The following is a 55488-nucleotide window of genomic DNA, read 5'->3' on the forward strand; positions in this document are numbered from 1 at the left end:
GCCTATGCCGCAGTGACGAACCGGGGCGTTTTCGTGAAGGCCACGCCATTCGAGGAAATCCGGGGGCCTGGCGGAGAAGTGCTGTGGAGCCGTCGAGTTGACGGCGATCGCGGCAGCCGCGCTCTCGACAGTGATGTTGCCGACGCCATGAACTGGATGCTGCAGCGTGTGGTGACCGGTGGCACCGGCATTGCGGCCAAGCTTGATGACCGACCGGTTGCCGGCAAGACCGGCACCTCCGAAGGTGGTCGCGATCTCTGGTTCATCGGCTCGATTCCTCAGCTGACCACTGCCGTCTGGTTCGGATACGACAACAATCGCGAAACCAAGAGCAGTAGCGGCGAAGCGGCCTGGGCCTGGAATCAGTTCATGATCAAGATCAAGGGGGGAATACCTGTGAGCTACTTCCCCAAAAAGCCCGTGCTGAACAGGAAGTTCACGCCACCCGGCAAAAAGGACAAAACCAAGCGCGATCAGAAATCCCCTTACCGCGGCTACGAGTACGAGCCGGTCCCTCGCTTCGACGATTCTCCCTACGCCCCGCCGGACTATCCCAACGAGCCCTATGCAGCCCCGGGGCCGGCAACCGATTACGCACCTCCAGCAGCACCGGCACCCGAACCTGCTTACGAAGCACCACCACCACCGGCCTATGAAGCACCGCCGCCTCCGCCACCGGCAGCCGAGGGCCCCCGCAACTGGCTGGTTCCCCAGGTGCAGGACCGCTGATCAGCCTCTGTGTTGCAGGACAGCGCTGTAAAAACCATCGCCGCCCTGCGGATCATCCGGCCAGCTCTGGTGCTCGGAGACGCACTTGAGGTCTGGGCAGGCATTCAGCAACACAGCAATCTGTTCAGCGTTTTCCGCTGGATGCAGTGTGCAGGTGGCATAAACCAGGCGCCCACCTGGCGCGAGCAGCGGCAGCAGACTGCTGAGCAACTGAGCCTGCAAGGGCAACAATCCCTCGATCGCTTCCGGTGTGATGCGCCAGCGGGCATCGGGATGGCGAGCGAGGGTTCCCAGGCCTGAACAGGGAGCATCCACCAGGATTGCCTGGAAATAGGCATGCCACTGCGGCCTGATGGAAACAAGCTCTATGGCATCGGCTGCCAACACTTGCACACTGTCGATGCCAAGACGCGCAGCATTGGCAGCGACCCGTTGCAAGCGCCCGGCGGAGCGATCCACCGCCCAGAGCTCCCCTTGATCGCCGATGAGCTCAGCCAGATGCGTGGCCTTGCCTCCTGGCGCTGCACAGGCATCAAGAATCCGCTCTCCCTGGGCTGGAGCCAAGAGAGGTGCCACCCGTTGGGCGGCTCGATCCTGCACAGACCAATGGCCCTCCTCGTACCCGGGCCAACGACGCAGATCGCCGTTGTGGTTCAGCACCTCGAGCCCATCCGGACAGCCAGGAATCGGCTGTGTGGCGATGTCCACCGCTGCCAGGGCTTCGGCCACCTGGTCCGGGCTGGCCTTGAGCTGATTGATCCGCAGATCCAGGGGCGGAACCTGATTACAGGCGCTCGCAACTGCGGCAGCCCCCGACTCGCCTCGCCATTGCAGCAGAAGGGCCGTGAACCAATCCGGCAGCGATTGCTGGAGGGCCAGTGAACCGGCAGGATCCGCCGGCAGCGCTAGCCCCTCTCCGGCATCACGGGCGCGTAACGCGCCCCGCAGCAGTCCATTCACCACGGGAGCCAGGCGCGCCAAACCCACCGCCTTGGCCAGCTCCACGCTGGTGTTCACAGCAGCGGACGCGGGAATCCGCTCCATCCAGAACAGCTGGTACAACCCCAGATGCAACAGCCAACGCAGCTTGGGCGGCTGCTTCAAGGCTGGGACTTTGCCGAGCCGATCCAGCCAGGCATCCAGCCATCGCCGGCGGCGGATGGCGCCGTAGGCAAGCTCGGTGGCCAAACCACGGTCCTGCCCCTGCAAAGGTTTGTCCCGCAAAGCTCGTTCAAGAGCCACATCGGCGTAGGCCCCTGCCGAAACGGCCAGCAACACCTCCCAGGCCAAACGCCGCGACGCCAATCCGGTGATCGCTGAAGCGGGCAAGGGGGACATTCATCTACCTCCAGAACTAGCGTCCGGTCGCCAGAGGAACTGGCGCAATGGCAGCCGGCCCTGCTCATCGACGGGGATGCCTTCGGCCATCAACAACTCTCGCTGGATCCAGTCGCTGCCCTCACGGCTGAGGCTCATCGAGATCCGGCCCTGGGCATTCACCACCCGATGCCAAGGCACCTCGGAAGGCAACTTGAGCCGCCGCAGAGCCCAGCCCACCTGGCGAGCACAGCCCCAGGCACCGATCAGATCGGCGATCTGGCCGTAGGTGGCCAACTGTCCACGCGGAATGCGGGTCACCACACAAAGAACACGACGATCGAAGGAAACCTCCATCAAGTCCAGTCAAAGGAGCGATAGTTCGTCAAAGTAGAAATCACGTCCAAAGGGTGTATGTCCAACAAATCCGTCAAGAAGCTCAAGACAAGAGTTCTGCGCTCATCAAAGGGCAGCAAGGTCAGCGAGGGAGACAACTTGCTTGTCTATTACGTCGGCACCCTGATGAATGGTGATCGTTTCGACGCCAATTTTGATTTCACCAGTTTTCAATCTCCAACCAATAATTACTTCACGTCCGATGAGCAATTCATCCTGGGACCCGGAAACGTCAATCCCTTCGAGTTCACCATCGGTGCTGGGCAGGTTATTGAAGGTTGGGATCAGGCTTTAAAGAATCGACGACTGGGTGAGGTGCTGCATCTCACCATCCCCGCGGATCTTGCCTACGGAGATGTTGAAAGACCTGGGATTCCCGCTGACAGTGCTCTGAGCTTCGCGGTAGAACTTTTGGGATCAATTCCAGAAGATGAAACCGTACCAGTCTTTCCCACTTTGGAAGACGTCAATATTGACCCAGCATTACTTGGGCTCACCTCTAACGATTACGAAAACCTTGATCAGCTCAAGATCGGACTGGATGGAAACGATCGCATTAATGGTGATAACGATAGTGATCTGCTGATCGGCCTCAAGGGCAATGACACCTTGATGGGAGCAGCAGGTGCTGACCTGCTGATTGGTGGTCAGGGCAAGAACCACTTTCTTTTCACGGAACCGAATGATTCACCGGACGCCAAGGGCGAGAGAGACAAGATTCTCGATTTCGGAAAGAAAGACAAAATCAACCTGCGCGCCATGGCCGATTCTCTGCAGTTCATCGGATCTGACAAGTTCAGCGGTGCAAATGGCGACGTACGGTTCGCCAAGGAAACCCTCTCTGTTGATGTGGATGGCGATCAGTCCGCAGATTTTGCGGTGAATTTGCCAGGCACCACATCATTCAAGAGATCAAACCTTCTGCTCTGACCACACCCACCGCCCATGCCCCTGCTGCCGCGCCGGTTTGAGCGGCTCAAATCCGTGCTCAATCGCCGCATGGCGGATCTCACGGTGCTGCTCGAACACGTGGAAAAGCCCCACAACCTCTCAGCAATTTTGCGGAGCTGCGACGCGGTGGGGGCGCTGGAAGCTCACGCCGTCAGTCTTGATGGACGTCCGCGCACCTTCAACAGCACTGCTCAGGGCAGTCAGAAATGGGTGGCCTTGCGGGACCACCCCGACATCACATCCGCCATTGAGCACCTCAAAGGCAAGGGCTTTCGGCTGTATGGCACCCACCTCGGGGTGAACGCGCGGGATTACCGCGAGTGCGACTTCACAAAACCGACGGCCTTCGTGCTCGGCGCCGAGAAATGGGGCCTGACGGATCGGGCCCGCGATCTGATGGATGAGGCCCTCTACATCCCCATGCGCGGCATGGTGCAGTCCCTGAATGTGTCCGTGGCCAGCGCCACGCTTCTGTTCGAGGCGCTGCGGCAACGAGAGCGCAACGGAACGGCCCCTACAGAGGGGGAGGGACTGACCCCAGAACACTATGCGCAGCTGCTGTTCGAGTGGTCCTACCCGGACGTGGCTGACTGGTGTCGCCGGGAGGATCGCCCCTATCCACCGCTCAGTGAGGAGGGCGAACTGATGGAGGACTTACCCCGCAACGTAAAGCTGCGCTGCTGATCCGAAGGAAAGTCTTGTATCCCTGAGAACACTGAGCCATAACTGAATTCACCCATCGAGGTTGCAATGGAGCAAAAGCCACTGCATCAGTTCGCCGTCACTTACCACTGCGGCAATGAATGGGGAGAGGAGATGCTCCAATCCACGGATCTGGGCGATGCCGTGGAGGCCGCCCATGCCCTCTTCCCATCCTCCTGCAGGATTTCCATCCGAGAGGTGAAGCACCCGCAGAACAGCTCTATCTGAAGAGCCCTAAAAACAGCCGTGCAGGATCGCCGTGATCCTGTTCAGAAACGAATCAGCACGCTGTCGCTGTCCCGCGTTTTGGGTCTGGGTGTGATCTCACCTCCAGCCTGGGGAAGCCGCATCGCTACCGCCAGCGTCAGCAATTCCAGCAGCAGGTTGTGGCCAAACAACAGCACCACAAGGGCAGCTGTCGTGGCCAACAGTTTCTCCAGGAACCCGATCACATCGTCGGAATTATTCCGGCCTTTCAGCCACAAACCCACGGCCACGGCCATCAACAGAATGCTGATCCACCAGGGCATGGAGGCAAGCTCAGATGTGATCAGTCTGACGCTGGACGCCCTTCTCCGCCGCTGACCCAGGCTTCAATGCCTTCCCCAAGGAAGGAGAGGCCCAGCACCAGGATGAACATGGCCAGCCCTGGATAGATGGCCGTCCACCAAACCCCTGTGGGCACGGCTGCAAGGGCGAGGTTGAGATCACCACCCCATTCGGGAACCGTCTCCGGCAAACCCAACCCGAGAAACCCCAAGCCCCCCAGCACCAGAACGGCATCGGCGGCATTGAGGGTGAGCAGAACAGGCACCGAGGTGATCACATTGCGGAAGAGGTAACGCCGCAGAATCCAAACCGGACCGGCCCCGAGCGACTGCGCCGCCTCCACAAACAATTCACTTTTCACCTGGGCTGTCTGATTGCGCACCACCCGGAAGTACTGCGGCACGTACACCACGCACAGGGCCGCAGCCGCATTGGGGATCCCCTTACCCAGCAGGAATGCCAGCACCACCGAAAGCAACAGCACCGGAAGGGTGTACAGCGTGTCCATCAGCAGCACCAGCAAGCGATCCACGGCGCCACCGAGGTAGCCACTCACCATGCCGAGGGGCACTCCGATCAACAGGGCCAGACCCACCGCCAGCAGCACTACCTGGAGAGCGACACCGCTGCCGGCCATGGTGCGTACACACACATCCCTTCCCAGGCGATCAGTACCGCACCAGTGCGTGAGATTGGGGGCCTCGTAGATCGGATTGCTCAGTCCCGCATTGGCATCGGGCAACAGTCCCAGGACCATCAGCACGGGGGTGATCAGGGCAACAGCGGCGTAAATGGCCACGATCACCAGCCCCCAGCGGGCCATTCGGGTGGAAAGACTGGGGATCAACTTTGATGCACAACACTTGAAAACATCATCTCGTAGGTCTTGGCTCAAATGCTTTCAAGGTGCAGTCCTGGCGAAAGATTTGACATCGACACACAATTCTCTAATCCAAGGAAGAGCATTTTATTTTCAGGAAGGTTCGAGGGACTCAAAAAAACCATAATTTTGGCGCGCCCCACAAAAGACTGATTAAGTATGGCGCTTTCTACCGAAATATTTGAACAGACAATTTCCAAAGCTACGTACGGCAATAAGCTCCAGAAGCGCTAAACCCACTCTTCAATACACGAAGCACCTATAAAAAATGCTTAAGAAAATTTTAATTCCGAAATGAACTTAACGGATCTAGCCATGCTTAAGAAGGCAGAAAATTGCTTCGACTAGAACCAAATCCAAAAAAGAAGCCCATCCTTTTAAGAGGCAGGGCTTTTTGCAAAAACCCAATCGCAAAAGCAGACAGATCAATGCCTTGACCATGAACAAACCAGGGGCGGAACATTATTCAAGAAAGCCAGAAAGTCAAAACAATGGCTTCGCTCTTCCAGTAGTTGTGATCATAGGTCTATTTCTGATTATTAGCGGACTCACGCTTGCAGCGCAAATGTTTCAGTCCTTGGTTGCCTCCAGAAAAACTAATTTTCACCAGCAATCATTTGACATTGCCGAAACAGGCTTAACGCAAATCACCAGACAATTGAATAGTGAATACAGATATCTTTTAATCAACTGTTATCGAGAAAACGAAGCAATCACATTCGACTCAAAAAGCAGCTGCAATAATGTCGACATCGGTGGCTGGAATCAAAATGCATCTCCATTACCCATTGTCTCAGGATCTACTTGCCCTGATGAAAACGGACAACCAATAGAGACAGCAAATTATTCTGACGGAATTGTTTTACAAGGCACTATCGACTTGGAGCCTCAAAACAACGATGGAATACCTCTAGTTGGAGAATGGGGCCTTGAGAGCTACACATTTTACGGCAACCAACTAACTGGGGGGAAGGGAGTCATCACGGTTCAAGGCAAACGCATCAATAGAAGTGGGGAGACCGTGGCTACTACCATTTTAAAAAAAACAATGCTGATCAAGAGCAAACCATGTGAACGCACGCTCTTACAGACACATGATCCTAAATACCTACCAGGCTTGATAGCCAGATCAATCAATCTAAGAAAAGACGATGTGATCGGCGGCCCTTTCTCCCATATTATTTGCACTGGATGTGAAGAAACTGATGATATCAATAAGCATGGTGATAGTGTTGTAGATGGTTTCCCATTCACTGGCTCCGTAATACTTCCAGATGTGCCAACATTCCCTTCTGAGTTACTGGAAGCTGTTTCAATTGGTGATATCACCCCACAAGGCGATGAATCGATCAGGATTGAATCACCTAATGAGCCCTTTAAAGCCTTTGACCCCCTCTGCATTGGATGCGAAGGAACAAGTCATATCAGACCTGAAGGAGGTGATCCCATGTGCGTAACAGATGAGAAGATGCGTGTCCACTGCCGATTCAACGACATCAACCTTGAAGGATCTGAAAACGTCATCGTTAATACAGCCGGAGGAAGTAGACCTGTTTTTATCTACCTGGAGGGAGATCTAAACACTTCAAATAATTCTAATCTCGTAAATCAAGGCGGTAAATCATCTGACCTTGTGATTATTGGAAATGCAAGCTGCCAAGTCAATGAGGACCGATATCAAAATATTACTCTGAGTGGTGCAAACACATTGAAAAGCTTTATTTATGCACCCTGTGCTTCTGTCACCATCATCAACAGCCCTAACAACAACAACGCGCAGTGCCCAAACGACCAGCAGAGGAATGCAGAATTTGACAATCAATCTGAAGGGGAAGAGCCAAGAGTATGCAGTCAAGGTGACCTAGATGGTGCTGCTTGGGTTAGAGATTGGGACTCAGATGCAGCGAATACTTCTGCGGAAATAACTGTACCTTCTGATCTTAGCACTCAACTGACCGATCAATTTGGGCCTAGCTTTACAGCAGGTCCAAGCGATTTTGTGGCAGTTGGTACAACTGACTGGGAAATGTCTCGATAAATACTTCTAAAATGTCTAACACCTTAAACCTTAGATCAATTAGCGAAAATACTGGTTTTACCATAGTCGAATTAATGCTCGCCATTAGCATGTTAGGGATACTAAGCAGCATTGCGGTTATCAACTTTAATCGAAATATTCAGAGTGCACGCCTCAATCAGGCAGCGCAGGCATTCGTGAGCTTTGCAAAAGAGAGTAAATCTTCCAGCTTGAATTCCGCCTCTCCATGCGTACTCATTGTCAGCCATGAGCAAGCACAAATAACCATTTCCAATCCGATCGAATGTACACAGAGACAAACTCTAAATTTAATAGATGATTCCAACGATTTACAGAATCTAGTCATCTGCGGAACAAATAATACATCCAACTTCAGCATGGATTGTGATCAAGAAAATGACGGGAGTGATGTTGATACAAACGGCATCCTGAAGACATCAACGCATATTGAATTCACCCCAAAAGGAACCGTCTCCAAGGGAGCATTAGTGAAACTTTATTCACCAAATATTAAAAAAGGATACTGCATTGTTATCACAGAGCCAGTTGGCTTAATTCGCAAAACTCATATGAATAGAAACACCTGCAACTTTTCGAATTGAACGATGATCAAATTTTTCAATCAACATGGTAATCAAGGATTAACATTTATCGAGTTACTGGTTGCAGCTGCCATAGGACTAATCACTGTTATGGCAGGCGGTCAAGTAATGGTGTCGCAAATTGATTCCTCTCAGAAGATGAGTCGACGCGAAAGACTCCGTAGCGATTGGGTTGCAGCAAACCAATTTATCACTTCTGAGGTTAATCAATCCATGAAAGTCACCACTGAAGCTGATGATGAACTGATTGAAGAATGCGGCATTGTAAGAAGTCAGATAAAGATGGTTATTCAATTTCAAAGAAACCAACAAATAAAGCCAGCAATCTATTATACAACCGAAAATGACAATCGCTGGAGCGGTATTATCCTTAAACGATGTGGCCCTGCAATTAACTCCAGCGGCGATTACGACAGTACATTATCTAATGAGATAATTATTGATGAGCTTGAAAATAATGATTCTGGATTTACAGCATCCATAAGCGAAGATGAAAAACTTGTGCAATTTAATATTGCACTTAACGGCCTGGTTAACGCCCGATATCGGCAGCAAGGAGTTGCAAGATCACGCATTCAAACTGTCATCGTACGTCCTAATATTTCAAGCGTCTGTTTTGAAACTTCGCAACAAAATATTAAAGGCATAAGATTTAACTTAACATCAAACTCTGATCAATTTACATCAGAGCAGAACCAAGATCAATGGAATAGACAGATGAATGCAGATGCATTGATATGTGGTCATGGAGGGGGTGACACGATTACTGGAGGAGATGGAAATAATCTGATAGAAGCAGGCGGTTTTGAGAACAGTGTTCTTGATGGTGGCGGTGGCGATGATCGAATCATCGGTAGTGACGGAAATGATGAAATTGATGGGGGAGATGGAGATGATATTTTAATTGGATTAGGCGGTGACGATACTCTTCGTGGAGGGTCAGGAACCAACCATTTCATTAGTGGTATTGACGAAGTAGGGGATTTTTGTGATCACGATAAAGTCATTGGCCAAGAGGACTCTTATGATATTATTTATTTTGAAGGAAATACAGCTGAATATGAATACGAACGACCTGAACCCTGTACTCAGGCTTCATGCAGAATCACCAAAAAAGATACCGATAACAAGAAAAATGTTGACGTAGAGTTCGGCAATATACTCGTCTTCGCTAACGAAGTCTTCCATATCCCTAAGGGCGAAGCGGGAAACTTACAACCACTAAACAGAGATTCATGCGATGTAGAAGTAACAATTCATGAACCTCCCGAAGCTCCTGAACCAGAAGTGAGTGATGAAGATGATCCCCGCTGGCTACCGCTAATAGAAGCAAAAACTATTGGGTTTAATATACTTAACAGCGTCAAGGAGGAATATACCAGAGAGAGTCGCAGAAGCTTTATCGCAAACTGGTCAAGAAATATCAGGGCAGAGGTTGAAGATTTGCCGCAAGACGTCAAAGATAGATTCTGTTTTACTCCAACGATGAAACACCACAGAAGAAATACCAATATGCAATATCACTCTGGCAGTCTAATACTTGCAAGAAAAATTAATGGCGCATGTGCGTATGGAGTTAGCGGAAGTGGATTACTCTCTACTCGCATCCGGAGCAACACCTCCAACTTGCAATTTTATGGACAAGTAAGAATGCCGAAAGATCTCTCTTACGAGCCGCTTAACAGGTCCTGCAATATACAAACTAAATTCTTTTCTAATCCAAATGCATCACCCACGTTTAGAGAGGCTCGTGGGTGCTAATGTAGAAATTATTGCAAAGCCAATAATCATGACAAACAGCATTTGCTTCAAGCTTCATGCCATTGATCTAAAGCAAACTTCTGGCCGTCGGAATGTCCAGCAGGCTCTTTCAGATCAAAAAGAATTGGTTTTTCACAGTTCCGATGGGACCAGTTTATCGAAATCAAATCTGTTACAGACATTGAATGCGTTCGATAACGAAGATGAATGTGCTGACCTTAGCCTGGCTGAACTCGAGCAACTAACTGGGGGAGTTGGCTTACCAGAAGCGCTCGTCTCCTCCACCATCCTGATGACCATGGTTGCTGGTACCAGCGGTTTATTTACCAATGGGGTGAACGCGATAGGTACCAGCAGTATTCAAGATGCAATCAACTCTGGAATTCGAGCGGATATTGAGTCCATACGTCATGACCTCAGCAACCACAACCTGGACGCTGCTACCGGCACCTACAGGCCGAATGCCGAGGCAGGAGAAATTGGTCAGGAGTTTATTGATTCCTTAGACCTTCAAGACCTTAATGAACGCGAAGTCGGCATTCAAACACAGGAAGATTTTGGTGGAGAAAATGTGATTCGAACCATTAAGGCTGACGGTGACAGCATCACAGTGACCTACTCCCACAGTGGCACTACTGTGCAAAACACCTCGATGGTTATGCCAGCATCTGGTTGGCTGTCCTGAAAACAGGTTAGACCTGAATAAAGCCACCGAGCGAAGCGATGAGCAAGCAGATCCGAGACATTCTCTTCCCATCTCTCTTTTACTCCTGGGTGCAGGAATCTCAGAGCACTTTCGAGCTGCAACAAGCAACAACCTTGATTGAAGAAGGATCTGTGGGTCGAGAACTTCTGCTTTTAATCGATGGCACAGCTGATGTCAGCAGCGAACAGCGCAACGGTGAGTTAACCGCAATTGCCGTACTTGAAGCACCCGAAATTCTCGGAGAAATGTCTTTTTTAGAACGGCGACCAACGGTTGCGACTGTGGTCGGACGGGCGAGGAGCCGCTGGATCCGCCTTCCCTTTGAGAATCTTCGCGACGCGATCAAAAGTAATCCTGTCCTGGCCGCAGATTTTTACAACGTGCTCGCCCGAGAGCTTGCACTGCAGCTGCAGAACCAGAACTCAATGGTGCACCGATGGAACAGCTCCGAAATCGAGCCCCTTCGGAAGGTTCTGCTCGTGTTTGCTGAACTCGATGACCTCGACATTGATTGGCTAGGTCGCCTCGGCACTGTGGTGCACTGCCAACCAGGTGAGACCTTGATCGAACAGGGCAACCAAATCGATCAACTCTGGGTGGTTCTTAAAGGAGAGGCAGACATCTTCCTCATCACATCGGAGCAACGCCATCTTGTAGGCAGTTCCCGCCGGGGCGAATTGCTTGGGGAAATCGCACTGCTTAGTAGTAAAAATCTGGCAACAGCAAGCGTGATTGCAAGGAACAGAATGCAATTGCTCGCGCTACCCCAGGACCAACTGAAACAGCGCATGGGGGCCGATGCCACGTTTAGCGAAAGGTTCCATCGGGCACTCGCCATGCTGCTTTCCCATCGTTGCAGGGATCAACTGCTGAGCCATGGCCTCGCCAGTCGCGCCGCCTTAAATGAAGCGATCGACTTCGACACCCTCGACAACATCAGCCATGCCGGAAGGCGTTTCGACTGGCTATGTCGTCAACTTGCAACGGCATGACCCGCGCTGCTGAGCAGATTCAGCGCGTCCTAAAGAACTGGGGTGATAACGACCTCAGCACGGCATCCCGCCTTTTATGGCATGCCGGGATACCAAATCGTTTGATGCAACTCCCGGCTCGATGGTGGACCACCTCGTTGGCATTTGATTCCGGTTTGTGGTTGACGCGCGAGAAAAACCCATCACCACAGATTTGGCTTGTCAACCAACACGCGACAACACTTCGGCTGAATCTTCAGCCGATCGGTTTGAAAAAAGCGACCCCTCCTGATCCAGACCAACTTGAACGGGATGTTCTCAGCCTCTGGCCAGGGTGTCATCAACTTCCAAGATTCTGGTCGCTGTCCCGTACAGAGACGGCTGGTCTGATCCTTGAATCAGTGTTGTGGATCAGCATCCCTTTTTTATTAATACGCAGCCATCCCGCAACTTTGCTGATGCCGCTGGTGATTCTTCTCCTAAGGGATCAGGCGACGTCAATGGCAACCAGCCTTCGAGCCACCCAGCTGGCCATGGCTTCCCTTCAGCAGTGGCTCCGACTTCCCGTCAGCACAGTCGTGCGCTTGTCTGGGAGCTTGGGTTCCGGGTTGATCCAACTACTGCTGCAGGCAAGTCAGCGTCAGCCAGAGGTCCTGAGAAATCTTGCGGTCGGTCTGCTGACCCTCTTCGGTGCCAGTGCGCTTCTGGCATTAGCTGAGCCACTGCTGAGCTTGGCGGTGCTGGGCTGTTGTCTGCTCTGGTTGCTCTCCGTGGGGTGGATGACCTGGAGCAACCAAAGACTGGTGATTCATCGCGACCGGGCCTTCGGCCAGGCCGACCGTCGCAGCCTGGCCCTGCTGCGCATCAATGCCAGCCTGCGTCTAGCCGGGGCAGAAGAAAGAGCCCTGGAGTTCTGGAACGCACCGCTGCGCGAGGCGATGCGCTGGCAAGGTCTGCTGGATCGCAATCGCGCGATCGCATTGTTCTTCGCTTTGTCCTGCGCAAGCGCTGCACTTTGGTTCGCTTTCAATGCAATTGCTTCAGGGCAGGTGCTGGCTCTAATCGTCCTGCAACTGGCCTGCAGCCTGCTGATCGTTCACCATTTGCAGCCGCTGATGAGCCTGCAAATGGAATGGAGCGCTGGCCAGGGCCTCTTAAACAACTCCCCAGAGTGGCAGCCGGAGGCGAACGACCCCGGCACACTCCTGGGATCCATCAGCTGCGAGGGAATCAGCTACCGCTATGACGAGCGCAGCTCTTGGGCACTGAAGGATCTAACCACTGAGATCCCAGCTGGGGCCTATGTCGTGATCGTGGGGCCCACCGGAAGCGGTAAGTCGACCTTGCTGCACCTGCTCCTGGGCTTTGCTGAGCCGCAGCATGGCGTGCTCAGATTCGACGGCACGGACGCCCGCCTGTTGCAGCAGGACCTGCTCCGGCCGCAGATCGGCGCCATGCTCCAGGAAGGACATCTCGTCGGACAGACGATCTGGGATGTGCTGGCTGCTGGCCGACCATTGACGATGACCGCGGCGATGGAAGCCATTGAAGCCGTTGGCTTCGGCGCTGACCTCAAAACCCTCCCGATGGGCCTGGAAACCCCTCTCCACGATGGGGGACGTCAACTCTCTGGAGGCCAGCGTCAGAAACTGGCGATCGCCCGCGCATTGATCGGCCATCCACGGCTATTGCTGCTGGATGAACCCACCAGCGCTCTCGATCCAATAAGCCAGGCCACCGTGCTTGGCACGCTGCGCCAGCTGCGTTGCACGCGCATTCTGATCGCCCATCAGCTCAGCACGGTGAAGGAGGCCGATCTAATCCTTGTTCTTCAGGGCGGGCGTCTGGTGCAGCAGGGCGCTTACAGCAGCCTGGAAAACGTCGATGGTGCCTTCCGCGATCTGATGAAGCAGCAGGAGAGCTGAAGCGATGGGGCTATTCCGCTACCGCGCCATGCAGGGCTCAAGCCAAGGCAACGAAGAATTAGCTCCGTTTGAACGTCAACGTGACTCCTTACGCCGACTCGGCCCGGAGCTGATGGAGCTGCTGCAGCTGGCCTGGCAGCAGCGGCAAAGCCGTACACCGGAACTGCGCCAACTGGAAACCACAGAATGCGCCGCGGTGTGCCTGGCCATTGTGCTGAGCCACTTCGGACGCATCGAACCCATCAGTGCACTAAGGCGAGCCTGCGGCGTGTCCCGCAACGGCAGCAGTGCCGCGCAACTCGTGCGAGCGGCCCTGCGTTACCAGCTCGACGCAAAAGGAATGAAACGTGGACTCAACAGCCTGCGGGAGCTATCACTTCCGGCGGTCCTGTTCTGGGAGTTCAACCACTTTGTTGTTCTTGAGGCGATTACCACTCGAGGAATCTGGGTGAACAACCCAACGACCGGGAGACTTTGCATCAGCCACGAGGAATTTGATAGGGCTTACACCGGGGTTGTGATCACCATGCAGCCCAGTGCCGACTTTCATCCGGGAGGGCAGCAGAGACATCCAGCCAGTGAACTACTTCGACAATTAAGACTCGCCGAACCGCTCCGAAGTGGTGCTTTGCTGATCTGCCAGGCGGTGGCTGTGGCATTAGCAGTCTGGTTCGGCACGACAGCGGATGCCTGGTCACTACCAGCCCTGCTGATGGGGCTCGTATTGATGATCAGCGTGATTCCACTCCTGATTACAGCTGTGCGCCGATCCATCACGAGCTGCAGTGGACTAAGCATCCAACGTCAGATGCTGCAGATGCCGGAATGGGCTCTACAGCAACACCTCCTGCGAGAACTCAGTGGGCGTCACCAGGGCTCGCGTCGCGTTAGCGAGCTGATCGGAGACGATCTGCTCTGGCAACTCCCGGCGGTTCTGAGCTTGCTGATCTGGAGCGGGTGTCAGCTCGGCGCACAGCCTTTGCTCGGCTTGCTGGTACTGGGAGGCACGCCGGTATTGGTGACGTTGCTGGTTCTCAGCCACAGCGTGCAACGCCCCCAGAACAATCAGACGGCGCGCAAAGAGAGACGTGCATGGCAAAGCCTGCAGCAATCACTGGAGGATCCACGCACGCTGAAGTCGCTGGGACTCGAACGACGGGTGCTGCAGCGCTGGAGTGGTCTTCAGGCTGATGCTGGAGGCGAACGACTGCAGCAACAGCATGAGGCGCGGCTCACCGGATGGTTGCCAACCCTGGTGAGCTGGGGTTTGCCATTGCTGATACTCAGCCTTGGAGGTTTGCGCTTACCAGTACTGATCCCAACTTTGTTGTGGTGGTGGGTGCTGCATCGCTTGCAGCTGCAACAGAAGCACTGGCTAGCAATCGGCGAACCTCTCGATGGCCTGGCCAACCTCAACGACGAACCCACGGATGCTCTTTTGCTCAGCGGTGGAATTCCATCCGTGAAGCTCTCCGAGACATCAGCCATTGGTGTCGAGCTTCAGCAGCTGCGCTTTGGGCACGAACCAGACAAGCAACCGCTACTTAATGGAATCGATCTGAGCGTGGCCCCAGGGGAATGGCTAGCCATAACAGGCCCCAGTGGCTGCGGCAAAAGCACCCTGCTCAGCCTGATGGCTGGCCTGCTGCAGCCGGAATCAGGCGCAGTGCTTCTGAACGGAGATCCACTGCTGAGCCTGTCTGCAAGACAGCGCAGCAATGCTCTGGCCATGGTCTGTCAGGAGGATGCTCTGTTGGATGTGAGTCTGCGAGACAATCTCACACTCTGGGATCCCACGATCAGCGATGAGGTGCTGCAAGAAATCTGCAACGATCTGGGGCTGGCTGTGGTGCTTGAACAGTTACCTCATGGGATCGACACAGAGCTCGATCTTGGGATGACAAATCTCAGCGGAGGGCAGCGTCAACTGTTCAATCTCGGGCGAGCTCTTGTTCAGCAACCAAAATTGCTGCTGCTTGATGAAGCCACGTCAGCCCTGGATAGCAGTAGCGAAGCTCAGGTGTTTGAGTTACTTCGAAGACTGAACTGCACAGTCGTGATGGCAAGTCATCGCCTCGAAAGTATCAACCGCGCAGATCGCGTCTTCAGGATCTAAGAACAAAGCAAGACTGGAGGAACGAAAACGTTCCACGAACGATTCTCAAGAGAATGTTTGATTACTTGCAAACAATCTATTTTCGCTAAATCAAAGACTAAACCTAAGAAAACCTCGAAGCAAATCAATCAAGCCAAAAGAATCGCCAATCCATTACGAACAGCAAAGGCAGATCCCAATGAGCAAGGCCATCTATAAACCAGGCAATACATGCCAGTTTCTCTTAGGCAAAACCTGCGATTTCTTCCGAGCAACTGCAAGTCCATTGACAAGGAGCACAACGATCAACAGCCCCTAGCTGGCCATGGCCATTCGACTGAATAGTTTAAGGCAGTCGCCAATAGCTCGTCGTGAATTCCTGCATTAACCCCTGACCATGATGAAAATGTCTGCATGGAGTCATCACCTTCCTGGCGCGATCAGCTGCTCGGCAGCCTGCAAGGTCAGCTCCAGCTGGCCACCTACCTGGCAGTGTTTGTGGGCTTTACAGGAGCTTCCTCGGTGGGGCTATGGACCGGTCAGCGCAACCTGATTCAGAACAACGCCGCAGAACTGCGTCGCAGTGCGGCCTCAATCCAGGCCTGCCTCACCAAGGGCGGCACAGGCAAAGACTTCGTGCAGCAGGAGCTGCTGCTGCACTCGAGCATGCGCACAAGCCTCTGGGTGGAGAACCCTGATGGGTCGCTAGTGCTTCCGCAGAGCGATCACTTAGAGATTTCAGATAAAGCGATTCGGGCAGCGATGGGAGAGAACCCGGCGCGAATCACTGGACGGCAGGAATTGATCCGCCTCGGGGACCAGCTTTATCTCACCGAACTCGTGGAGCGCTATGCCTCCGGAGCCCGGCTCTGGATCAGCCAGGAGGTGAGTACCAACCAACAGGCCCTCAGCGATTACCTGGCGCTGATGATCCTGATCTGGAGCGGCTGCCTGGTGGTCACGCTCTTGGCCGTGAGCTGGATGGTACGGCGGATCGTGCAGCCCCTTGAGCAGTTGAACGCAGCCACCGATCAGGTCACCGCTGAAACCCTGGCCTCCGCCCGCTTGCCGCTGGAACGGGGCCCTGTGGAGGTGCTCAAGCTGGGGCGTACTTACAACGCCCTGCTCGAGCGTTTATCGATGTCCTGGAGTCAACAGCGGCAGTTCGTCAGTGCTGTAAGTCATGAACTGCGCACTCCGCTCACGATTGTTCAGGGATACCTGAACCGAACCGTCAAGCGAGGCGACAACCTCACCGAAGCCCAGGTGCGTGGTTTGCGCACAGCCGAGGAAGAAAGCATCCGGATGCGCCGGTTGATGGATGATCTGCTGGATCTCTCCCGTGGTGATTCCGGGCGACTCTCGATCCAGAACGAGCCCGTGCATCTCGCCGATCAACTGGAGCAGGTGGCCGATATGGCCCGCAGCACGTTGGAGCGGTCCCTTGAGCTCCATTACCAACCGATCCTGAAGAACGCGATTCCGTCGCCCAGGCCGACCCCGGCCGGTTGCGGCAGGTGTTGCTGGATCTGATCGAGAACGCAGACAAGTATTCGCCAGCAGATCGACCAATCAGGCTCGTGATGCATCTCGGCGAGGGAGTCCTTTGCATCGATGTGATTGATCAGGGCATCGGCATCCCGCAGGACGAACTGGAGACGGTGTTTGAACGCTTCCACCGTGCTAGCAATGCCCCAGAACGAACCGGATCAGGCCTGGGACTGTCCGTGGTGAAGCTGCTGGTGGAAGGAATGGGGGGCACGATTGGAGTGCGTAGCCGCTTGGGCGAGGGCAGCTGTTTCACCGTGAGCCTGCCCCGATGATCAGCTATCTGATTCTCTGCTCCCTGCTGATCCCGGTGAATTTGTGGGCAGCGATCACACCACACCTGCACAGCGATGTGTCGATGCGGATCCTGCATGGAGCGTCAACGTTGCTGCTATTGCCGTTGCTGATCACGCTCTGGAACGATCGACGCCAGTTGCAAGCCATACCCACCATTGTGTTGGGCGTGTTTGCCGTTGTGATGGTGGTGGTCAACAGCTGGATCACGGCGATGGGCATGGGTGTGGAATTTGGATGGTTGGATCACGTGCTGCTAGCCGCGGCGGAACTCAGCGTGGTTGCCTTTTTCCTGCTCGAACCCCAAGTAATGACAGCTCACTCAACAGCCGCTCAACCAACAGCTGAAGACCGCAGCAGCTGATCCGATCCCGGCAGCCGTTGCTGAATCTCGAGCCTGAGCAGCAACCGATCGGGATCCTGTTCCACATGCAGCGCCTCAACCTGGTCCAACACCACGCGGTTTTGGTAAGCGCCTTCCAGGTTGGGCTGCCCCTGGAGGTCGAAGGAGGGGCCGCAACGCATCAACACCTGGCCCCTCCAGATCGACGATGGCGGCGGGCCGAGGCTGTACACCACCGCAGCGACGCCCTCTGCAGAGCTGATGGCGATCAGGGGTTGACGTCCGGCCATCGAACAACGCCAACCGGGATCGGAAGCTGGCTGCAGTTGCCAGTGATCGGCTCTGGACAGGTCGCCCTTCACCAGCATCAGGGTGCGCCGCTGCAGGCGGCGAAGCTGCAGACGCCGGGCCAGGGCCCTGCCATGGGCCAGATCACCGATCAACAGCTGCGCCGCCAGCCCACAGAACACAACGCCGAGCCCTGCCGCCATTAGCAGTTCCACCAGCGTGAAGCCGCGGCTAAAGCGCTTAAGCCTCATCACGAGGCTGGCAATAGGAACTGCGCAGGGCAACGTTTGGATCGGCGTCATAGTCACCGGTGCGGGAAATCCCCAACGGCAGGCTCACCACAAGGCAGAGGGCTCGCTCCAACCGCGGATGCCGCAGCACCACCAAACCCCCATCGAGCAGCAAACCATTGGCGGTGAAGCGCACCAGCTCCGGCAGGTTGCTGCGCAGTTCAACCTGGCTTTCGGCGGTTTCACTGAGACGTGTCACCCCGGCTTGGCAAGCCGGCAGAGAGCCATGGCGGGGCGGTTGCCAACCATCGGGACCAAGGCTGAGGCCACAGGGCTCGGCCTGGCGTTCAGCCGCCATGCGACCGCGATCAAGCCCCAGCCGCAGCAGACGCAGGGCTACATCCAGCTCCAGCTTTTCACGCTGACGGCCCGGCGGCAGAAAGGCCATGCTCGCCAACAGGCCAAGGATGACGAAGACCACGAGCAGTTCCACAAGGGTGAAGCCACGGGTCATGGCTTCCCCTGCTCACAGAGCCCAAGCCCCGCGGGGGTGAAGTACTGACGACGCACCAGTGGCTCCGCATCACCAGGACGCGCAAGGGTGATCTGCAGCCAGAGACCATCGCCGGCTGCATCGATGCTCAGATCTGTAATCAGATCTGACTCATCAGCCTGAACAGGCTGAAGCCGCTCGAGCAAGCGCACAGCGTTGAAGCGACAGGCGTTCTTTGCGGCGAGTAGACGATCGCCAGATCCTCGGCTCAAAAGACGGCGCGTAGCCAGCAATTGTTCATCTGATCGATGCAGCAACTGCTGCAAGGTTTCGCCGCGGCTGGCTGCTGCTGCTGCACTGGACCAGCTCGAAACGCTCACCTGGCCACTGATGCCCAGCACCACAGCGGCCACTAGCACTTCACTGAAGGTCATCAACCCTGCCCTCCCAGCCAGGCCCCATAGGGGGAAACCTGGAGCGACACAGTGACCTCACCGAAATCAGGACTACTGAGGACCAGCTGGCCTTTGGGGCCAGTCGGCTGCCAATCCTTCAGGGTCCAGCGTTGACCATCCACCTCGCCCGAGAGAAGTTGTTGAGGATCAGCAGTTGGGCACTCGTGCAGCTGGGACCACTGGTCCGACGGCCAGGCCAGCAGACACGCCTGCTCAGCGCGGCTGCGCTGTGAAAAATCCATTGCTGCCGAGCGAACCGCATCACGGCGCGAGGCGATCTGCCATTGATGGCGACCTCGTTGCTGGCCATGCAGTGCCAGGGTCTGCAACGAAAGGCTGCTGAGCAGCAACAGCGAGGACGTTGTCAGCGCCAGCGGCAAGGCAAAGCCCTGCTCAGCGGGGGTGGGAGGAGGCATCAACATGGCTTGCAATACGACGCAATGCTTCTGAGCGTTCCACGCCCAAAAGCGATTTAACTTGCTTGAACCAGTGCAATGCCGTGGCTGACGAGGCTGCCCGCTTACTGATCGTCGACGACGACCCGGAATTGTTGCGATTCCTCGTGGATGAGCTCAGCGAAGCTGGTTTCCGCTGCAGTGGGTGTGACAACGGTCAGGATGCCCTGCTGCGACTTCGGCAGGAACAGTTTCAGCTAGTGCTGCTGGATTGGACCTTGCCTGATTTTTCAGGCATTGAAGTCTGCAGACGTCTCAGAAACAGCGGCAACACCACTCCGGTGCTGATGCTGACAGCCAGGGATGACATTGATGAACGGGTGAACGCCCTCGATGCCGGCGTGGACGACTACCTCACCAAACCATTCAACCTCAAGGAACTGCATGCACGCGTGCGGGCCCGACTCCGCAGCGGCAGCTATCAGCGTTCCGACGACCCATCATCAGAACAGCTCAGTCTTGGTGATCTGCAGATTCAGCTGCTGGAGCGAAAAGTGCTGCGCGGCGAACAGGAGATTTCGCTCTCACAGCGTGAGTTTGATCTGCTTTGCCATTTTGTGCGCAACGCCGATGCGGTTCAGTCCCGACAATCAATTTTGGAAGCCGTCTGGGGCTCACCGTTTGTAGGAGATCCCAACACCCTCGATGTGTATCTGGGTTATCTGAGAAAAAAGCTGGAAAAGAGCGGGCAACCTCAGCTCCTCCACACGATTCGTGGAGCGGGATTTATGGCGAGGGTGGGTGCCCCTAAGCCTTAAATCGCAACTGCAGATCAGCGCCACCGCCAGGGCGATCGGCGATCAGCAACTCTGCGCCCATCGCATCCATCAACAGCGTCACGGTGGCCAGGCCAATGCCGCTGCCACGGGTACCAATCGCACTGCTGCCCCGCTGAAAGCGTTGCACCACAACTCCGCGTTCAGCAGCAGGAATGCCGGGGCCGCGATCGAGCACATGCAGAACAACCACTGAATCCTCGCTGATTTGGTCAGCTGCAAGAACAACGGCCCCATTGGAATAGGTCAGAGCGTTATCGATCAGTACCGCCAAACACTGATGCAAGCGCGCGGAATCAGCGTTGATCTGAGGCAAATCCTCGCAACTCACCGCTCCAAGCTGAATCCGTTCAGGGGCCAACGTTAAAAGCCGATCGAAGGCCTCTAATAACAATTGTTCCGGGTCCATCGCCTGCATCTCCAAGTGAAGACGCCCGGAATCACTTCGGGCGAAATCGAGCAGAACTCGCACCAGCTCGCCCATGCGTTCTGATTCAGAGGCGATCAAGCAGGCGGATGCCGCGGATGGATGGGGGAGTTCAGCCAGTCCAAGCCGTTGGGCCTGAGCCGAAATCACTGAAATCGGGGTGCGCAGTTCATGGGCCACGCCATCAACAAAGGTTCGTTCTCTTCGCCATGCCTCAGCGAGACGGCCTTGCAGACCGTTGAATGCCAGAGCGATTGGCCGCAATTCCTCCGGCTGACGAAGAGGATCAAGAAGCTGCTGGCCAAGCCGATCCGCCTCCAAAGCATTGAGTTGATCCCTCAGTTCACCGATGGGCAGCACAAGTCCACGGCGCAGCACTAGACGCAACAACAGCGAGGTGAACAACATCGAGACACCCGCAGTGGCCATAAGCAGCAGCTGATCAATACGGTCCTGGCGCAACTGGGCCGTCACGTTTTGCCGCACCTCCAGCAACGCCGAATCTCCAGTTAGTACAAACCAACGACGGCTCACCATCCATCGCTCACCGTCTGGCTGGCTTACCAGCTGAGGGGGTTGCGGGTCGCCCTGAGGCAGCAAATAAACCTGGACACCCAAGGCCTGCTCGATGAGATTGGACTCTGAACTGACCCGAAGCTCCTTACTGATTGCATCAGTCAATTGCTGGTGATCGCGCTGGCGTTCAGCACTGCGAAAAGCACTACCTACCAAGAGCAAAAGGCTGTAACCAGCAACAACAGCCAACAACGACGTGGATTGCAGCCAGATTCGCAGCGAGGGGAGCCGACGAGGTGCTGATGATTCTGAGAGCAAAGCTAAGAATCCTCTTAGGGAAGCTTTAGCGGCTCTTCCCTTACAACACCATCAATAGAGGAAATCATGGAGTTGTCCACACCTGACGGTGCCGTACCGCAAACACTGCATCTCATCCATGACCTCTCTCAACTCCAAGCTTCAGCTGACGCTGATCAACCGCAAAAAAGGCCGCAACCTGCTCGAGAAGGGCTTCACACTCGTGGAGCTGATGATCGTGATTGTGATTGTTGGCATTTTGTCAGCGGTTGCACTACCAAACTTCCTGAGTCAAACCAGCAAAGCGAAAGCGACTGAGGCAAAAACTCTTTCATCAGCTGCACTTAAAGAAGCCCAAGTGGCATGGACAGAAAAAGGGGCAGCCGGTTTAACAACATGGAAAGCCGATGTTGACGACGATGGTCAATGCCCTCCAGATACAGATACTTTTGATATTGAATGCACCAATGGAGCTAACAGCACAATAGTCACCGTAACATCCACAGGCAGTGATAATGCAGGCGACTTAGAAGGCAAAACCGTTGTTGCAACCCTAGACGTGGCAACGGGCGGTAAAATTACTTTTTGCGGAGACGCCCCAGGACTGGATGCCTGCGTAGCACCTGCCCCCGGCGGCTAAGGAAACATTGCCTAAACGACTCCAGACGTACGACAAATTCTTATCTTTTAAATCGAAACCACTAAAACCGCTCTTCAAAAAAGGGCGGTTTTTTCTTAACAAAAGCGAGCATTGCCTTATTTAATGAATATATAGCCAAACTCTTGATCTTCCATTGGCGGCAACGCAAGGCGAACATGGAAAAGAGCCCCAAGAATGCCGTAAAATCACATCATCAATGTCAATCAATAAGATTCGTCAGACGTGATTCGAAATCTAAACATTTTCTTCCAAAAGAACCGCTGGAAAACATCAATCGGAAGAATTCTCTCTATACAAATGAAAAACAATGCCTGGACTTTGATGGCATACGCAACATTATAAGAATAATAAAGCAGCCAATATGAAAAACTCTGACGCCTTAATGGCTGCGGCAGCCCCAGATCAAGCAAAATAATTATCTCAATATTCTGGCCAGAGCAGGAAGAGGCTTACGACTCCTCGGGCAAATGCAGTTACCAATACACAGAATTCTCCGACTTAAAAGATCGTTTTCATCGTTAACACAATTTTTGGTTGATTTACTTTAATATACCAGAGAGCTTCAGCATTTAAGAAACTTTTGTCAAGCCCAATATTCTCACCAATCTTTCACCCCAAAGGGTGTATCAGAAGCGTCGACTTGCCTTAAAATGTGACTTAGATATTCTAATGATCAATTGGCCTCCAAGCAGACACGAGAAAGGGGATTCTCCCTCACCGAGATGCTGGTGGCTGTCGGTATATTAGGAATTCTGTGCAGCATTGCGATTCCAAGCTACATCAGCAATATCCACAAAACCTGCCAGACAGAAGTTGCCAACATCCTCAATATTCTTTCAAGCACAGTAAGTTCTTATAAAGCTATCAATGGCACCTACCCTGAAACTTGGGAGGATGTCAGCGAAGTTGCAGTCGTCATGACCAAAGCAGGCCCTGCCAATGCCGCTGATGGCAATCTCACTGAGGCAATTACTACGCCTGCCTGCGACTTCACAATCAGCAAATCCTCAGATGATGCTTCGGGCCTGTTCACCTTCACAGCGACACCGGACGCAGAGACTGGAGACAAAGCCGAGTTCAATGCTATGTCTTGCATCGACCTCAATAACGGAGCAAGTGATCTGAAGCTGGGGCGCCGCGACGCTGAAGGTGCTGTTACGGCAGAGGCATTAACCTGCAGACGACAGCCATGACAATCTTTTACCGACTTTCAAAACCAAATCGAGCCCACAAAAGTCTTCAAAAGGAAGAGCAGGGAGTTTCCCTGGTCATCTCTCTCCTGATGGGCGTGATCCTGATCACAGGTGTAACAGGATTACTGATACGACAAATCGCAGCAAAAAAGTCAGCAAGTTCTGAAAGTTATCAACAAATGGCTGAAATAGCGGCCAGTAATGGATTCAATCGAATTCTCGCTGTCTTGAACAACGCCAGTACAGCAGAGTACCGAGGTTTTCTGTTTACTGAGGATAACGAACCTGATAGTTGGATCTGGAACACACCGTACGAGAAAGGGCAATATTGCTCAGGGCTGGCAGGCCTTCCCATCTACACAGACGCTTCCGGTAGTACCGAAGCCCCCTGGCCAGTAAGTCCTGATGGATACAAGCTCAACGAAGAATCGATGCGAGGTGATGGCAAAGGAGTTGTGTTAACGACTTACCGATTAAGAAGTTATTCCAGCACCTTTTCGGAAGGGCAGGGGACCGGCACTTTCGAGGTCGAAGGATTTGTTCGTCGTATCGAGAACAACGGCAACAATGACAATAATGAAGAAACAACATCACCTCTTTTGGCCCGTGCACGCCTCACCCGATCTCTGCAACTGGAATCAGCAATCGCCAGACCCGATGACTGGGGGGTTGTCGCGACTCAGACGTCAAATCTTCTTGGGAGCAGTGGCGCTGCTTCTCTGGAGATCAAAGGGCCTGGTCGACTGGTTTGGTATACATCAATGGCCGATAGAGACTTATGCAATAAAAAGTTCAACAATATTTCAGGGCAATCAACAGATGTTGTTTGGCCTGTTCTACGTGATAACAACAGTCAATTCATCCCTGCATCCAGTTTCTACAACCGTGATGGCACAGTTGATCAAGCCTCTGTGAACGGGAAAACTTACAACCGTGTCTGGAGCTTCGATGACACAGACCCAACCATCTGTGGCTGGGTTGCATGTACAAGCCCTGGCAATACTCAGGGTCGGCAACCAGCAGCGATTCTTCAGAACCAGGAATTGCTGCAGGAAGAGGGCTCATCTCAGTCAGACTCAAGCAACACTGGTTCGATCGACAACTACAAAACTATCAAAAAGCATTGGAGAGGGAAATGGTTTAAAATCGGGACGTGCAAAATCAAAGACATAGACAAAGCACAAGAAAATTGCGAATCAGACGATACCGGGAGCAAAGATTGGAGTTGGTCTGACAAATATTATAGATCAGACAAAATTGATGGAAGCGTCATCACCATATGGCGTTGGAAGGATAAAAACAAAGGCACTATCGAAGTCGGCACCTGCATTGAAAACAATGCTATTGACTGCGATCTCGGTGATAACATGTGGGATTGGAATATTCCTACTGAAGGCTCTTCAGAACCAACGGCTGAATCAGACTCAGAAGCCAACGTTAACTACACTCTCAAAATCGACAGTGACGATATTTGCACAAACAACAACTCCTCAGATGTATGCCACATCTTTATTGAGAAATTGAACCTCACAAAAACCCAGTTGTTCATTAAAAATGACACCCGCGCTATTGTCTTGCACCTTAATGTCGGTGAAAATACCTCACGAGCAAATTACCAATACACATTAAGGACCAACGCCCAGCTTTGCGGAGTCAATTCACTTGCTGGTGCAACGCCGACATGCAACCTGAAACCGGCGCAGCTCGTGATCACCCAGGATCGCAACTCTGAGCTGCGATCCTGCCCAACCGATCAGGCAGCCGACGACTTTCTGTTTACCGGTGTAAGCCTCCCAGCGGCCTGGGTTTCGTTCAACACTGGACGGGTAAGGCCGGTGAATGCCTCGATGCAAGGCGTGATCTGGGCCAGCTCGCTATGCGCCCAAGGAGATCTAACGGTCACCAGCGAAAACAGCGGCGGAACCGCCTTTGTCGATCAAGCCAAGACGTACTGGAACATTCCCACAACCGGCGGCATCGGGCGCCGAATTGTCCGTGGCATCCGTGGCAGCGGCTTCGACATCTTCAAACGCTGGTAAATCCTGCTTCAGCATGGCTTCTCAGACTGCTTTCAGATAACTCCTAGCGACTGATCATCAGCCGATGGTGAACAGCTCAGATGAGATCTAATGGAAAGAACGACACTAATGGAAGAGGCAAAAGAGCCGAAATCCCTTAAATCACCTCAGGAGGTGAGCGTCGTTGAGATTACTGAAATCCCACTTCCAAACACGTCAAAACCAAAAAGGGTCGAAGGGATTCACACTGATCGAAACGCTGATCGCTGGTGTTCTGCTGACCCTTGTGATGACTGCCGTTGGACGCATGAGTGTGTCTGCCATCGCGGGTAAGGCCAACCTGGAAGAACGTCGGAACGTTGAGCAATCAATCGAAGACCACATCCAACTCGTCCAGAAAGCTGACTCCCTACTCACCTACGACCGCATCCCTCTTGCACACCGGAATGGAGACAACGGTCTCACCCGTGCTTGCAGAAAGCCAGCTGCATACCTGGCCAAAGCTCTGGCTCAGCAAGGTGCCATGAACAATGGCGACTGGAGGTCTAATCCAGGAGCGAACAGCATCCAGTTGTTTACAGCGTTTGAAAACCCAGGAACGCGTGAGACCGATATTCAAACCAGCTATGAATTTGATGAAGACAACGCCATCGTGACCGTCAAATACTCCTTTGAAGCTCCTGAATCTAATATTGGAACAGAAAGCCGTTCCTTGGAGCTCAGCCCCAACTTCCAGAGTTATTGCACACCCTATGAAGCTCTGAATTCCTGAGATGCAACGTCATGACACGGTCAAATCGAGCGAAGGCTTCAGCCTTCTGGAATTGATCGTGGCAGCTGTAATCATTAGCATGACTGCTGTTTGGGCCACTCCAGAATTCAGACGTGGTATGGCCCAGGCCAAAGTCGACCGTTACACGAAAAATCTGGAAGGTGGTTTATTCAGCATCCGCGCCAAGATGGGCGCGATCAAGGAGAGCTGCAAAATTGATTTTGCAGCATCGCCCAAGTTCAAAGTGAATGCCTTTACGCACCCAATCAATCTCCTTGAAGTCCAGGAGGATAATGGAACTAGACGTAAGACTCATGCCCTGAGTGGATGCATTGCACAAATCGATGCCGACGACGTCAACCAGGAACTTAATTCCTCGGCGATCAGACTGGTCAACCTTGAAGGCAGCCGAGAGAGAGACTCTGTTGAAGTGTCCGCAAGTGCTGCAACATTTGCCTTCACACCTCCAGGCACAACCGCCAACGACAATGATGTCACCATCCTGATTCGCTCTGTTGAGTCCGAACAACCTTGGGCAACCAAAAATGATGGATCCAGTCGTTTGGTGACACGCTGCATCGAAGTCACTGGCAACGGCCAGATCTTTTCAGGGCGTTGGGACGCGAATCGATGCATTGAAAATTGAGTGCAGATCAGTAATCTCTCAGACAGTCTTCACGTTCCTTCCAGACGTGCCCTTCAAATCAAGGGCAAAATAAAAGCATTGAGCTCCAGCATGTGTAATTTCAAATGAAACAAAAGTCATTACTTACAACATGTCCATCAAGGGTCAAGCGCACTACAGGTTCAAACGGCTTCAGCCTGAATGAAGCCCTAATCGCACTGGCCGCAGGAACTCTTGTGATCGGAGCTGGTGCCATGGCCCTTCGGTCAACGCAAACACTGATCAAGAGCAGCGGAGAGAAGATAACCCAACAGCAGAATTCCGCTAACGGGATCCGTTTAATGCGGTCCGAAATTGAACGCAGCCTGCATGCCCTGGTCAATGGAACGCCTCCAGACGCGGAACTCGCTTACACCGATCTTGGTGAATACCAAAATGCTGTTCAGGTGTGCCAGACCCTTGCCAGCCAAGGCAACCCCTCCCCCGATCCAAAAACGTCCTTTGTTCCACTCTTTGGCCTGAAAATGGCTGATGTCACAGGCCAACCTGTGCTGTATGGGCTAGCCCAGGGAACTGGATCACGTAATTTCGCAGTCAAACGTTGCGGCACACCACTGGGAATGGATGGCCGGTATGACAATACACAGAGTCCTTTTGTGGATACAGTAATTAATGGCATTGGAATGATGCCTTGCCTCAGTTACAACGAAGACAAGGAATGCGTTGACACCAACCATCCCTTCCCAAATAAAGCTCCATATGAAATTACAGCCAACGATATTCTGCAATACCTAGCCAAAGGTCCTGATGATAATTATCGTTTCAACGTCGCCAACAACCTGTCACCAGTTCGACGCTATCTCGAACCCGCCTTTCGATTTGAAACTGATAACAGCAGGAAGCTGATTCGTGTGATCAGCCCGATGGATTGTGACGACAGTACAGAGGTCTGTGTGGAAAACACTCAGATCACTGTTGCAGGCTCCAATAATTCAAAAACAAGTCAGCCTCTGATGCTTACAGCATACGCTCGTGCAGACAAACGACTGATGGCTCCTGGACAGAACAACGTTTCGCTGGGGTCTGAATGGTTCCGGGATGTCAACAGCAAGAATGTTCGTTTTCTCGTTGATGGCTCCGGATCAATGAGTGCCTGCATGTCCTGGAGCTTTGACGAAAAGGGGAGTTTGGAAAAGGGGAATACATCACGTTGGTTCCATACCCCTCAAGGAGATCCCCTGTATCGAGGAAATGCCTATGAATACTCGAATGCAATCTGCAATGAGACACGAATGGAGAGACTTCAGCGTGAGCTTTCGGAGCTGATTCAGCAACTCCCTGAAGACACGCGCATCAGCCTGGAAGTGTTCAGTACTCCGGGCAGCTACAACGACCGTCAGTGGGACAGATCCAAGAACGGGCTTGTCACCATCAGTGATGGAGATAACCGGGATTCAGCCCAAGCCTTTGTCAGCTCTCTCGACGAGGCAAGTGCAAAGAGCTGGGGCGGCACCAATCCCTGGGATGCTTTGGAGAGATCATTTGACGACACTGAAGCCGACACCCTCTACTTTCTTTCTGACGGATTACCGACAAGTACTTACAGGATTACGCCTGGCGAGGACGCCAGCTACTCAAATGATTACAAGCCTGCTGCTGAATTCTTCGCAAGGAAAAATGCAGACGAGCGTCAGACGAATCCTCTCAAGGTCAATAGCACATCCGTCATGTTGGACTCAGAGTGGATGAAAGACCTCTCGAAAAAGACAGAGGGTAATTACATCCAGAGCCAATGAAGGACCTAGCAACCAATCAAGCCTAGACGCACAGAAGACACCCTGAGGGAAAGGCCTTCCCTAAGGAAAAACGGTAGGGAGCCAACCAATACAGAACAATGATTAAACTTCTATTATTATTGCATCATCAATAGCCAAAGCTAGGTTGCGATGCTTGCAAAGCATCAGCAAGCTGTGGGCATGGGTACAACCAACGGCGACCTGAGACAGAACAAACAATCAGTCTCAGAGCAAGGCTACATTCTCCCGCTGGTGATCATAAGCGGGCTGATTCTTGCTGTCGGCGCCATGATGATATCCACGAGAAGCTTTTCAAGCCTTGTTAATACAATCCAACAGAATCAAACAAGCGAAGCAGAAGAAATTGCCGAGAGTGGTCTTTCACTTTTGCTCAAAGAACTGAACAATCAATTTCCTTATTTACTTACGGTGAATTGCCAGGTTGAAAACAACTCGCCTGCTCAGCAGTTAGAGTCTCCGGAATGTGCTGGATGGCGAGACTTTCAATTTGGAGCCTACGGAGGTTCAACGAAAACTTGCGATGGCCGATCCACAAGCCCCAATCAGATGATGGATCTTTTATCGCAACCAGTCGCCAAAGGCAGGGGGATCTATCGACTCAGAAATTACGAATTCCTTGGTGATCAGATCCAGGGTGGGACAGCGATCATCCAGGTTCAAGGATTACGTTTGAAAGGGCCGCAGGATGATCCCACCATCGCCTCGTCGGCAATCATTGAGCAAGAGGTGACCATTGTTCCGAAGTGCTGCAATCGCGCTCCCTATGAACCATGCGGAACAGCAGGAAGTGGATGGAGCTACAGCTTATTAACGCAAAACATCACTCTCAATGTTGGCGATGTAATCGACGAAAAGCGCCCAAGCGCCTTGAGCGGTGCAAACGTGCACTGCATCAACTGTGATCCACCACCTGCAGATAAATGCGAAGGCTGGACCAGTGCAGACCAGACCATTTCCAACGACTGTTCATCTCTGGAATCGGCCATCAACAACGACCAACTCTCTCAGACAGAACGATCTGCACTTCTACAGGGTCAACTGATCGGGTCCGGAATCATCGATGGCGTGCGGTCTGCAGGAGACATGGACATCCCTCAAGCCCCAACCTGGCACGACATCAGGGACGAGAATGGCAATGAATTATCTGAGAATTTAAAGAACCTCGCGCCATGGGATATGCGTTACAAGTCAATTACGATCGGCCACAACACACACCCAAATCATTGCATCACCATAACCAATAAAACAACCAACAAAAAAACAACCCATTGCAGGATACTGCGCATCAATCAAACTGGGACAACCACAATGAAACTCAAGCCTGATGATGGCGATATTAGATTTTATATGGAAGGGGAACAGATTAATCTGTCTGGAAATAACTTTGTGAACACCGGTAATTTCGGCCAATTTGTGATCTACGGCGGGGTATCGACGTATAAAACCACATACGTTGATTATGCAGAACGTGGCTGCGGTGGCAAGCAACTCAACCTGTCAGGGGGAGGCTCAATCAATGCATTTCTTTATATGCCATGTTTTGACGTGAACCTGAGCGGAGGCAACTCAACGTACCCAATCACAATTACAGGATCAGTCATCGCCAAGAATTACAAAGTTACTGGAGACTATGCACGATTAATCGTACCCACAGATGCCGGCAAAACGATCTGTGAGACCTACCAAGTCTGCGGGGGGAGTAGTGGAGAAAGCCAGAAAGAATTTGCAGCCTTGGGAATCGATCGGTGGCGACTGATTCAAATGCAGAGAGAATGACACTCCCATTGTTCAGGCACACGAAGCTCAACAATGGATTCAGCCTTGTTGAACTCACGATTGTCATCTCAGTTGTGGGAATTCTCGGCAGCATTGCCCTGGTGAATTTATCCCGGTCCTGGACCGGCCAGCGATTACTGGCATCCACACGCGAACTGGAAAACTGGCTAGGTGATCAACGTCGCTTTGCCATGCGCCAGAATCTCACCTGCAAAGTAATCATCGACCATGCCAACAAACGATTGATCAGCACAATTGATTCAGGCGAGGGCGCAACTCCCTGTTCAGATGTGCCCTCCGCAGCTGGTGCAGGCATCTTTGACCTTGCCGCGAGCTTTGGTGCCGATAGCGACAAACTTGAATTGCTAAGCACACCCTCAACGCGTCCTGACGACTCCGATGGCGGCATTCGTTTCTCATTCCGAGGCTTCAGCCAGAATCACCAGCTCAGTTCAGAGGGAACTCTTGAATTGCGTCTTCGCCATCGTGATCTCACCAAGCAACGCTGCATTCGAATAATCTCTCCGATTGGGATGATGCGCGACGGAATTGCAGAAGATGAGTCCTCAACATGCCGTTATGACAACAGCTATTAGAACGGATCAAACCAGAGCAAAGCAGACCGTTGTAGCTGAAACGGGATTCACTCTGGTAGAGCTGCTCGTTGCATCCTTCATCGCAGGATTACTCTCCCTGATCACAGTAAATGTGATGATAGAAAACACCAAAAGTAATGCTCGCGCTGAAACGAAGAGGAGAATTCACGACGACTGGAACCGGACAACAAAGCTGATCCAATCAGAAATCGCCATGAGCCATTCGATTGAATCGGCCAGCCTCAGCCCAGACAACGTCACAGATGACTGCCCATTACTCCAGCATCCAGAAACACGCCTGCAAATGAGGATGCATCTTGTCGGCACAATGCCGGATGTGTTGTATGGCGTCCGTTCGATCCAATCGCTGCCAGCAAGCGAAGCCAATCAATGGATGGGCGGCCCGGAGGGCGGAGTGTTGATCCGCTGTGGTCCACGGCTGACCATCAGCAAAGATGGCAGTGCGGATTACACCCAAGGGACGCCATATCAGCAATCGATTGTGTTGGACAAACTTGATCTGAGTTCTGGTGACGGTTTAACAGTCACCCAGTCAGCGGATAATCAGAAGCGGGTGGAATTCAGCTTGGCGATGCAAGACAATCTCGATCGCGTCAACTCGGCTCCAGCCATCAGCAAGACTCTAAGTAGCGGGGGATTGTCCAGGATCAATGAGGTCCCTCCGATCCCAAGCAGCCAATCGAGCTGCAATGTGGTCTGTAAAACAGAGGACACTCATTGTGGCCATGGCGTGAAAACTCTTCTGCCGGGAGATCATCCACGCTTCTATGCAGCGCCCGTGCTAGCTGAACCTGTCTTCGGGACTAGCACCATTTGCACCAATCGATCCGTGAAACTCGGCGATGGGATGCAGGGGGCCAATGGAAATTACGTCATGGATGGTCAGCCCACGCCGGATCGAAACACCACCAAAGGAATCAAACTGGTTGGTGGGATGGGGCGCAACATTCTTCTGGGCACCACAGTCAGCGATACGCTCCAGGGAGGTCCCGACCATGACGCCTTGATCGGCCGTGGTGGCGAAGATCATCTGCATGGAGAAGCAGGAAATGACAGTTTTGTTCCCTGGATCTCCGCATCAGAATCAACAGAGAACGTAAGCGTGAATGGAGGGTCAGGTTTCGACCGTGTCTATCTACAAGGTCCTGAATCGGACTACAGCTTGAGTGGCTGCAGCGTCAGCCACTGCATTCTCCGCTCAGCCGCTGGAGGAACACTTCACCTCGCTGACATCGAAATGCTGGTGTTTCAATCCAGCACAAAACGGCTGAGCGATTGATCATCAAAAGGACGTTGCTGCTGAGAAGAACCATCCGTCATGAGTCTCGACGTTGGCGGCTGCAGCAAAACCGTGCGGATGGTTCTGGTGGATTCGGCCTGACCGAAGTTGTCGTCTCATCCCTAATCCTGATGATTGTGTTGATGGTGGTGCTTCGTTCTCAACTCGACAGTGCCCAGCGCACAGAACAATCCGCCGAGCTCAACCAGATCCAGGACAATATTCGTCAGGACCTCAATCTGCTGCGCCAGGAAGCTTTCGGATGGCAGTGCGAGCCCGGGACAGCCTGCACGGGGAAAGCTGCAGATCTCGATACGCCGATGCGCTACGACACATCCCATTGTTCCAGCGATGAGCCGCTTGCGGATTTTCCTGTCAAGAGCTCGATTCTGATGGATAACGGAAACATCAAAATCGAACGACAGATTGAAATCATCAATCGTCAGTTGGAAATCACCCACATCGGCACAAGCCGCGGAAAAACGATCACCAACGATGCGTCACTTGTACCGCAAGCGATGTACTGGTGCAGTTGATGCGCAGAGGACGTACGCCTTACGGAAAATCTTATTAACTCGATTCGTTGAGTTTCAACACAGCCATGAAGGCTTCCTGGGGTACATCAACCTTGCCCATGGCCTTCATGCGTTTTTTACCCTTGGCCTGTTTCTTCAGCAATTTCTTTTTCCTGGAAATGTCACCGCCGTAGCATTTCGCCAGCACATCCTTGCGGATGGCACTGATGCTGGTGGAGGCGATGATGCGGCTGCCGATCGAGGCCTGAATCGGGATCTTGAACTGCTGGCGTGGGATCAGTTCCTTCAATTTTTCCACCAGAGCCTTGCCCACGTTGTAGGCCTTATCCTGATGAACAATCGTGGTGAGGGCATCGGCCCGCTCGCCGTTGATCAACACATCCAGGCGCACAAGCTGGTTTTTGCGATAGCCAATCAAGCTGTATTCCATCGATGCATAGCCCTGAGTACGCGTCTTCATCTGATCAAAGAAATCCGTCACCACCTCGGCGAGCGGTAATTCGTAAATCAACGTCACCCGGTCGGTGGTGATGTACTTCATATCGATGTATTCACCCCGGCGTTCCTGACAAAGTCCCATCAAGGCACCGTTGTAATCATTCGGTGTGTAAATCTCCATCTTCACGTAGGGCTCTTCAATCGATTCACGTTTTTGGGGATCCGGCAGGGTCGCCGGATTGTCCACCATCTCCTCACTGCCATCGATCAGGTTCACCTTGTAAATCACAGATGGCGCCGTGACGATCAGATCAAGGTCGTATTCGCGCTCAAGCCGCTCCTGCACGATTTCCATGTGCAGCAAACCCAGAAAGCCGCAACGGAAACCAAAGCCCATGGCACTGCTGGTTTCCGGTTCGTACTTCAGGGCTGCATCGGAAAGCTGCAATTTGTCGAGGGCGTCGCGCAGATCCGGGTACTGATCCGCTTCAGTTGGGAACAGACCGCAGAACACCACCGGTTTGGCCTCGGTGTAACCGGGCAACGGTGAATCGGCTGGTGCATTCAGCAGGGTGATTGTGTCGCCCACACGGGCATCGGCCACCGCTTTGATCGAAGCCGCCAGATAGCCCACCTCACCGGCATGGAGTTCATCCATTTTTCTCTGATCGGGCGCCATGATTCCGATCTCATCGAGCTCGTAGCTCTTCTTGCTCGCCATCAGCAGAACTTTGTCCTTACAGCTGATCCGACCGCTCATCACCCGGAAATAGACAATCACCCCCCGGTAGGGGTCGTAATAGGAATCGAAAATCAGTGCCTTAGTGGGCTCATCAACCGCGTCCTGCGGTGGCGGCACGCGATCCACCACCGCTTGAAGAATCTCCGGCACTCCCAAACCGGTTTTGGCTGAACAGGGAATGGCGTTGTCGCAATCCAGCCCAATGATCGCCTCGATCTCTTCCTTGATTCGATCCGGATCGGCACCGGGCAGATCGATTTTGTTGAGCACCGGGATGATCTCCAGATCATTCTCAAGCGCTAAATAGACATTGGCCAGGGTCTGCGCTTCCACGCCCTGGCTGGCATCCACCACCAGCAGCGCCCCTTCGCAGGCCTGCAAGCTTCGGCTCACCTCATAGGAGAAGTCCACATGGCCAGGGGTGTCGATCAGGTTGAGCACGTACTGCTCGCCATCGGCCGCCGTGTAGTTCATCCGAGCGGCCTGGAGCTTGATCGTGATCCCCCGTTCCCGCTCCAGATCCATGTTGTCCAGGAATTGGTCTTGCATGTCCCTGTTGGCCACCGTTCCGGTGTCCTGCAACAAGCGATCTGCCAGTGTCGACTTGCCATGGTCGATGTGGGCAATGATGCAGAAGTTGCGAATCCGTGAGACGGGAGCGTCGGTCATGCAGCGGCGATTACCCGGCTCGGGTTCGATTGGCTTCGTTAAAGCAATCCTAGGGAGAGGGCACCAGCAGCCATGAGCAACCCCTGGGCCTTACTGATGCTGGCCATCACTGCAGAGGTGCTGGGCACCTCATGCCTGCGCTTGTCGGAGGGCATGACCAAGCCCATTCCGACCGTATTGGTCTTTTGTGCTTATGCCATCGCCATGGCCTTGCTCTCCAAGGTGGTGCTCTCCATTCCACTCGGCCTCACCTATTCCCTCTGGAGTGGCATTGGCACCATCGCAATCGTGCTGGTGGGCTGGCTGGCGTATCAGCAAGCGTTGTCCATCACTCAGATCATCGGCATCACGATGATCACATCTGGTGTAGTGCTTGTGAATATCGGTCGCTGAGCCACAAAACCCTTCATCTGAAGGACAGACAGTAGCCATCAGAAATTCTATGAATTAAGTGTTGACCATCCGTTGTGAGCAAGCTCACAGCATGTCTTGACGTCGCTCAACATTCATCAAAAGAAGAGCACGTATTCATGGAATATCGACCAGGTCATCCACATGGGCGGTTTCCAGTTACGAAGCAGAGCAAATCACGCCAGCGGCAACCACGGATTCACCCTTACAGAAGTGATGGTTTCCGGTGTTATCTTCACCTTGGTGATGACATCAGTGGGGCAAATGCTGACCTCGTCACTGGCTGGAAGCAGCCATATCTCAAGCCGCCGTCGGATTGAAAATGCCATTGAAGACAATATCCAATTGGTTCACCAGGCCGATGTTCAGCTGACCAAAGACCTAAAACTCGATGACCAGAAATTACAAGACGCATGCCTTTCACCAACAAAGTTTTTTGCGAACGAATTGATCAAGGAAGGAGGGGTCGCATTTGTCAAAAAGCCCACTCATCGAACTGCAAGCAATGATGATGCGATTCAACGCACAATCACACCTGATCAAGCAAATAGAGTAACCAGGGTTACCTATCAATTCAAAGGACCAGAACAAAACATCGACGTTGAGCGTCGCATTGTCGAAGTCAATCCCAACTTTCAGATGCATTGCTTCAGTGATGCAACGACAGCTGAAAATACACCCTTAGACGATACCAAAAAAATAGTCAAAATTTCGAAGAAAAGCTCCTCAACAACAACCAAAAACAACAACAAAACGAAGAAAATAGCCCGCTCGAAAGGCAAGAGCAAGCGCAAATGTTCCTTACGACAACGGATCAAAGGCAGGTGTTAATCAACCAACCGTTTTTTTTCGCTGATGGGTCTTAGCGTTGCGACCGCCAGCGGCTACCCGCCTGCTCCCTCAAGGCCCAACCGTGCATTACTGCGGTGGCGCATTCCGGCCAGAACGGAGCCATCGGTTGCAGGATCTTGGCCATAGGAGGGCAACACAGCCCGCAAGCGTTCCTGCCAGGCCGGAGTCGCCAGCTGGTCTGCAAAGCAGCGCTCCAGCACCTCCAGCATGATCGTCACCGCCGTGCTGGCACCGGGAGAGGCCCCCAACAGGGCGGCCAGGGAGCCATCGCCTGAGGCCACAACCTCCGTGCCGAGTTGCAACCGGCCTCCCTCACGTTTGTTGCTTTTGATGATCTGAACGCGCTGACCCGCCACCGATAGGCTCCAGTCCTCAGCCTCGGCCGTGGGCATGAACTCCTGCAGCGCCCCATGGCGCTCCTCCGGGCTCTGACGGAGTTGGTTCACGAGATAACGCACCAGTTCCACGTTCTTGACGCCAACCTGCAGCATCGGGAAGAGATTGGTTGGCCGAACCGACTTGGGGAGGTCGAACAACGACCCCTGCTTTAGAAACTTGCTGCTGAAGCCAGCAAAAGGCCCGAACAACAACGAGCGCTGGCCATCAATCCAGCGGGTGTCGAGGTGGGGAACCGACATCGGCGGAGCTCCCACAGCCGCCTTGCCATACACCTTGGCCCATTGCTGTTCCGCCAAATCGGCATTGCTACACACCAACCACAGCCCACTCACGGGGAATCCGGCAAAGTCGAGCGCTTCGGGAATCCCGGAACGCTGCAACAACGGCAGCGCACCGCCGCCAGCACCGAGGAACACGAAGGGGGCCTGCACCTCAGAACGGCCGGAGGGACCGTTCAGCTCCAGGCGCCAATCCGCCTCGGTCATGTCCGAGCGGCGCAGGCGCTTGAGATCGCGCACCTCAGTGCCGTACCAAATGGTCAGCGCACCAGAGTTCTGCAGGGGCAGCAGATAGGCGCGGGTGAGCGCTCCGAAATCAACGTCGGTGCCGCGCTCGATGCGTGTGGCTGCAACTGGCTGCTGCGAATCCCGCCCCTTCATCACCAGAGGCATCCACTCCGTCAGCTGCTGACGGTCCTCACTCCAATGCATCGCCTCGAATGCTGGGAGCTCACACAATTGGTCAAAGCGTTGCTTCAGAAAGGCAATGTTTTCCGGGGTCCACACCGCGCTGATATGAGCGGCCTGATGCAAAAACCCCTTGGGATCCAGGCATCCCCGTTCGGACAGGGATCCCCAAAATTCAAGACTGCGCTCGAAGGCAGCGTTGATCGCCACCGCCTTGCCAGTGGCGACCGTGCCATCCGCCTGAAGCGGCGTGTAATTCAGTTCGCAGTTGGCCGCATGGCCTGTTCCGGCGTTGTTCACCGCCGCTGAACTTTCCAGCGCCGGAGCCTCAAGCCGTTCCACCATCAGCAAGCGCAGGTCCGGGTCGAGCTCATGCAGCAACGCAGCAAGGGTGGCTCCCATGATTCCGGCTCCAACGAGCACGGCGTCGTATCGGCGATCTGCGTCGAAAGTGCTGTCGTTCCGCAACGGAGCTGGGGGTGGAAACCGCTCTGGCCACCCTATGGGTCAGCTCCGTAGTCTTGTTGTAACGAGTTCTGCGCAGCTTGATGAGCACCGAAACCATGGCCCTCACCATCGAGAACGTGGAAAAGGTGCTCGATGAACTGCGCCCGTTCCTCATGGCCGATGGCGGCAACGTTGAAGTTGTCGAGCTCGATGGCCCGATCGTGAAGGTACGGCTGCAGGGAGCCTGCGGCAGCTGCCCCAGCAGCACGATGACCTTGAAAATGGGCATCGAACGCAAGATGCGCGAATCGATTCCTGAGGTGAGTGAAGTGGTGCAGGTGCTCTGAACCGTCCCAGCACTGCTCGTACAAACTTGATTCAAAACGTGTTGACCCCGATCTGAGCTGTTGGATCGATTGTTCGTCTACGGCTCCCTGAAAGCCAACGGCAGCGCCCACGATCTGATCCAAGGAGCTGAACGGGAACCCGATGGGGTTCTTGAAGCTGCCGAGCTGATTGAAGTCTCGGGATATCCCATGCTCCGATCGGGATCAGCAGAGGTGCGAGGGGAGGTTTATCGCATCTCGGCGAGTCGCTGGCCCGCTCTTGATGATTGGGAAGACGCCCCAGAGGTTTATCAACGCCGAAAGCGGCAGCTCAAGGATGGACGGAGCGTCTGGGTTTATGAGGCGCCCTGAGGGTGAGCTGGGCACACCTTTGCCTCGAAATCGCAGGCATACACGGCGGGTTTCTGCCAGCTCAACGGAATCTCCAGCAGATCACGGCTGCCCGTGATGCCCTGAACCACAAACAAGGCAGCCGCCAGAACGGAGAGCGTGATGTGCAGACGCCGAACACGAAGGTCCCGCAGAATCTCGGGACGGATGGCCAGAGACAGCAGCATCAGGCCGGTGACCACGACGCCCGACCAATAGTGATCCTGTTTCCACACCTCGGGTTGGGCACCAAGACCCAGCACTCCAGCCCAACTGATCAGGGCAAACACCAGGCGCAATGACAACGCCTGACTGAACCAAAGGGCCCCCAAGCTGGCAACGCTGCCCAGCAGCACCAGAAGCAGCAGTCCAGCTCGAGCGATCCCGCCGGAAAATTCGGCAAGGGGCTTCTGGGTGGTAATCGCCACCGCAAGAGCAATCAGAACAAGCAGCTGCACCGATGCGGCCAACCATCGTCCGAGCTGACTGTGGTCCTGACCGACCACTGCCGGATGCTTCACCTTGTTGACCCGTCGCTGGCGGGTCTGCCAGGCGAGTCGGAGCACCATGCCAATCAGCGGGAAGACGACCACGACGGCCAACGCCGGATGCAGGAGCCATAACCAATCAACGGTGGTCACGGGCGTGCTTCGGTGAGCTCATAACAACTTTCATGCTGACCTGAATGAGAGGCAAAGGGATTCACACTCAAAAATCTCTCAATATCTATAGTGCGATAAGCAGATGCAAACCAAAACGATATCTTTCTCTCTACAAACAAGGAGTCCTAAATACTTTAATCATTGGCATACAATCAATAGCAGACTCAAATCACCGAGCTATCCAGACCAATCCAATATCCTTCATCGAATCAGCCATCGCAATCATGTACCGAAGAATCACTCAGGCAATCATCTTGTGTGTCAACAAAACGCACAAGACAACTTTATCAGGCAAACATCTGAGTCCATTTTTCGAAATCAAGCCCATTAGGCGACGCATATCTCAATAACATCTCAGAAAAATCAGACATTAGCTCAATATTAAAGCTCACACTACAGCGCCATCCGCCAGACATTGAATACATGCAATAAGCCAGGCTTAGAATCAAGAACGGATCAAACTTGCATGGGGCTCGATCATTATGACGGATCTGAACGGCGCTCAACTCAGAGATCTTTTTCCAGCACTGGCCAACAAGACGTACTTCAACAAGTGAGAGGGTTCTAATAATTGAGTGGTGAACTGGGTTTTACAGGAGGCGCGAACAAAGCCGCGAACCAAAACCTGAACCAAGACCCATGCAACTACAACCACCCAACCAGCCCAGCCAACCAACCCAACAAAGAGCAGCATCCTGGTCTCAATGGATCGGATGAAGCAGGAAGAGGACCGAGTGCTGATGGGCATGGGGCATGACAGGACCCAACCAGGACCGGTTCTTCTACTCAAACGTTGCGCGTCTTATGGACGTATCAACCCCTTTTATCGCGATCCAATTTCTCTTCAGCTGGCGCAGCATTACAGCTAAGGAAGCCCTGAGACATGCCTAGGAGGCTCTGTGAGCGGCTCAAATATTAATTAGGCAATCTGCCAGTTAACATCTAACCCTTGCCTGAGGGCCTTCAGGGTGTCAATGGTATGGGCGGAGTTATACAGAGAGAAAGCAATGGCGTATCTGAAGGGAGAAGAGCAAAAGGGTATGTAATAGGAGGAAAAGCAATGGCCTATGTGTACAGGTAAGAACGATAGGCCCCGTCTACAGGAAAAAGCGATGGGCTACCTTTACAGGAAGAACGATTGCCTACGTATACAGGAGGGACTGCTTACGGGCGTACGTTTACAGGAAAGAACCTTATGGGCCTACCAATACAGAGAAAGATGCTTACGGGCCTACGTTTACAGGAGAAGAGATTTATGGGCCTAGCAATACAGGAGAAATAGCAAAGGGGTACGTTTACAGGAAGACCAATGGCGTACCAATACAGGGAAGATGACGAAGGGGGATCTATAAGGGGAGAACCCAATGGCGGATGTTTACAGGGAGAAGCTGTACGGGCGGAGTAATACAGGAAGAAGCAATGTTCTAGTAATACAGGGAGAACGGCGATGGCCGAGTAATACAGGGAAAGAGCAATAGGGGAGTAATACAGGAGAAGAGCGATGGCGTACGTATAGAGGGAAAAGGCGATGGCGGAGTAATACAGAGGAAGACACACAAAGGATTGTGCTAGTCACTTTGGTCAAGGAAAAGACCTAAACACCCATCTATGAGGCGCAACAGGATTGAGACCAAACTGTGTTGATGATGTAAAAGGGTAATAATGAATGACGTGAGTCGTTATTTTTACAAGTGCGTTATGACAAAATAAATTGAAAAGGCATTAACAATCCATCTATAAACAACGTAAGAACCAATAACAATCAATTAGGTCCCATTTGTTTCCATCTTTCCAGTCAACAAGGTTCTCCACAGAACACAATAATATATGGTCATTATCAACACACCCCCACCTATTTACGAGATAGCAAAACTACATACCAACGGCGCAGTTCAAATATATGCGCTCATGTTTGAAAGCGCATTCAAAGATACCAACTATGACGACAGAACTTACTTACCGCCAGACCAAAGACGAGACACAGGTGGCACGACACAATGGACAATAAAAGGGATGGCAGAAGTTTTAAGACTAGGCAAGAAGACCATCATCACAGCTATACAAGTACTCATAGACAATGGATATATCTCAGTGGCTGGCTATGAATCAAGTGGTCATCATTCAAAACGACGAATCTTCAGGGTGACTGCTGTTGATCAGCTAGATGCCCGAAGAGCTGCATTAGAAATCATGGGTCAGCAAAAACTAGTGGACAAGAAGGAGAAGAAATATTCTTACATAGCCAACAAGAACTAGCACGATGAATGTTTAGTTCTTGACGCAAAGATTATTATGATGGCAATGCTTAAAGTTAGACGCTATATGTTCAAAGGTAAGACCTATGAACAGAAATTATTTCCCGACCAATGTGTCTGGAGGCTATGCGAATAGTGGGTCTTAAAAGCCTACACGCCGGCATAGGGGAGTTCTGTCCTTCTACACAGGTCTTTGTATGGGTTCAGACTTTTTTGTCATATTTTAGGGAGGTATTTGCTGTGTCAGGTTGACTGAAAATTAACGCACAGTACAAGCCTGCATAAGTTTTGCGTAATCACGTGACCCTGGTATCACCTGTTCCCAACGATTAGGCATTCCATCTTCTACACGAAGAGTTCTCAATTTGAACTGCGGACAATCCGCTTCACTTATTTCTCTTTCAAAGCTTGTTTTAAAGGTGACATACGGGAAATTCCTTGAAATGACTTTGAGATAAATGCACCCTTTAATTCCTGCGCCATAATCTTCGCATGCTGTTCTGCACCCAGCAACTTCATCGCATTCCGGTGGAGAAGGATTAGTGAATTGAGCTTGAGCAGGTATAACGGCCAGCAAAGAAGAAGTCGAAAGAAGTGTTGCGAGAAGAAGTTTCATTAGAGCTAGTGCATACGTAAGACTAACACCTCTACAAGACCCTATAAGAGCCTCTAATAGTTACCTTATAGAATGTACCTAACTCAGCCGTAAAGACTGCTAGAGGGCCTTGCAGACGCCTTAGGGTAAGTTCTACGAACCCACTACAGAGGCTATTAGTTGGTTTTTATTAGACAACTACCTCTTAAATTTTTGCTGAAATGTGAGAAGAGACATAAGGTAGTGTCAGGGACTGCTATGGGTGATTGGGTGGTAAGCATTAAATAACCTGTTTTACCACCTATAAATCCTCCATTGCTGGAACCTATAACTTAGGTTTAAGTGAACAGCCTGGGAAAGCTTTCAAACCCTTCTCCACTGCTTCATTTGACAGTGGTCTCCCACGATAATTCCACTCATACCAATCATCCCAATACAAAACTAACTTCTCTTTTGTAAGACTGCCTTTTGCTTCTAAGGTACAAAGCAAACTCACCATCGTTGCAGCACCAACAAAATCGCCAACTCCTGTGCAAATATTAACGATTTCGTCTGTAGATAGGCAAACATTACTTAACTCTTCCCATGTCTCAAAAGCCTGAACTGGAGCTGTTGAAAGAAGCAGTGCGCCAAGTAGCGGAAAGAGTTTCATGGAAGCACTTGAAAGAACTGATGATGCATGAAGACATCAACTAGGGAATAGGTTTAATTGAACATTCTGGGAATTCTTCTAATGTCATCTCTACTGCTTTTTTCAACGCTGGGCTCATACCCTGATTAAAGCTCCATTCATCCAAAGTCAAATCTAAATCCTCTTTTGTAATCCTGCCTTTCGCTTCAAAGTTACAAAGCAAAATCACCATATTCCTCATAGCACTCATTTGAGCAACACTTACGCACAAATTAGTGTTTTCTTCTGAAGCATTACAAGCTTTCTCTATTTCCTCAAATGTTAAAAAAGTAAAAGCCTGAGCTGGAGCAGCTGAGATGAGGAGTGAGCCGATGAGTGGAAGGAGTTTCATGGGATTAGCCTGAAAGAAGTGATGATAAAAATTAGGGGATAGGTTTAATTGAACACTCTGGGTAATCTTTTAATGTATCGTATAATGCTTCATTCCCTAGTGGTGTCCAACCATCAAGCTCATACAATTCATCCCAAGTCAAAACTATATTCTGTTTTGTAAGCCTGCCTTTTTCTTCTAAGGTGCAAAGCAAACTCACCCATCCCATAGTGCCAACATATTCAGCAGCTCCTGCGCAAATCTTATCCATTTCTTCTGAAGCTTTACAAGTTTTTCTTAGCTCTTCAAATGTTTCAATAGCCTGAACTGGTGTTGCTGAAATGAGGAGTGAGCCGATGAGTGGAAGGAGTTTCATGGGATTAGCCTGAAAGAAGTGATGATAAAAATTAGGGGATAGGTTTAATTGGGTTATCAGCTTAATCCTTCCAATTGACTTGAAAGTTTTCTGGCATGGGTATAAGTATACATTCATGCGTCGTTGATTCAAGCCCTTCCCCGCTCTTTGCAAATAGTGGGGTATATACTTCGGTCAAGGTGTTCATATTAAACTCACGTGAACTTTTTGCAATCAATGAATTATCAACAATTTTATATGTCGAAATAATGAGCTTGAAAGTATTATTCACTAGGCTCGTATCGAATGTCAATAATTCATCCTCAAATTTAAACGGCTTTACGTGTGTGAAAGAAATTTCAAAATTATGCTCAACCTGATATTCATAATAATCGCCATTGCTTTTATCAAACGTTGTTGCTGCATATGAAAAACTAGCTCCAGGCCAGTCTTCATTAAAGTCTGCAATGATTTCTTCAGCAGTCTTACCTTCATAGCTATAGTCGCATACGTAACTTACTAATTTACGCTTACCTGCCTCACTTGTTTGAAAAGTCTGAACTGGTGCTGTTGAAAGAAGGAGTGCACCGATGAGTGGAATGAGTTTCATAGGACTAGCCTGAAAGAACTAATGACGCTGGAGCCAACAACTAACGAACAGGTTTAATTGGGCAATTCGGATAGTCTAATAGCACCATCTTAACTCCTTCATTCCACATAACTTTTTCAAATTCTTCTTCTAGCACGTTTCTACTAATTTTTTCTCTCCTAGCAAATACCTTTGGTGTTATTTCACCCGTATCCCTTAAGTCACAAAGGAGTGTATACCCACTAAGCGCAGCAAAAAAGAACGCACTTCCTAAGCAAGCTTCCCTTGCTGCTTCAGAGGTTTCACAGGGTTTCGTTATCTCCTCAGACGTCTTAGAAGCATGAACTGGTGCTGTTGAAAGAAGTAGTGCACCAATTAATGGAATAGTTCTGAGTAGTGACCTCATAAAAAATGACATAATTTTGTGTAGCCTATTATCGTAGTAGTAGGGACGCAGAAAGACCCCATAGCGTGACTACTATTCTGCCAAATCGTCTCGGCCAGCTAGGTCAAAATGGTTTTTGCTCTGCCTATGGCCACGCTCAGCATTCAGCTGGGAACCAAGGCAAATCAAGTAGAAGCATTGTATCTGGGCTGATTACGAACCAAAGCAGTAGCGTGCATACTGCTTGTGCACTGCAAAACCTCGCTGGTTTACAGAAATAGGTTTGGACAGGGATTGTATTCTTATTTTTTGTGTATCTGTACGTAATTTGTTAGCGCACACGACAAATACAGGAATAGCACTAATCAATCAGCGCAATAGCATCAACCAACTTTTGCCAATTAAGACCTCCATACTTCTGTGTCATTGTCTTCTTGGAATGACCTAGCAGCTGTGCAATAGTCCTCTCTGGTACGTCGTTCTCTACAAGGATGTTGGTGACACGGTGACGTAGACCGTGAGGGTTTAACCCTGTCACCTTCTTGCAAGGATTAGCAAGGTTGGCACCCCATCTGATTACCTTAGTGTCTTTATTGATCTGCATGGTTGAAGGCCAGATAGTCCCTTTGATCTGACGCAATGGCTTGAGTGTCTCCTCAAGATCAGGGTGTATGGGTACTGGTCTTTGTGAGTGCGCATTCTTCAACCCTCGCTCGTCCATCCACTCAATACTTATTCGGTCTGCTTTGATGTCTTCACCACGTAATGCACAGATCTCAGCCAGCCTGGCACCCGTGTAATACAGGATGCGAAAGATAGGTACGTACATACATTCCGACTCATCCCACTGACCTATGGGTGTCGTTATGAGATCGCCACGGGTCAGCATCTTCTGTGCTTCCTCAGCAGGTGTTGGCTTCAGACGCTGATCACTTGTGAGGTTTTGGAAGATCTGATCGTGTTGTCGGTACTCACGTTGCTTACGCAGTGCAGACCACAACCCACTGAGCTGAGCAAGAGATGTCCTGATGGTGCCTTTGGACTTGCCGGAAGAAATCAGGTGTTCCAGGTAGTCCTCAGCGTGATCACGGGAGCAGTGAAGAGGAGAGCTGACCTTGCAGAACGCAAGAAAGGATTCCAGCTTTGACTTCAGCTCAACATGTGTCCTCAGGTTCTTGTTGCTGTGCATCCACTTGATGTCCAGCAGATCCTGAGCAGTAAAGAGCTTCTTTGGTTCAGCTCCACCCAGCAACAGCTCCTCACCACGTGCTGCCTGTTCTTTGGTGAGTAGGTCAACGCCCTGCAAGGCCAGCATCTGAAGACCAACGTTCAGGTCAGCTGGATCTAGGTCAGTAGTCAGGCCTGGTAGTTGCTCTATCAGCTCATCGGTAGAGAGCAGCCCTGTCTGCTTCCAGGTACTGATCAGGGCGTCTGTACGGGCAATGAATGCAGGGCTCTTGCGTCTTGCTTCTTGGATGGTCTCTCCTGCTGGCTCAATCCATTTGGTCTTGCCAACTGCAGCCTGCATGGACCTTGGTACTGCACGCTGGAATTGGAATCCCTTTCCCGCCGTTTTCCTGGTGTATGGAGGCAGAGCCAATGAGTGCGAACCAAACTACGAACCAAGATAAGCTCAGTTCCCTTAGGAAACAATACCCTGCATTAGCCAACAAGACGTACTTCAACTTCGGTGGGCAAGGGCCACTTCCCACCCCAGCCCTCAACGCAATCACAGGCTGCTGGCAGCGCATTCAAGAGCTGGGCCCATTCACAACCGATCTCTGGCCATTCATCGGCAAAGAACTGAACAGCACCCGGCAACAGTTGGCGAAGCTCTGCGGCGTTGCCCCCCATCGCCTTGCCCTCACGGAAAACGTGACCAGCGGTTGCGTGTTGCCGCTCTGGGGACTGCCGTTCAGCCATGGTGATCATCTGCTGATCAGCGACTGCGAACACCCAGGCGTCTTAGCGGCCTGCGTTGAGTTAGCCCGTCGAGAGGGACTGGAGATCGACACCTTGCCGGTGAAAAACCTGCGAGGCGATCCGGCTGCCACCGACGCCGCTGTGATCGATGCTCTTGAGCAAAGCCTGCAGCCGCGCACCCGGCTGGTGGTGCTGAGCCATTTGCTCTGGAACACCGGACAGATCATCCCGATTGCCGCGGTAGCCGATCGGCTTGAAAGCCACCCACATCGGCCGTTTCTGCTGGTGGATGCTGCCCAGAGCTTCGGACAGATCCCGACCAGTCAAGCGGCAGCGGCGGCTGACATCTATGGCTTCACTGGACACAAATGGGCCTGCGGACCGGAAGGGCTCGGCGGTGTCGCTTTGTCGGAGCGGGTGCTTGCAGAGGCCAATCCAACCGTGATCGGCTGGCGCAGCCTCCGCAATGAGAGCAAAGCAGACCTCAGCGAACCCGACCCGTTTCACCGCGACAGTCGTCGCTTTGAAGTGGCCACCAGCTGCGTGCCCCTGATGGCAGGTCTGCGCTGCTCGCTCGATCTGCTGCAGCAGGCTGGAACACAAGAGCAGCGGCTGGGGAGTATCTGTCGGTTGAGCGGCAGGCTCTGGCAGGGGCTTGCAGATGTGGCCGGGGTGACGCCACTTCTATCCGTCCCACCAGCCAGCGGACTTGTGAGCTTCGAATGGGGCAGCAATGAGCCCCTGGGCGACCTGGTGAAACAACTGGGCAGCGAGGGGATCTGGATCAGAGATCTGGCGGACCCTGATTGCCTGCGGGCCTGCACCCACACGTTCACCACAGAGGAGGAGGTGGACGCCTTACTCGACGCCCTGAAGCGACTAGCCACAGCCTGAGGCGAACCACCTAAGCCAGCGTCTGTCCAGCCGCTCAGGCCAGACTGATGAAACGCGGATCGGCAGACATGCTCTGGCTCAAGAAACTGAACTTCATGGAAACGGCCAAGCTTGAAATGGAGCTGATGAAGGCCTTTGAAGCCGGGGACAATCTGGACGCCAAGCTTCAGACCCAAGCCGATCTTGCTGCCAGCACCAACGATCCGGAACAGGCCTGGAAACTTGAGGTTTGGACAAAAATGTTGGTAAGAATCCGTAAAATGCAAACCATGATGGACGGTGAAAGCCAACCGAAATCATGACGATGGCGCTTGTGATTGATGGCCTTCACTGCTGAATCCCTGCCGAAAGCGATTCAACTTTCGGTCTCATCGGTGTTTTTACTCGCCGGCATCGGAGCCATGATGAATGTGTTACCTGGCAGGCTTGTTCGCTGCATCGATCGCGCAAGAACGCTGAAGGAATCCAGCGAGCGGTTGAGTGAGGCAGAAAGCATCGAGTACGGCCTCCTGAAAAAAAGAATGCAACTGGTAACCAGCTCCATCGAACTCCTGGCAAGTTCCACACTTGCCATCGCAACGGTGGTGGCCATGATTTTTCTGTCTGTGATTCTTAAGTTGAACCTCTCACAGGTTGTCGCTCCACTGTTTGTGGCAGCAATGCTGATGTTGATGGTCTCCACCATCAATTTTCTCAGGGAAATCAGACTCGCTTCCCGCCAACTGAAAGACAGCCTTTCAATCCCAGTACAATCAGTTCAATAAATGATCCACAATATTTCCAGAAACACTTTTCTTGATCAAGGCTGAATCATCAGCTCAGGATTCAACATCTTGTCCTTTATCAACAGAGCAGATGGACTCCAATTCACGAACATAGAGCTTCACATCTTTGACAAACATTTCACTGGCAGCTTTCCCTGTGGACACAACTGGAAGCTGTTTGTTGGTGATCGATCTGTATGAAAAGGAGAGTGCATGCTGATCCTTCGCACTTTGATTCCAGATTTCACAATGGACCCGTTTGAAGTCCTGATCGTTTAACTGCGTACAGCCAAACAGAACAACACCAATCCACCAGCAAGATCGCAACATCAGCGATGGCTCACCTGGGCCACAACAAGGCAGGCGTCAGGCCTTCACCAGATCAACAACGCTGAGCACCAAGCCCAGCGCAACGACCGGCGGCGCAACCCAGCGCAGCATCACCAGCAACAGACCCTGCAAAAGCGGCGGGGTGCCGCTGGCATCCAGATCTTTGCGGAAGCGATCGGGCAGGACCCAGCCCAGCAGAAGCGAGAGCAGCAAGCCGCCGAGGATCAGCAACAGCCCCCCGAAAACGGAATCCATCCAGCCAAGGGCCTTGATGGACGTGGCGGCCGGCAGCCCTGCCACAAAAATCACAGCCGCAGACACCCAGACCGCTTGAAGGCGTGAACATCCCAGGCGATCGATCAGGCAGGCCACCGGCACTTCCAGCAACGAAACCGCCGAGGTGATGGCGGCGATGTAGGCCAGAGCGAAAAACACCACGGCCACCACACGGCCAACCCCGCCGAGGGATGCCAGACCGGCAGGAAGCGCAATGAAGATCGTGCCAAGCGTCGACTCACTCACCACCTCTTTCAAACCGAAGCTCATCACCACAGGGAAGGTGACCATTCCGGCCAGCAGACCAACAGCGGTATCAAGGCCGGCAATGGTTAGGGCCTGGCGCGGAAGCTGGGAGCGGCGATCCAGGTAGGCCGCGTAGCCAAGAATGCAGCCGATCCCCGTGCCGATCGAAAAGAACGCCTGGGTGAAGGCGTTGCGAATGGTGGTGGTATCGAGCAGCTGGCTGCCATCCCAGCGCAGCAGGAAGGTGCGATAGCCCTCGCCGGCTTGCGGAAGCCCAGCAGCCCAACCCGCCAGAACCAGCAGCAGCAGGAACAGCAACGGCAGGCCCCAACGGGAGAGCCGCTCGATCCCGCTCTGGACCCCAGCTGCAACAACAGCGGCTGTCAGCAGCAAGCTGACTAGCTGACCCAACAGTGCCGCCTGTCCTCCACTCAGTCCTTCGAAAAAGGCTTCGGCCTCGCCGATGTTCTGGGGCAGTCCGGACGCCAAGACCTGAACCAGGGTGACGCCGGTCCAGCCCATCAGCACCGCGTAGAACGCCAGGATTCCGCAGGACGCCAGCACAAACAGCCAGCCCATGGCCTGCCAACGCTGACCAGCGGCCAGAACGGGTGCCATCAGCGGGCTGCGTCCCGTACTGCGTCCAAGCACCATCTCAGCCACCAGCACCGGCAGGCAGACCAGCAGCACAATCAGGACGTAGAGCAGAAGGAAGGCGGCCCCTCCTCCCTGCGAAGCCCGGTAGGCGAATCCCCAGAGATTGCCGAGTCCGACGGCGCTGCCTGCCGCCGCCAACACGAAGCCGAAGCCCGACCTCCATTGTTCCCGTGCCGCCATTGCTGCCCGTAGAGCCGATCTCCGGCACAGCTTGCCAGTGATCGCCTGTCCTGATGGGAGACTGGTGCGACTTGCCGCTCTCCTGTGAAAGCGATCAGCGTGCTGGGCTCCACCGGTTCGATTGGAACCCAGACCCTCCAGATCGCCGAGGAGTTCCCCGATCAATTTCGCGTTGTCGCGCTGACCGCCGGCCGCAATCTGTCGCTGCTGGTGCAGCAGATCCAGCGCCATCAGCCCGAGCTGGTGGCCTTGGCAGATCCTGCGCTGCTGCCGGTTCTGAAGCAACACCTGGAGGATCTCCCCGCCGACCAGCGACCCGCCAAAGCGCCCGAGCTCGTGGCTGGACCCAGCGGGCTCAACGCTGCCGCCTCATGGGACACGGCTGATCTGGTGGTGACCGGCATCGTTGGCTGTGCCGGCCTTCTGCCCACGTTGGCCGCGATCCGTGCCGGCAAGGATCTCGCTCTCGCCAACAAGGAAACGCTGATCGCAGCTGGCCCTGTTGTGCTGCCGGAGCTGAAGAAAAGCAGCAGCCGGCTTCTGCCAGCGGATTCGGAACACTCCGCGATCTTCCAGTGTCTACAGGGAACGCCCTGGGCCGAAAATGCGCGACTTTCCACCGGGGTACCGACCCCAGGTCTGCGGCGCATCCAGCTGACGGCCTCCGGAGGAGCCTTCCGCGATTGGGAAGCCGCTGACCTGGAGAAAGCGACCGTGGCCGATGCCACGCGCCATCCCAACTGGAGCATGGGCCGCAAGATCACCGTGGACTCCGCCACCTTGATGAACAAGGGGCTGGAAGTGATCGAAGCCCACTATCTGTTTGGCCTGGATTACGACCACATCGAGATCGTGATCCATCCCCAGAGCATCATCCACTCGATGATCGAACTGGCGGACTCCTCGGTTCTGGCCCAGTTGGGCTGGCCGGATATGAAGCTGCCGATCCTCTACTGCCTGTCCTGGCCGTCCCGTCTTGAAACGCCCTGGCGGCGACTCGACCTCACCGAAGTGGGGCAACTCACCTTCCGTGGACCGGACACAGCCAAATACCCTTGCATGGAGCTGGCCTACGCCGCTGGCCGAGCCGGCGGCACCATGCCGGCCGTATTGAACGCCGCGAATGAAGAAGCGGTCGCCCAGTTCCTCGATGAACGCATTCACTTCCTCGACATTCCCGATCTGATCGAAACGGCCTGCGAGCGCCACAAGGCCGATTTCATGGATCAGCCGCAGCTTGAGGACGTGCTCAGCGTCGATCAGTGGGCCAGGCAGGCCGTCCGGGAAGCCGTGCAACGCGGCACCCGTCGGATGACGCTTCCCGCCGTGGCGGCGTGAAAGGGATCAGCCATCACCTGCTGCTGTGTGCCACAGCCAGCAAGGCCAAGTGCTGTGATCCAACGGTTGGTGCCGCGGCCTGGAACCGACTCAAACAGCTCGTGAAACAACTGGGGCTGGAAGACCCTGATCGCGTTGAAGGCGTGGTGCTGCGCAGCAAAGCGGATTGCCTGCGCATCTGCGAAGGCGGCCCGGTTCTGCTGATCTGGCCCGATGGCTGCTGGTATGGCGGCGTCACACCCGAGCGCCTCGAGCCGATTCTTCGACAGCACGTGATCGCGGGGGAACCGATCGAGGAGTGGCTGATTCAGCGGACACCAATGCTCTGCAACCAGGCCACCGCCAGCTGATCACCCCAGCAACCTGCCTGGCCGTGAAAGCCGTTGTGACCACCACGGCGGGTGAACACAAACTTCAGCGGCCCGTCCGGAGCCTGCGATTGCTCCAGCTGCATCGCGGCTGCTGCGGGCACCCAGGGGTCGTCCAGGGCTTGCAGCAGCAGGGTGGATGGCCATGACTCCGGCTGACCAGAGCTGAGATGCGGCAGCGGTGAGGCCTTGCGGTAGTAGTCCTCCACATCGGCATAACCCCAGCGAGGGGCCGTGATCGCGGTGTCGAACGCCCTGATGGTGGTTGGTGGGGTCTCACCGCAGAGAATCCGCTCCTCGTTCTTTGAAAGGCCGAAGGGGTCCGCTGCGGTTTGGCGTACAAGACGCTTCAACAGCCAGTGCTGGTACAGACGATTGCGGGGCCGTTCAATCGACGCGCTGCATGCCGCCAGATCCAGGGGACTGCTGGCACAGAACAGACCATCCAGCAGAGTCGCGTCGCTGAGGCAGGCATTCAGAAGCATCGTTCCGCCCAGGGAAATGCCCGCACCCAGCAGCGGTCGACCATCCGCCAGCTGGCGGGCCCGCGCGATCACGGGCAACAGATCGCTGTTGCAGCGCGCGGCATAGGTGCCCCCCGCCAGATGACGGCCTGGGTCGGCGCCGCGCAAGTTCAAGCGCAGAACGGCAAAACCAGCATTACGAAGGGCCGCTCCCATCCGTCGCAGCCCCTCTCTGGAGCTGGAGCCCCCGAGGCCGTGGAGCAGCAGCACCAGGCCCTGCGGAGTTGAGCAGGGCAGATCCAGCAAGGCCAGCAACTGACCAGCCTGAGCGGCACCGCTGGCGAGGGCTGGCACATCAATCAGGACGGGGTTCCCGCTCTCAGGCGGAAGATCCACGGGCCTGAGCGTGTCGCGCAGGGTCTGAAGATCACCGCCGAGCCAGGGGAGCCGCTGCCGAAATGGCAGAAGCCCCAGCTCGCGATCAATCATTTCTTACCGAGTCCCAGGTCTTTCAGCTCCGTCAGCAGATCGCCCAGCACCCGTTTGGCATCGCCGAACACCATGGAGGTGTTGGCCAGCTCGAACAGGTCGTTCTTGATGCCTGAATATCCAGCACTCATGCCCCGCTTCACCACGAAGACGGTGCGGGCCTCCTGAACATCGAGAACAGGCATGCCATACAGCGGAGAACTGGGGTCGCTCTTGGCTTGCGGATTGACAACATCGTTGGCACCGAGCACCAGCACCACATCCGTCGCGGGGAAATCCGGATTGATCTGATCCATCTCCTTGAGCTGCTCGTAGGGCACATCGGCCTCAGCCAGGAGAACATTCATGTGACCCGGCATGCGTCCTGCCACCGGATGAATGGCATAGGCAACGTCAATCCCCGCACTCTCAAGCACCCGCGTTACCTCGCGCAGGGTGTGCTGTGCCTGGGCGACCGCCAGGCCGTAACCAGGCACGATCACCACCCGCTCAGCCGCCTCGAGGGTGAGTGCGCACTCCTCGGCACTGCAGCTGGTGATGTTGGTGTATTCGCCACCACCGCCGCCGCTCGCTGAGGCCCCGAGGGCTCCACCAAACAGCACGGAGACCAGTGAACGGTTCATGCCGTCGCACATCACCTGGGTGAGGATCAGACCGGCGGCCCCGACCATGGCACCGGCCACAACCAGGAGTTGACTGCCCACCACAAATCCGGCGGCTGCCGCGGCCACACCGGAGTAGCTGTTGAGCAGGGAAATCACCACGGGCATGTCTGCCCCACCGATCGGCAGTGTGACGCCGATACCAAGCAGGGAGGCGCCGATCACAAGCAGGGCCAGCCCCTGGGAGGCCTGACCACTCACCAGCATCTGCACTGCAGCGATCAGGGAGATCACAGCCAGAGCGATGTTGACGCCATGGCGTGCCCGGCTCTGCATCCATGCCGGCGTGGACAACCAGCCCTGGAGCTTGGCCATCGCCACGATCGAACCGGTGAAGGTGATCGCACCAACAAACACCGAGACCACGATCGAGATCAGAGCAACCAATCCGTCGGATTGGAGTGCTTCGGGATAAAGAGCTGCAGCAAGCGCCACCAGCAGCGACGACATGCCACCGCAGCCGTTGAAGAGAGCGACGGTCTCCGGCATGGAGGTCATCGCCACTCTCTGAGCCATCACCGCACCGAGGAGTCCCCCGATCAGGGTTCCCAACAGGATCCAGATCCAGGCCGCAGCGGCAATGCCGGTGGTTCCGATGTAATTGAACAAAAGGCCAACAACGGCGAGGCCCATGGCCACTGCCGCGAGTTGGTTGGCCCCCCTAGCCGAGCGCACCTTGGAGAGGCCCTTGATACCGAGGGCGAGCAGCAGAACCGCAATCAGCTCGATTGCGTATTTGATGATCAAGGAAGCGGGCATCAGCGGTTCTCCTTGCGCGAGGGCTTGCGGCTGAACATGGCCAGCATTCGGTCGGTGACCAGGAAGCCGCCAATCACGTTGAACAGGGCGAAACCGAGGGACACCGAACCCAAAATCAACAGGACAACGTTGTCGCCGGCCTTGATGATGGCGGTGAGTGCTGCCAGCACGGTGATGCCGGAGATGGCATTGGCGCCGCTCATCAACGGGGTATGCAGCGTGGGCGGCACTTTGCCGATCAGCTCCAGCCCAAGAAGACTGCCCAGCAGGAGCACCCAGAGAAATTCAACAAAGCTGGAATCCATCAGTTGCCTCCCGGGTTAAGAACGTCTTGGCGACGAATGCTGCCGTCGAGGCTGATCAGACAACCAGCGATCAACTCATCATCCGTGTTGAGTTGAACCGCGCCCTCCTTGAGCACGGGTTCGAGAAGAGCCACCAGATTGCGGGCGTAAAGAGCACTGGCATGGTTCGGCACCGTGCAGGGCAGATCATTGCCGCCAACCAGCTTCACCCCGTTGCGTACAACTGTTTCACCGGGGACCGTTCCTGCACAGTTGCCGCCCTGGGCAACCGCCAGGTCGACCACCACAGCACCGGGACGCATGCGGTCGAGCATGTCTTCACTGATCAGCCTCGGCGCCTGTCGACCGGGCACCTGAGCCGTACAGATGGCAACATCAGCTTCGGCCAGCTGATCGGAGAGCTGCTGGCGCTGAGCCGCCAGGAAGGCATCGGATGCCTGCTTGGCGTATCCGCCGGCTTCCAAGGGTTTGTCCTCCATCTCAGGGGGGTCGATGAAACGGGCACCAAGGGATTCCACCTGTTCTTTGACGGCCGGCCTGATGTCGCTGACGTAGACGACCGCTCCCAGCCGGCGTGCCGTAGCCACCGCCTGCAGTCCGGCCACACCGGCACCCAGGATCACCACCCGGGCCGGCTGCACCGTCCCGGCCGCGGTCATCAGCATCGGGAAATAACGATCCAGAGCCGATGAAGCCAGCAGCACTGATTTGTATCCGGCGATGTTGGCCTGGGATGAGAGGGCATCGGCCGACTGGGCCCGACTGATGCGTGGCAGGAGTTCCAGGGCCATCGCTGACAGCTTGGCCGCTGTCAGTGCGTTCGTCAGGGATGCATTGCTGTACGGGGATAGGAGACCCACCAGCACGGCTCCCGCTTTCATCCTCGAGAGCGCTTCGGGTGCAGGGGACTGAACGCACAACACCAGATCGGCGTCAGCCCACGCTCCAGGGTCCGCCACCGGCACCAGATCGGCTCCCTGATTCTGAAAGCTTTGATCGAGGTATCCCGAAGCGGTGCCTGCACCGCATTCAACAGACACCGAACAGCCGAAAGACAGGAATTTTTTCACCGTGTCCGGCGTCGCGGCGATACGTGTTTCGCCCGGTGCGGTTTCTACCGGAATCAAAAGTCTGGGCAAGGTGTCACAGCCTCCGACGATGCGAGGTTACGGGGTCGCCCCCAGGGGATCAGGAGGTTTTCTGAAGAACCGGACGCAACGCCACCACATCTAGCTACGTGAGGAGCATTCATTCCCCGATCCAATGGGTCTCACAGCGATCGAGTGTCCCGATGGCGTCTGTCACAGCCACCACGGCGGTCACTCCGTTGAGCGCTCCACGATGCAGGCCAGCTTGAAGAATCACGGACGTGACTGGTGTGAGCGGCTCGCGGAACGGATTTATGAAATGTCCGTCGATACCTTTTCGCAGAGCGTGATGCCCAGCTTGCACGCTGCCGGCTGGCAACGTCGTCACCTCGATTGGGAGTTCAAGCTCAACGAACAGGAATCCGAACCGGATCGCACGCTGGTGGACGGCATCATCAACGCCACGGAGAGTTTCCTGCGCAGCAGTGAGGTGCACCGCCTGTTC

The 55488-nt window shown here is 53.7% G+C and carries 61 protein-coding genes and 1 pseudogene (2 of these 62 running past the window's edge); 37 read left to right on the plus strand and 25 right to left on the minus strand.

The features are described from left to right. On the plus strand, positions 1–729 hold the final stretch of the coding sequence (locus SYN9616_RS0107415; RefSeq protein WP_028952523.1) for a transglycosylase domain-containing protein. It extends 1386 nt beyond the left edge of the window; the window shows 729 of its 2115 coding nt (coding positions 1387–2115); its start codon lies beyond the left edge, outside the window; it ends in the stop codon at positions 727–729. On the opposite strand, the gene SYN9616_RS0107420 is transcribed toward SYN9616_RS0107415, so the two are convergent. After that, positions 730–2067 (minus strand): 16S rRNA (cytosine(967)-C(5))-methyltransferase, encoded by a 1338-nt coding sequence (locus tag SYN9616_RS0107420; RefSeq protein WP_028952524.1) that lies wholly within the window; start codon positions 2065–2067, stop codon positions 730–732. Next, positions 2068–2403, minus strand: a complete 336-nt coding sequence (locus SYN9616_RS0107425) for an MGMT family protein (RefSeq protein ID WP_028952525.1) — start codon at positions 2401–2403, stop codon at positions 2068–2070. A 57-nt stretch (positions 2404–2460) separates the two neighbouring features. Here SYN9616_RS0107425 and SYN9616_RS16115 point away from each other — a divergent pair, with 57 nt between their 5' ends. The 3 genes from SYN9616_RS16115 (at position 2461) to SYN9616_RS17940 (ending at position 4323) form a co-directional block, all read left to right on the plus strand. After that, positions 2461–3372 carry an FKBP-type peptidyl-prolyl cis-trans isomerase gene (locus SYN9616_RS16115; RefSeq protein WP_028952526.1) on the plus strand — a complete coding sequence of 304 codons (912 nt, stop codon included), beginning with the start codon at positions 2461–2463 and terminating at the stop codon, positions 3370–3372. Between the two features lie 15 nt (positions 3373–3387). Next, complete coding sequence (trmH, locus tag SYN9616_RS0107435; RefSeq protein ID WP_028952527.1) at positions 3388–4077, plus strand: tRNA (guanosine(18)-2'-O)-methyltransferase TrmH; 690 nt, start codon at positions 3388–3390, stop codon at positions 4075–4077. A 66-nt stretch (positions 4078–4143) separates the two neighbouring features. Then, a complete protein-coding gene (locus tag SYN9616_RS17940) occupies positions 4144–4323 on the plus strand; it encodes a hypothetical protein (RefSeq protein WP_028952528.1) in 180 nt (59 codons plus the stop codon). A 41-nt stretch (positions 4324–4364) separates the two neighbouring features. Here the strand turns inward: SYN9616_RS17940 and SYN9616_RS0107445 are convergent, their stop codons facing one another. Together SYN9616_RS0107445 and SYN9616_RS0107450 are read right to left on the minus strand one after the other, a co-directional pair. Further along, positions 4365–4625, minus strand: a complete 261-nt coding sequence (locus SYN9616_RS0107445) for a hypothetical protein (protein ID WP_028952529.1) — start codon at positions 4623–4625, stop codon at positions 4365–4367. Between the two features lie 20 nt (positions 4626–4645). Beyond that, the gene (locus SYN9616_RS0107450; protein WP_028952530.1) at positions 4646–5467 is read right to left on the minus strand and encodes an ABC transporter permease; all 822 of its coding nucleotides are present in this window, start codon (positions 5465–5467) and stop codon (positions 4646–4648) included. Between the two features lie 451 nt (positions 5468–5918). Between SYN9616_RS0107450 and SYN9616_RS17250 the strand changes: the two genes are divergently transcribed. The 10 genes from SYN9616_RS17250 to SYN9616_RS15450 all read left to right on the plus strand — a co-directional run bounded on the left by SYN9616_RS17250 (position 5919) and on the right by SYN9616_RS15450 (position 17828). Next, positions 5919–7562: a hypothetical protein gene (locus SYN9616_RS17250; protein WP_232200166.1), complete on the plus strand. Its 1644-nt coding sequence runs from the start codon at positions 5919–5921 to the stop codon at positions 7560–7562. A gap of 11 nt (positions 7563–7573) precedes the next feature. Then, positions 7574–8164 carry a Tfp pilus assembly protein FimT/FimU gene (locus SYN9616_RS16835; RefSeq protein WP_084218318.1) on the plus strand — a complete coding sequence of 197 codons (591 nt, stop codon included), beginning with the start codon at positions 7574–7576 and terminating at the stop codon, positions 8162–8164. Positions 8165–8167: 3 nt separating this feature from the next. Beyond that, positions 8168–9925, plus strand: a complete 1758-nt coding sequence (locus tag SYN9616_RS16120) for a PilW family protein (protein ID WP_028952531.1) — start codon at positions 8168–8170, stop codon at positions 9923–9925. Positions 9926–9953: 28 nt separating this feature from the next. Then, entirely contained in the window at positions 9954–10610 is a 657-nt protein-coding gene (locus tag SYN9616_RS0107465) for a hypothetical protein (RefSeq protein ID WP_156918718.1), read from the plus strand. A gap of 38 nt (positions 10611–10648) precedes the next feature. Next, positions 10649–11623 (plus strand): cyclic nucleotide-binding domain-containing protein, encoded by a 975-nt coding sequence (locus SYN9616_RS0107470; protein WP_028952533.1) that lies wholly within the window; start codon positions 10649–10651, stop codon positions 11621–11623. Then, entirely contained in the window at positions 11620–13527 is a 1908-nt protein-coding gene (locus SYN9616_RS16125) for an ATP-binding cassette domain-containing protein (protein WP_028952534.1), read from the plus strand. Before SYN9616_RS0107470 ends, SYN9616_RS16125 begins: the two co-directional genes overlap by 4 nt. A gap of 4 nt (positions 13528–13531) precedes the next feature. Beyond that, the gene (locus SYN9616_RS0107480; RefSeq protein WP_084218320.1) at positions 13532–15643 is read left to right on the plus strand and encodes an ATP-binding cassette domain-containing protein; all 2112 of its coding nucleotides are present in this window, start codon (positions 13532–13534) and stop codon (positions 15641–15643) included. Positions 15644–16036: 393 nt separating this feature from the next. Next, positions 16037–17155, plus strand: coding sequence for a HAMP domain-containing sensor histidine kinase (locus SYN9616_RS15440; RefSeq protein ID WP_051410976.1), 1119 nt, complete (start codon positions 16037–16039; stop codon positions 17153–17155). Then, complete coding sequence (locus tag SYN9616_RS15445) at positions 17140–17445, plus strand: sensor histidine kinase KdpD (RefSeq protein ID WP_232200685.1); 306 nt, start codon at positions 17140–17142, stop codon at positions 17443–17445. The genes SYN9616_RS15440 and SYN9616_RS15445 overlap by 16 nt, the downstream gene beginning before the upstream one ends. Then, positions 17442–17828, plus strand: a complete 387-nt coding sequence (locus tag SYN9616_RS15450; protein WP_051410977.1) for a hypothetical protein — start codon at positions 17442–17444, stop codon at positions 17826–17828. The genes SYN9616_RS15445 and SYN9616_RS15450 overlap by 4 nt, the downstream gene beginning before the upstream one ends. Here SYN9616_RS15450 and SYN9616_RS0107500 read toward each other — a convergent pair. The 4 genes from SYN9616_RS0107500 to SYN9616_RS15455 are packed head-to-tail and all read right to left on the minus strand — an operon-like array spanning position 17798 to position 19689. Continuing rightward, positions 17798–18346: a hypothetical protein gene (locus SYN9616_RS0107500; RefSeq protein WP_028952536.1), complete on the minus strand. Its 549-nt coding sequence runs from the start codon at positions 18344–18346 to the stop codon at positions 17798–17800. The two genes, SYN9616_RS15450 and SYN9616_RS0107500, sit on opposite strands and share 31 nt — an antisense overlap. After that, entirely contained in the window at positions 18336–18839 is a 504-nt protein-coding gene (locus tag SYN9616_RS0107505; protein ID WP_028952537.1) for a prepilin-type N-terminal cleavage/methylation domain-containing protein, read from the minus strand. Before SYN9616_RS0107505 ends, SYN9616_RS0107500 begins: the two co-directional genes overlap by 11 nt. Beyond that, positions 18836–19252 (minus strand): hypothetical protein, encoded by a 417-nt coding sequence (locus SYN9616_RS0107510; RefSeq protein WP_156918719.1) that lies wholly within the window; start codon positions 19250–19252, stop codon positions 18836–18838. The genes SYN9616_RS0107505 and SYN9616_RS0107510 overlap by 4 nt, the downstream gene beginning before the upstream one ends. After that, on the minus strand, positions 19252–19689 hold the full coding sequence (locus SYN9616_RS15455) for a hypothetical protein (RefSeq protein ID WP_156918720.1): 438 nt from the start codon (positions 19687–19689) through the stop codon (positions 19252–19254). The genes SYN9616_RS0107510 and SYN9616_RS15455 overlap by 1 nt, the downstream gene beginning before the upstream one ends. Before the next feature lie 83 nt (positions 19690–19772). Here SYN9616_RS15455 and SYN9616_RS0107520 point away from each other — a divergent pair, with 83 nt between their 5' ends. After that, positions 19773–20486, plus strand: a complete 714-nt coding sequence (locus SYN9616_RS0107520) for a response regulator transcription factor (protein ID WP_028952539.1) — start codon at positions 19773–19775, stop codon at positions 20484–20486. Here SYN9616_RS0107520 and SYN9616_RS0107525 read toward each other — a convergent pair. Further along, positions 20476–21765, minus strand: coding sequence for a sensor histidine kinase KdpD (locus SYN9616_RS0107525; RefSeq protein WP_028952540.1), 1290 nt, complete (start codon positions 21763–21765; stop codon positions 20476–20478). The genes SYN9616_RS0107520 and SYN9616_RS0107525 overlap by 11 nt on opposite strands. Before the next feature lie 118 nt (positions 21766–21883). On the opposite strand from SYN9616_RS0107525, the gene SYN9616_RS18160 reads away from it, so the two are divergent. The 11 genes and pseudogenes from SYN9616_RS18160 to SYN9616_RS0107575 all read left to right on the plus strand — a co-directional run bounded on the left by SYN9616_RS18160 (position 21884) and on the right by SYN9616_RS0107575 (position 33038). Continuing rightward, positions 21884–22384, plus strand: coding sequence for a type IV pilin protein (locus SYN9616_RS18160; protein ID WP_051410980.1), 501 nt, complete (start codon positions 21884–21886; stop codon positions 22382–22384). Between the two features lie 698 nt (positions 22385–23082). After that, a complete protein-coding gene (locus SYN9616_RS15465) occupies positions 23083–23598 on the plus strand; it encodes a type IV pilin protein (protein ID WP_037990804.1) in 516 nt (171 codons plus the stop codon). Beyond that, positions 23595–25637 (plus strand): hypothetical protein, encoded by a 2043-nt coding sequence (locus SYN9616_RS0107540; protein WP_037990806.1) that lies wholly within the window; start codon positions 23595–23597, stop codon positions 25635–25637. The genes SYN9616_RS15465 and SYN9616_RS0107540 overlap by 4 nt, the downstream gene beginning before the upstream one ends. Positions 25638–25800: 163 nt before the next feature. After that, complete coding sequence (locus SYN9616_RS0107545; protein WP_028952542.1) at positions 25801–26388, plus strand: prepilin-type N-terminal cleavage/methylation domain-containing protein; 588 nt, start codon at positions 25801–25803, stop codon at positions 26386–26388. 1 nt (position 26389) lies between these two features. Next, positions 26390–27034 carry a Tfp pilus assembly protein FimT/FimU gene (locus tag SYN9616_RS0107550; protein ID WP_028952543.1) on the plus strand — a complete coding sequence of 215 codons (645 nt, stop codon included), beginning with the start codon at positions 26390–26392 and terminating at the stop codon, positions 27032–27034. A gap of 104 nt (positions 27035–27138) precedes the next feature. Then, on the plus strand, positions 27139–28809 hold the full coding sequence (locus SYN9616_RS15470; protein WP_071991433.1) for a hypothetical protein: 1671 nt from the start codon (positions 27139–27141) through the stop codon (positions 28807–28809). Between the two features lie 150 nt (positions 28810–28959). Next, on the plus strand, positions 28960–30606 hold the full coding sequence (locus SYN9616_RS0107560; protein ID WP_028952544.1) for a hypothetical protein: 1647 nt from the start codon (positions 28960–28962) through the stop codon (positions 30604–30606). Beyond that, positions 30603–31202, plus strand: coding sequence for a Tfp pilus assembly protein FimT/FimU (locus SYN9616_RS16135; protein ID WP_028952545.1), 600 nt, complete (start codon positions 30603–30605; stop codon positions 31200–31202). Before SYN9616_RS0107560 ends, SYN9616_RS16135 begins: the two co-directional genes overlap by 4 nt. Then, positions 31186–31302: pseudogene (locus SYN9616_RS18205) on the plus strand (prepilin-type N-terminal cleavage/methylation domain-containing protein); the annotation flags it as partial. The gene SYN9616_RS16135 and the pseudogene SYN9616_RS18205, both read left to right, overlap by 17 nt. Positions 31303–31512: 210 nt before the next feature. After that, on the plus strand, positions 31513–32502 hold the full coding sequence (locus tag SYN9616_RS0107570; RefSeq protein ID WP_232200173.1) for a hypothetical protein: 990 nt from the start codon (positions 31513–31515) through the stop codon (positions 32500–32502). Then, positions 32499–33038 (plus strand): hypothetical protein, encoded by a 540-nt coding sequence (locus SYN9616_RS0107575; protein ID WP_028952547.1) that lies wholly within the window; start codon positions 32499–32501, stop codon positions 33036–33038. Before SYN9616_RS0107570 ends, SYN9616_RS0107575 begins: the two co-directional genes overlap by 4 nt. 34 nt (positions 33039–33072) lie before the next feature. On the opposite strand, the gene lepA is transcribed toward SYN9616_RS0107575, so the two are convergent. Next, positions 33073–34887, minus strand: coding sequence for a translation elongation factor 4 (gene lepA / locus SYN9616_RS0107580; protein ID WP_028952548.1), 1815 nt, complete (start codon positions 34885–34887; stop codon positions 33073–33075). 72 nt (positions 34888–34959) lie between these two features. Here lepA and SYN9616_RS0107585 point away from each other — a divergent pair, with 72 nt between their 5' ends. Continuing rightward, a complete protein-coding gene (locus SYN9616_RS0107585) occupies positions 34960–35280 on the plus strand; it encodes a multidrug efflux SMR transporter (RefSeq protein ID WP_028952549.1) in 321 nt (106 codons plus the stop codon). Between the two features lie 96 nt (positions 35281–35376). Beyond that, positions 35377–36129, plus strand: a complete 753-nt coding sequence (locus tag SYN9616_RS0107590; protein WP_028952550.1) for a type II secretion system protein J — start codon at positions 35377–35379, stop codon at positions 36127–36129. 53 nt (positions 36130–36182) lie between these two features. Here SYN9616_RS0107590 and SYN9616_RS0107595 read toward each other — a convergent pair whose 3' ends face one another. Beyond that, positions 36183–37637: a malate:quinone oxidoreductase gene (locus tag SYN9616_RS0107595; RefSeq protein WP_369791938.1), complete on the minus strand. Its 1455-nt coding sequence runs from the start codon at positions 37635–37637 to the stop codon at positions 36183–36185. A gap of 146 nt (positions 37638–37783) precedes the next feature. Between SYN9616_RS0107595 and SYN9616_RS0107600 the strand changes: the two genes are divergently transcribed. Together SYN9616_RS0107600 and SYN9616_RS15480 are read left to right on the plus strand one after the other, a co-directional pair. After that, complete coding sequence (locus SYN9616_RS0107600; RefSeq protein ID WP_028952552.1) at positions 37784–38029, plus strand: NifU family protein; 246 nt, start codon at positions 37784–37786, stop codon at positions 38027–38029. 60 nt (positions 38030–38089) lie between these two features. Next, positions 38090–38380, plus strand: a complete 291-nt coding sequence (locus SYN9616_RS15480) for a gamma-glutamylcyclotransferase (RefSeq protein ID WP_051410982.1) — start codon at positions 38090–38092, stop codon at positions 38378–38380. On the opposite strand, the gene SYN9616_RS0107610 is transcribed toward SYN9616_RS15480, so the two are convergent. Next, positions 38365–39039, minus strand: coding sequence for a DUF4079 domain-containing protein (locus SYN9616_RS0107610; protein ID WP_028952553.1), 675 nt, complete (start codon positions 39037–39039; stop codon positions 38365–38367). The two genes, SYN9616_RS15480 and SYN9616_RS0107610, sit on opposite strands and share 16 nt — an antisense overlap. Positions 39040–40887: 1848 nt before the next feature. Here SYN9616_RS0107610 and SYN9616_RS0107625 point away from each other — a divergent pair. After that, on the plus strand, positions 40888–41316 hold the full coding sequence (locus SYN9616_RS0107625) for a hypothetical protein (RefSeq protein ID WP_028952555.1): 429 nt from the start codon (positions 40888–40890) through the stop codon (positions 41314–41316). Between the two features lie 258 nt (positions 41317–41574). On the opposite strand, the gene SYN9616_RS17255 is transcribed toward SYN9616_RS0107625, so the two are convergent. From SYN9616_RS17255 to SYN9616_RS15485, 7 genes are all read right to left on the minus strand, one after another. Beyond that, positions 41575–41931 carry a hypothetical protein gene (locus tag SYN9616_RS17255; protein WP_156918722.1) on the minus strand — a complete coding sequence of 119 codons (357 nt, stop codon included), beginning with the start codon at positions 41929–41931 and terminating at the stop codon, positions 41575–41577. Between the two features lie 304 nt (positions 41932–42235). After that, complete coding sequence (locus SYN9616_RS17260; protein WP_156918723.1) at positions 42236–42562, minus strand: hypothetical protein; 327 nt, start codon at positions 42560–42562, stop codon at positions 42236–42238. Between the two features lie 40 nt (positions 42563–42602). Next, positions 42603–42932: a hypothetical protein gene (locus SYN9616_RS0107635; protein ID WP_028952556.1), complete on the minus strand. Its 330-nt coding sequence runs from the start codon at positions 42930–42932 to the stop codon at positions 42603–42605. Between the two features lie 31 nt (positions 42933–42963). Next, complete coding sequence (locus SYN9616_RS17265; RefSeq protein ID WP_156918724.1) at positions 42964–43287, minus strand: hypothetical protein; 324 nt, start codon at positions 43285–43287, stop codon at positions 42964–42966. Between the two features lie 61 nt (positions 43288–43348). Next, on the minus strand, positions 43349–43876 hold the full coding sequence (locus tag SYN9616_RS0107640) for a hypothetical protein (protein WP_028952557.1): 528 nt from the start codon (positions 43874–43876) through the stop codon (positions 43349–43351). A 40-nt stretch (positions 43877–43916) separates the two neighbouring features. Further along, positions 43917–44261 carry a hypothetical protein gene (locus SYN9616_RS17675; RefSeq protein WP_198015158.1) on the minus strand — a complete coding sequence of 115 codons (345 nt, stop codon included), beginning with the start codon at positions 44259–44261 and terminating at the stop codon, positions 43917–43919. Positions 44262–44601: 340 nt separating this feature from the next. Further along, positions 44602–45768 (minus strand): tyrosine-type recombinase/integrase, encoded by a 1167-nt coding sequence (locus SYN9616_RS15485; protein WP_051410983.1) that lies wholly within the window; start codon positions 45766–45768, stop codon positions 44602–44604. Positions 45769–45839: 71 nt separating this feature from the next. Between SYN9616_RS15485 and SYN9616_RS0107655 the strand changes: the two genes are divergently transcribed. The 3 genes from SYN9616_RS0107655 (at position 45840) to SYN9616_RS15490 (ending at position 47821) form a co-directional block, all read left to right on the plus strand. Next, complete coding sequence (locus SYN9616_RS0107655; protein ID WP_051411098.1) at positions 45840–47057, plus strand: aminotransferase class V-fold PLP-dependent enzyme; 1218 nt, start codon at positions 45840–45842, stop codon at positions 47055–47057. 68 nt (positions 47058–47125) lie between these two features. Continuing rightward, complete coding sequence (locus SYN9616_RS0107660) at positions 47126–47359, plus strand: hypothetical protein (RefSeq protein ID WP_028952560.1); 234 nt, start codon at positions 47126–47128, stop codon at positions 47357–47359. 18 nt (positions 47360–47377) lie between these two features. Next, complete coding sequence (locus SYN9616_RS15490; protein WP_037990809.1) at positions 47378–47821, plus strand: DUF2721 domain-containing protein; 444 nt, start codon at positions 47378–47380, stop codon at positions 47819–47821. 54 nt (positions 47822–47875) lie between these two features. Here the strand turns inward: SYN9616_RS15490 and SYN9616_RS0107670 are convergent, their stop codons facing one another. Next, positions 47876–48151 carry a hypothetical protein gene (locus tag SYN9616_RS0107670; RefSeq protein WP_028952561.1) on the minus strand — a complete coding sequence of 92 codons (276 nt, stop codon included), beginning with the start codon at positions 48149–48151 and terminating at the stop codon, positions 47876–47878. 36 nt (positions 48152–48187) lie between these two features. Further along, the gene (locus SYN9616_RS0107675; RefSeq protein WP_028952562.1) at positions 48188–49510 is read right to left on the minus strand and encodes a sodium-dependent transporter; all 1323 of its coding nucleotides are present in this window, start codon (positions 49508–49510) and stop codon (positions 48188–48190) included. A gap of 84 nt (positions 49511–49594) precedes the next feature. Between SYN9616_RS0107675 and SYN9616_RS0107680 the strand changes: the two genes are divergently transcribed. Both SYN9616_RS0107680 and SYN9616_RS0107685 read left to right on the plus strand, forming a co-directional pair. After that, positions 49595–50848: a 1-deoxy-D-xylulose-5-phosphate reductoisomerase gene (locus SYN9616_RS0107680; protein ID WP_028952563.1), complete on the plus strand. Its 1254-nt coding sequence runs from the start codon at positions 49595–49597 to the stop codon at positions 50846–50848. Further along, complete coding sequence (locus SYN9616_RS0107685) at positions 50845–51198, plus strand: ferredoxin (protein WP_028952564.1); 354 nt, start codon at positions 50845–50847, stop codon at positions 51196–51198. The genes SYN9616_RS0107680 and SYN9616_RS0107685 overlap by 4 nt, the downstream gene beginning before the upstream one ends. Here SYN9616_RS0107685 and SYN9616_RS0107690 read toward each other — a convergent pair. From SYN9616_RS0107690 to SYN9616_RS0107705, 4 genes are read right to left on the minus strand one after another with little or no spacing between them, the layout of a single operon-like run. Further along, a complete protein-coding gene (locus SYN9616_RS0107690; RefSeq protein WP_028952565.1) occupies positions 51156–52169 on the minus strand; it encodes an alpha/beta fold hydrolase in 1014 nt (337 codons plus the stop codon). The two genes, SYN9616_RS0107685 and SYN9616_RS0107690, sit on opposite strands and share 43 nt — an antisense overlap. Beyond that, positions 52166–53590: an NAD(P)(+) transhydrogenase (Re/Si-specific) subunit beta gene (locus SYN9616_RS0107695; protein WP_028952566.1), complete on the minus strand. Its 1425-nt coding sequence runs from the start codon at positions 53588–53590 to the stop codon at positions 52166–52168. The genes SYN9616_RS0107690 and SYN9616_RS0107695 overlap by 4 nt, the downstream gene beginning before the upstream one ends. Continuing rightward, positions 53590–53895 (minus strand): NAD(P) transhydrogenase subunit alpha, encoded by a 306-nt coding sequence (locus tag SYN9616_RS0107700; protein ID WP_028952567.1) that lies wholly within the window; start codon positions 53893–53895, stop codon positions 53590–53592. Before SYN9616_RS0107700 ends, SYN9616_RS0107695 begins: the two co-directional genes overlap by 1 nt. Beyond that, on the minus strand, positions 53895–55034 hold the full coding sequence (locus tag SYN9616_RS0107705) for a Re/Si-specific NAD(P)(+) transhydrogenase subunit alpha (RefSeq protein WP_028952568.1): 1140 nt from the start codon (positions 55032–55034) through the stop codon (positions 53895–53897). Before SYN9616_RS0107705 ends, SYN9616_RS0107700 begins: the two co-directional genes overlap by 1 nt. A gap of 124 nt (positions 55035–55158) precedes the next feature. Here SYN9616_RS0107705 and SYN9616_RS0107710 point away from each other — a divergent pair, with 124 nt between their 5' ends. Then, a protein-coding gene (locus SYN9616_RS0107710) for a hypothetical protein (protein WP_028952569.1) crosses the window boundary here: on the plus strand, positions 55159–55488 show its 5' portion. 249 nt of this gene lie beyond the right edge of the window; only the first 330 of its 579 coding nucleotides appear in the window; it begins with the start codon at positions 55159–55161; its stop codon lies beyond the right edge, outside the window.

This window comes from Synechococcus sp. CC9616 (assembly GCF_000515235.1).
GTDB lineage: Bacteria > Cyanobacteriota > Cyanobacteriia > PCC-6307 > Cyanobiaceae > Parasynechococcus.

Coding starts and splice junctions, on each gene's coding strand:
- SYN9616_RS0107655 (WP_051411098.1), top strand. CDS start 45,840: ATGAGTGCGAACCAAACTACGAACCAAGATAAGCTCAGTTCCCTTAGG.
- SYN9616_RS16115 (WP_028952526.1), top strand. CDS start 2,461: ATGTCCAACAAATCCGTCAAGAAGCTCAAGACAAGAGTTCTGCGCTCA.
- SYN9616_RS0107465 (WP_156918718.1), top strand. CDS start 9,954: ATGACAAACAGCATTTGCTTCAAGCTTCATGCCATTGATCTAAAGCAA.
- SYN9616_RS17675 (WP_198015158.1), bottom strand. CDS start 44,261: ATGAGGTCACTACTCAGAACTATTCCATTAATTGGTGCACTACTTCTT.
- SYN9616_RS0107425 (WP_028952525.1), bottom strand. CDS start 2,403: ATGGAGGTTTCCTTCGATCGTCGTGTTCTTTGTGTGGTGACCCGCATT.
- SYN9616_RS0107505 (WP_028952537.1), bottom strand. CDS start 18,839: ATGACCCGTGGCTTCACCCTTGTGGAACTGCTCGTGGTCTTCGTCATC.
- trmH (WP_028952527.1), top strand. CDS start 3,388: ATGCCCCTGCTGCCGCGCCGGTTTGAGCGGCTCAAATCCGTGCTCAAT.
- SYN9616_RS0107445 (WP_028952529.1), bottom strand. CDS start 4,625: ATGCCCTGGTGGATCAGCATTCTGTTGATGGCCGTGGCCGTGGGTTTG.
- SYN9616_RS0107695 (WP_028952566.1), bottom strand. CDS start 53,590: ATGCCCGCTTCCTTGATCATCAAATACGCAATCGAGCTGATTGCGGTT.
- SYN9616_RS15440 (WP_051410976.1), top strand. CDS start 16,037: ATGGAGTCATCACCTTCCTGGCGCGATCAGCTGCTCGGCAGCCTGCAA.
- SYN9616_RS0107550 (WP_028952543.1), top strand. CDS start 26,390: ATGCAACGTCATGACACGGTCAAATCGAGCGAAGGCTTCAGCCTTCTG.
- SYN9616_RS0107540 (WP_037990806.1), top strand. CDS start 23,595: ATGACAATCTTTTACCGACTTTCAAAACCAAATCGAGCCCACAAAAGT.
- SYN9616_RS16120 (WP_028952531.1), top strand. CDS start 8,168: ATGATCAAATTTTTCAATCAACATGGTAATCAAGGATTAACATTTATC.
- SYN9616_RS0107670 (WP_028952561.1), bottom strand. CDS start 48,151: ATGTTGCGATCTTGCTGGTGGATTGGTGTTGTTCTGTTTGGCTGTACG.
- SYN9616_RS0107660 (WP_028952560.1), top strand. CDS start 47,126: ATGCTCTGGCTCAAGAAACTGAACTTCATGGAAACGGCCAAGCTTGAA.
- SYN9616_RS0107635 (WP_028952556.1), bottom strand. CDS start 42,932: ATGAAACTCCTTCCACTCATCGGCTCACTCCTCATCTCAGCTGCTCCA.
- SYN9616_RS17265 (WP_156918724.1), bottom strand. CDS start 43,287: ATGAAACTCCTTCCACTCATCGGCTCACTCCTCATTTCAGCAACACCA.
- SYN9616_RS0107700 (WP_028952567.1), bottom strand. CDS start 53,895: ATGGATTCCAGCTTTGTTGAATTTCTCTGGGTGCTCCTGCTGGGCAGT.
- SYN9616_RS16835 (WP_084218318.1), top strand. CDS start 7,574: ATGTCTAACACCTTAAACCTTAGATCAATTAGCGAAAATACTGGTTTT.
- SYN9616_RS15470 (WP_071991433.1), top strand. CDS start 27,139: ATGAAACAAAAGTCATTACTTACAACATGTCCATCAAGGGTCAAGCGC.
- SYN9616_RS0107625 (WP_028952555.1), top strand. CDS start 40,888: ATGGTCATTATCAACACACCCCCACCTATTTACGAGATAGCAAAACTA.
- SYN9616_RS0107595 (WP_369791938.1), bottom strand. CDS start 37,637: ATGGGAGCCACCCTTGCTGCGTTGCTGCATGAGCTCGACCCGGACCTG.
- SYN9616_RS15490 (WP_037990809.1), top strand. CDS start 47,378: ATGGCCTTCACTGCTGAATCCCTGCCGAAAGCGATTCAACTTTCGGTC.
- SYN9616_RS0107480 (WP_084218320.1), top strand. CDS start 13,532: ATGGGGCTATTCCGCTACCGCGCCATGCAGGGCTCAAGCCAAGGCAAC.
- SYN9616_RS15485 (WP_051410983.1), bottom strand. CDS start 45,768: ATGCAGGCTGCAGTTGGCAAGACCAAATGGATTGAGCCAGCAGGAGAG.
- SYN9616_RS0107500 (WP_028952536.1), bottom strand. CDS start 18,346: ATGAGGCTTAAGCGCTTTAGCCGCGGCTTCACGCTGGTGGAACTGCTA.
- SYN9616_RS15455 (WP_156918720.1), bottom strand. CDS start 19,689: ATGCCTCCTCCCACCCCCGCTGAGCAGGGCTTTGCCTTGCCGCTGGCG.
- SYN9616_RS16135 (WP_028952545.1), top strand. CDS start 30,603: ATGACACTCCCATTGTTCAGGCACACGAAGCTCAACAATGGATTCAGC.
- lepA (WP_028952548.1), bottom strand. CDS start 34,887: ATGACCGACGCTCCCGTCTCACGGATTCGCAACTTCTGCATCATTGCC.
- SYN9616_RS15450 (WP_051410977.1), top strand. CDS start 17,442: ATGATCAGCTATCTGATTCTCTGCTCCCTGCTGATCCCGGTGAATTTG.
- SYN9616_RS0107510 (WP_156918719.1), bottom strand. CDS start 19,252: ATGACCTTCAGTGAAGTGCTAGTGGCCGCTGTGGTGCTGGGCATCAGT.
- SYN9616_RS0107560 (WP_028952544.1), top strand. CDS start 28,960: ATGCTTGCAAAGCATCAGCAAGCTGTGGGCATGGGTACAACCAACGGC.
- SYN9616_RS16125 (WP_028952534.1), top strand. CDS start 11,620: ATGACCCGCGCTGCTGAGCAGATTCAGCGCGTCCTAAAGAACTGGGGT.
- SYN9616_RS17255 (WP_156918722.1), bottom strand. CDS start 41,931: ATGAAACTTCTTCTCGCAACACTTCTTTCGACTTCTTCTTTGCTGGCC.
- SYN9616_RS0107640 (WP_028952557.1), bottom strand. CDS start 43,876: ATGAAACTCATTCCACTCATCGGTGCACTCCTTCTTTCAACAGCACCA.
- SYN9616_RS0107585 (WP_028952549.1), top strand. CDS start 34,960: ATGAGCAACCCCTGGGCCTTACTGATGCTGGCCATCACTGCAGAGGTG.
- SYN9616_RS0107600 (WP_028952552.1), top strand. CDS start 37,784: ATGAGCACCGAAACCATGGCCCTCACCATCGAGAACGTGGAAAAGGTG.
- SYN9616_RS0107420 (WP_028952524.1), bottom strand. CDS start 2,067: ATGTCCCCCTTGCCCGCTTCAGCGATCACCGGATTGGCGTCGCGGCGT.
- SYN9616_RS17940 (WP_028952528.1), top strand. CDS start 4,144: ATGGAGCAAAAGCCACTGCATCAGTTCGCCGTCACTTACCACTGCGGC.
- SYN9616_RS17260 (WP_156918723.1), bottom strand. CDS start 42,562: ATGAAACTCTTTCCGCTACTTGGCGCACTGCTTCTTTCAACAGCTCCA.
- SYN9616_RS0107690 (WP_028952565.1), bottom strand. CDS start 52,169: ATGATTGATCGCGAGCTGGGGCTTCTGCCATTTCGGCAGCGGCTCCCC.
- SYN9616_RS18160 (WP_051410980.1), top strand. CDS start 21,884: ATGACCTCTCTCAACTCCAAGCTTCAGCTGACGCTGATCAACCGCAAA.
- SYN9616_RS0107675 (WP_028952562.1), bottom strand. CDS start 49,510: ATGGCGGCACGGGAACAATGGAGGTCGGGCTTCGGCTTCGTGTTGGCG.
- SYN9616_RS0107570 (WP_232200173.1), top strand. CDS start 31,513: ATGCATCTTGTCGGCACAATGCCGGATGTGTTGTATGGCGTCCGTTCG.
- SYN9616_RS0107450 (WP_028952530.1), bottom strand. CDS start 5,467: ATGGCCCGCTGGGGGCTGGTGATCGTGGCCATTTACGCCGCTGTTGCC.
- SYN9616_RS0107470 (WP_028952533.1), top strand. CDS start 10,649: ATGAGCAAGCAGATCCGAGACATTCTCTTCCCATCTCTCTTTTACTCC.